Origin of the sequence: Streptomyces sp. NPDC059564 (assembly GCF_042735575.1) — a bacterium.
Taxonomy (GTDB): domain Bacteria; phylum Actinomycetota; class Actinomycetes; order Streptomycetales; family Streptomycetaceae; genus Streptomyces.
In genome coordinates this window covers 1-41,779 of sequence record NZ_JBHWBP010000029.1, presented here as the reverse complement: position 1 = coordinate 41,779, position 41,779 = coordinate 1, and the positions used below count along the sequence as shown (strand labels likewise).

Annotated in this window: 41 protein-coding genes; 18 read left to right on the top strand and 23 right to left on the bottom strand. The window is 71.1% G+C overall.

The genetic code is table 11. The annotated features are described in order from the left end of the window. Positions 1 to 45 precede the first annotated feature (45 nt). The gene (locus tag ACFV0Q_RS08725; RefSeq protein WP_385002555.1) at positions 46 to 342 is read right to left on the bottom strand and encodes an MTH1187 family thiamine-binding protein; all 297 of its coding nucleotides are present in this window, start codon (positions 340 to 342) and stop codon (positions 46 to 48) included. Then, positions 339 to 683 carry a DUF3817 domain-containing protein gene (locus tag ACFV0Q_RS08720; RefSeq protein ID WP_385002552.1) on the bottom strand — a complete coding sequence of 115 codons (345 nt, stop codon included), beginning with the start codon at positions 681 to 683 and terminating at the stop codon, positions 339 to 341. The genes ACFV0Q_RS08725 and ACFV0Q_RS08720 overlap by 4 nt, the downstream gene beginning before the upstream one ends. Before the next feature lie 152 nt (positions 684 to 835). On the opposite strand from ACFV0Q_RS08720, the gene ACFV0Q_RS08715 reads away from it, so the two are divergent. From ACFV0Q_RS08715 to ACFV0Q_RS08695, 5 genes are all read left to right on the top strand, one after another. Then, entirely contained in the window at positions 836 to 1,474 is a 639-nt protein-coding gene (locus tag ACFV0Q_RS08715) for an AIM24 family protein (protein ID WP_385002549.1), read from the top strand. Continuing rightward, on the top strand, positions 1,474 to 2,124 hold the full coding sequence (locus ACFV0Q_RS08710) for an AIM24 family protein (RefSeq protein ID WP_385002546.1): 651 nt from the start codon (positions 1,474 to 1,476) through the stop codon (positions 2,122 to 2,124). The genes ACFV0Q_RS08715 and ACFV0Q_RS08710 overlap by 1 nt, the downstream gene beginning before the upstream one ends. Beyond that, positions 2,121 to 2,957 carry an AIM24 family protein gene (locus ACFV0Q_RS08705; RefSeq protein ID WP_385002543.1) on the top strand — a complete coding sequence of 279 codons (837 nt, stop codon included), beginning with the start codon at positions 2,121 to 2,123 and terminating at the stop codon, positions 2,955 to 2,957. Before ACFV0Q_RS08710 ends, ACFV0Q_RS08705 begins: the two co-directional genes overlap by 4 nt. A gap of 67 nt (positions 2,958 to 3,024) precedes the next feature. After that, the gene (locus tag ACFV0Q_RS08700; protein ID WP_385002562.1) at positions 3,025 to 3,501 is read left to right on the top strand and encodes a MarR family winged helix-turn-helix transcriptional regulator; all 477 of its coding nucleotides are present in this window, start codon (positions 3,025 to 3,027) and stop codon (positions 3,499 to 3,501) included. Between the two features lie 94 nt (positions 3,502 to 3,595). Beyond that, the gene (locus ACFV0Q_RS08695) at positions 3,596 to 4,186 is read left to right on the top strand and encodes a PepSY domain-containing protein (RefSeq protein WP_385002540.1); all 591 of its coding nucleotides are present in this window, start codon (positions 3,596 to 3,598) and stop codon (positions 4,184 to 4,186) included. A gap of 52 nt (positions 4,187 to 4,238) precedes the next feature. Here the strand turns inward: ACFV0Q_RS08695 and meaB are convergent, their stop codons facing one another. Further along, the gene (gene meaB, locus ACFV0Q_RS08690; protein WP_385002537.1) at positions 4,239 to 5,201 is read right to left on the bottom strand and encodes a methylmalonyl Co-A mutase-associated GTPase MeaB; all 963 of its coding nucleotides are present in this window, start codon (positions 5,199 to 5,201) and stop codon (positions 4,239 to 4,241) included. 8 nt (positions 5,202 to 5,209) lie between these two features. Continuing rightward, on the bottom strand, positions 5,210 to 6,412 hold the full coding sequence (locus ACFV0Q_RS08685; protein ID WP_385002534.1) for an acetyl-CoA C-acetyltransferase: 1,203 nt from the start codon (positions 6,410 to 6,412) through the stop codon (positions 5,210 to 5,212). A gap of 135 nt (positions 6,413 to 6,547) precedes the next feature. On the opposite strand from ACFV0Q_RS08685, the gene mce reads away from it, so the two are divergent. From mce to ACFV0Q_RS08650, 7 genes are all read left to right on the top strand, one after another. Beyond that, positions 6,548 to 6,976 (top strand): methylmalonyl-CoA epimerase, encoded by a 429-nt coding sequence (gene mce, locus ACFV0Q_RS08680; RefSeq protein WP_385002531.1) that lies wholly within the window; start codon positions 6,548 to 6,550, stop codon positions 6,974 to 6,976. Between the two features lie 180 nt (positions 6,977 to 7,156). Beyond that, positions 7,157 to 11,812: a polarized growth protein Scy gene (scy, locus tag ACFV0Q_RS08675; protein WP_385002528.1), complete on the top strand. Its 4,656-nt coding sequence runs from the start codon at positions 7,157 to 7,159 to the stop codon at positions 11,810 to 11,812. Positions 11,813 to 12,007: 195 nt separating this feature from the next. Beyond that, entirely contained in the window at positions 12,008 to 12,946 is a 939-nt protein-coding gene (locus ACFV0Q_RS08670; RefSeq protein ID WP_385002525.1) for a cellulose-binding protein, read from the top strand. A gap of 77 nt (positions 12,947 to 13,023) precedes the next feature. Continuing rightward, positions 13,024 to 14,028: an ABC transporter ATP-binding protein gene (locus tag ACFV0Q_RS08665; protein ID WP_385002522.1), complete on the top strand. Its 1,005-nt coding sequence runs from the start codon at positions 13,024 to 13,026 to the stop codon at positions 14,026 to 14,028. A 2-nt stretch (positions 14,029 to 14,030) separates the two neighbouring features. Beyond that, a complete protein-coding gene (locus tag ACFV0Q_RS08660) occupies positions 14,031 to 14,810 on the top strand; it encodes an ABC transporter permease subunit (RefSeq protein WP_385002519.1) in 780 nt (259 codons plus the stop codon). A gap of 179 nt (positions 14,811 to 14,989) precedes the next feature. Beyond that, on the top strand, positions 14,990 to 16,114 hold the full coding sequence (locus ACFV0Q_RS08655) for an ABC transporter ATP-binding protein (protein WP_385002517.1): 1,125 nt from the start codon (positions 14,990 to 14,992) through the stop codon (positions 16,112 to 16,114). Beyond that, complete coding sequence (locus ACFV0Q_RS08650) at positions 16,111 to 16,980, top strand: ABC transporter permease (protein WP_385002514.1); 870 nt, start codon at positions 16,111 to 16,113, stop codon at positions 16,978 to 16,980. The genes ACFV0Q_RS08655 and ACFV0Q_RS08650 overlap by 4 nt, the downstream gene beginning before the upstream one ends. Before the next feature lie 39 nt (positions 16,981 to 17,019). Here the strand turns inward: ACFV0Q_RS08650 and ACFV0Q_RS08645 are convergent, their stop codons facing one another. Then, positions 17,020 to 17,346: an ATP/GTP-binding protein gene (locus tag ACFV0Q_RS08645; protein WP_266573911.1), complete on the bottom strand. Its 327-nt coding sequence runs from the start codon at positions 17,344 to 17,346 to the stop codon at positions 17,020 to 17,022. A gap of 244 nt (positions 17,347 to 17,590) precedes the next feature. Here ACFV0Q_RS08645 and ACFV0Q_RS08640 point away from each other — a divergent pair, with 244 nt between their 5' ends. Further along, positions 17,591 to 18,622 (top strand): LLM class flavin-dependent oxidoreductase, encoded by a 1,032-nt coding sequence (locus tag ACFV0Q_RS08640; RefSeq protein ID WP_385002511.1) that lies wholly within the window; start codon positions 17,591 to 17,593, stop codon positions 18,620 to 18,622. A 91-nt stretch (positions 18,623 to 18,713) separates the two neighbouring features. Here ACFV0Q_RS08640 and ACFV0Q_RS08635 read toward each other — a convergent pair whose 3' ends face one another. Then, complete coding sequence (locus ACFV0Q_RS08635; protein ID WP_385002508.1) at positions 18,714 to 19,106, bottom strand: SCO5389 family protein; 393 nt, start codon at positions 19,104 to 19,106, stop codon at positions 18,714 to 18,716. A 219-nt stretch (positions 19,107 to 19,325) separates the two neighbouring features. Between ACFV0Q_RS08635 and nucS the strand changes: the two genes are divergently transcribed. Next, the gene (nucS, locus tag ACFV0Q_RS08630) at positions 19,326 to 19,997 is read left to right on the top strand and encodes an endonuclease NucS (RefSeq protein WP_385002505.1); all 672 of its coding nucleotides are present in this window, start codon (positions 19,326 to 19,328) and stop codon (positions 19,995 to 19,997) included. A gap of 111 nt (positions 19,998 to 20,108) precedes the next feature. Here nucS and ACFV0Q_RS08625 read toward each other — a convergent pair whose 3' ends face one another. From ACFV0Q_RS08625 to ACFV0Q_RS08610, 4 genes are all read right to left on the bottom strand, one after another. Next, entirely contained in the window at positions 20,109 to 22,574 is a 2,466-nt protein-coding gene (locus ACFV0Q_RS08625) for an ATP-binding protein (protein ID WP_385002502.1), read from the bottom strand. 193 nt (positions 22,575 to 22,767) lie between these two features. Beyond that, positions 22,768 to 23,409, bottom strand: coding sequence for a LysE family translocator (locus tag ACFV0Q_RS08620; RefSeq protein WP_385002499.1), 642 nt, complete (start codon positions 23,407 to 23,409; stop codon positions 22,768 to 22,770). A gap of 42 nt (positions 23,410 to 23,451) precedes the next feature. Further along, a complete protein-coding gene (locus tag ACFV0Q_RS08615; RefSeq protein ID WP_125603340.1) occupies positions 23,452 to 23,775 on the bottom strand; it encodes an STAS domain-containing protein in 324 nt (107 codons plus the stop codon). Positions 23,776 to 23,940: 165 nt separating this feature from the next. Then, on the bottom strand, positions 23,941 to 24,789 hold the full coding sequence (locus tag ACFV0Q_RS08610; RefSeq protein ID WP_030235820.1) for a 3-hydroxyacyl-CoA dehydrogenase family protein: 849 nt from the start codon (positions 24,787 to 24,789) through the stop codon (positions 23,941 to 23,943). A gap of 179 nt (positions 24,790 to 24,968) precedes the next feature. On the opposite strand from ACFV0Q_RS08610, the gene ACFV0Q_RS08605 reads away from it, so the two are divergent. Next, positions 24,969 to 25,541, top strand: a complete 573-nt coding sequence (locus ACFV0Q_RS08605) for a cob(I)yrinic acid a,c-diamide adenosyltransferase (RefSeq protein WP_385002494.1) — start codon at positions 24,969 to 24,971, stop codon at positions 25,539 to 25,541. A gap of 7 nt (positions 25,542 to 25,548) precedes the next feature. Here ACFV0Q_RS08605 and ACFV0Q_RS08600 read toward each other — a convergent pair whose 3' ends face one another. Beyond that, the gene (locus tag ACFV0Q_RS08600) at positions 25,549 to 26,121 is read right to left on the bottom strand and encodes a hypothetical protein (RefSeq protein ID WP_385002491.1); all 573 of its coding nucleotides are present in this window, start codon (positions 26,119 to 26,121) and stop codon (positions 25,549 to 25,551) included. Positions 26,122 to 26,278: 157 nt separating this feature from the next. Between ACFV0Q_RS08600 and ACFV0Q_RS08595 the strand changes: the two genes are divergently transcribed. The 3 genes from ACFV0Q_RS08595 to ACFV0Q_RS08585 all read left to right on the top strand — a co-directional run bounded on the left by ACFV0Q_RS08595 (position 26,279) and on the right by ACFV0Q_RS08585 (position 30,178). Next, entirely contained in the window at positions 26,279 to 27,478 is a 1,200-nt protein-coding gene (locus ACFV0Q_RS08595; protein WP_385002489.1) for a sensor histidine kinase, read from the top strand. After that, the gene (locus ACFV0Q_RS08590; RefSeq protein WP_385002486.1) at positions 27,475 to 28,128 is read left to right on the top strand and encodes a response regulator; all 654 of its coding nucleotides are present in this window, start codon (positions 27,475 to 27,477) and stop codon (positions 28,126 to 28,128) included. The genes ACFV0Q_RS08595 and ACFV0Q_RS08590 overlap by 4 nt, the downstream gene beginning before the upstream one ends. 145 nt (positions 28,129 to 28,273) lie before the next feature. Next, positions 28,274 to 30,178 (top strand): glycosyl hydrolase family 18 protein, encoded by a 1,905-nt coding sequence (locus ACFV0Q_RS08585; RefSeq protein ID WP_385002483.1) that lies wholly within the window; start codon positions 28,274 to 28,276, stop codon positions 30,176 to 30,178. 102 nt (positions 30,179 to 30,280) lie between these two features. Here the strand turns inward: ACFV0Q_RS08585 and ACFV0Q_RS08580 are convergent, their stop codons facing one another. The 12 genes from ACFV0Q_RS08580 to glyA all read right to left on the bottom strand — a co-directional run bounded on the left by ACFV0Q_RS08580 (position 30,281) and on the right by glyA (position 41,621). Continuing rightward, positions 30,281 to 30,727: a DUF2550 domain-containing protein gene (locus ACFV0Q_RS08580; RefSeq protein WP_266573924.1), complete on the bottom strand. Its 447-nt coding sequence runs from the start codon at positions 30,725 to 30,727 to the stop codon at positions 30,281 to 30,283. 129 nt (positions 30,728 to 30,856) lie between these two features. Beyond that, the gene (locus ACFV0Q_RS08575; RefSeq protein WP_385002480.1) at positions 30,857 to 31,231 is read right to left on the bottom strand and encodes a F0F1 ATP synthase subunit epsilon; all 375 of its coding nucleotides are present in this window, start codon (positions 31,229 to 31,231) and stop codon (positions 30,857 to 30,859) included. Between the two features lie 140 nt (positions 31,232 to 31,371). Beyond that, complete coding sequence (atpD, locus tag ACFV0Q_RS08570) at positions 31,372 to 32,814, bottom strand: F0F1 ATP synthase subunit beta (RefSeq protein ID WP_266625402.1); 1,443 nt, start codon at positions 32,812 to 32,814, stop codon at positions 31,372 to 31,374. Beyond that, on the bottom strand, positions 32,814 to 33,731 hold the full coding sequence (locus ACFV0Q_RS08565; RefSeq protein ID WP_385002477.1) for a F0F1 ATP synthase subunit gamma: 918 nt from the start codon (positions 33,729 to 33,731) through the stop codon (positions 32,814 to 32,816). The genes atpD and ACFV0Q_RS08565 overlap by 1 nt, the downstream gene beginning before the upstream one ends. A gap of 20 nt (positions 33,732 to 33,751) precedes the next feature. Further along, positions 33,752 to 35,347, bottom strand: coding sequence for a F0F1 ATP synthase subunit alpha (gene atpA / locus ACFV0Q_RS08560; protein ID WP_385002475.1), 1,596 nt, complete (start codon positions 35,345 to 35,347; stop codon positions 33,752 to 33,754). A gap of 131 nt (positions 35,348 to 35,478) precedes the next feature. After that, the gene (locus tag ACFV0Q_RS08555) at positions 35,479 to 36,294 is read right to left on the bottom strand and encodes a F0F1 ATP synthase subunit delta (RefSeq protein ID WP_385002472.1); all 816 of its coding nucleotides are present in this window, start codon (positions 36,292 to 36,294) and stop codon (positions 35,479 to 35,481) included. Further along, positions 36,291 to 36,821, bottom strand: coding sequence for a F0F1 ATP synthase subunit B (locus ACFV0Q_RS08550; RefSeq protein ID WP_266573929.1), 531 nt, complete (start codon positions 36,819 to 36,821; stop codon positions 36,291 to 36,293). Before ACFV0Q_RS08550 ends, ACFV0Q_RS08555 begins: the two co-directional genes overlap by 4 nt. A gap of 52 nt (positions 36,822 to 36,873) precedes the next feature. After that, positions 36,874 to 37,107 (bottom strand): F0F1 ATP synthase subunit C, encoded by a 234-nt coding sequence (locus ACFV0Q_RS08545; RefSeq protein WP_072483720.1) that lies wholly within the window; start codon positions 37,105 to 37,107, stop codon positions 36,874 to 36,876. 81 nt (positions 37,108 to 37,188) lie between these two features. After that, entirely contained in the window at positions 37,189 to 38,028 is an 840-nt protein-coding gene (atpB, locus tag ACFV0Q_RS08540; RefSeq protein WP_328930422.1) for a F0F1 ATP synthase subunit A, read from the bottom strand. A gap of 210 nt (positions 38,029 to 38,238) precedes the next feature. Further along, positions 38,239 to 38,676: a hypothetical protein gene (locus ACFV0Q_RS08535; RefSeq protein WP_385002469.1), complete on the bottom strand. Its 438-nt coding sequence runs from the start codon at positions 38,674 to 38,676 to the stop codon at positions 38,239 to 38,241. Positions 38,677 to 38,950: 274 nt separating this feature from the next. Beyond that, a complete protein-coding gene (locus tag ACFV0Q_RS08530; protein ID WP_385002558.1) occupies positions 38,951 to 40,285 on the bottom strand; it encodes an MraY family glycosyltransferase in 1,335 nt (444 codons plus the stop codon). 103 nt (positions 40,286 to 40,388) lie between these two features. Beyond that, the gene (glyA, locus tag ACFV0Q_RS08525; protein WP_385002466.1) at positions 40,389 to 41,621 is read right to left on the bottom strand and encodes a serine hydroxymethyltransferase; all 1,233 of its coding nucleotides are present in this window, start codon (positions 41,619 to 41,621) and stop codon (positions 40,389 to 40,391) included. Positions 41,622 to 41,779 lie beyond the last annotated feature (158 nt).

Below are 41,779 nucleotides of genomic sequence, written 5' to 3'. Positions count from 1 at the left end.
GGCCGGGGGCGCTTTCGGAGCGCGGATCTCGGGGGGGGGCGGCCGTCAGCCCTCCGCGAGGTGGCGCTCCACCGTTTCGATCTTCGAGGTCATCCCGTCCGAGACGCCCGGCCGGATGTCGGCCTTGAGGATGAAGGACACCCGGGGCGCACGCGCCTCCACCGCGGCCACCGCGCGCCGGACCACGTCCATCACCTCGGCCCACTCGCCCTCCACCGTGGTGAACATCGCGTCGGTGCGGTTCGGCAGCCCCGACTCCCGCACCACGCGCACCGCGTCGGCGACGTACTCCCCGACCTCTTCACCGACCCCCAGCGGGGTCACCGAGAACGCGACGATCATGCGTCGGCCGCCTGCCGCGCACGGGCCGCGATGACGCTGTCGGCCTCGTCGCGCTTGAGCAGCTTGTCCCCGTACAGCCCGCCGAACGGCAGCAGCGCGAGCAGGAAGAACAGGGCCACCTTCTTGACCGGCCACTTCGCCTTGTTCCACACGTCCAGCAGGAAGATCGCGTAGATCACGAACAGGATCCCGTGCAGGATCCCCAGAGGCATCATCAGGTAGTCGATGTCCGACACCCGGCTGAGCAGCGAGCCGAAGATCAGCAGGGCCGGGAACGACAGCGCCTCCGGAACGGAGATGAGGCGCAGCCGGTGCAGGGCGGAAGCGGTCTTGATGTCCACGTGGAACCTTCGGGAGTGGCGGCCGGGGGTCCTCCCCAGTGTCTCAGCCGCTCCCGCCGATCTTGCCCCGGGTACCCGGACCCCGGGGAGTGTGGCGCATATCGGCCACGGGACTCTGTTCGGGCCCGCCCGCTGCCGATACCGTCTTCCCCGTGGCTCAGTTCCGACTCCAAGGCAGCAAGGTGCTCGCCGTCGACCTGACCGGTGACGCCGTGAAAGCGAAGAACGGCGCCATGGTCGCGTACGACGGCCAGATGGCCTTCAAGAAGATGACAGGCGGCGGCGAAGGCCTCCGCGGGATGGTGACGCGCCGGCTGACCGGTGAACAGATGACGGTGATGGAAGTACAGGGACACGGCACCTGTTACTTCGCAGACCGCGCGAGTGAGATCAATCTGGTCAATCTGCGCGGCGAGAAGCTCTACGTCGAGTCCAGCAACCTGCTGTGCACCGACGCCGGACTGCGCACCGGCACGACCTTCACGGGCCTGCGCGGCGCGAGCACCGGCAACGGGCTCTTCACGACGACCGTCGAGGGCTCCGGCCAGGCGGCGATCATGTCCGACGGCCCCGCGGTGGTGCTGCGCGTCAGCGCCCAGTACCCGCTCTCCGTCGACCCGGGCGCGTACATCGCGCACACCGGGAACCTCCAGCAGTCCTTCCAGTCCGGTGTGACGTTCCGCACCCTGATCGGCGAGGGCTCAGGCGAGGCGTTCCAGATCCGCTTCGAGGGCGAGGGCCTGGTCTACGTGCAGCCCAGCGAGCGCAACACCATCGGGGGCGACGTCTGATGCCGTTCCGCGAGATCAACTCGAAGATGGTCGAGGCCCAGGTCGTCCCCGGGCAGAAGATGTACAGCCAGCGCGGTGCGATGCTCGCCTACCGCGGTGACGTCTCCTTCACGCCGAGCCTGACGGGTGGTCAGGGCGGGGTGATGGGCATGATCGGGCGCCGGGTGGCGAACGAGCAGACCCCGCTGATGACCGTCGAGGGCAGCGGCACCGTGATGTTCGGCCACGGCGGCCACCACATCCAGGTGATCAACCTGACGGGCGAGACGCTCTACGTGGAGGCCGACCGGCTGCTGGCCTTCGACGGCACCCTCCAGCAGGGCACGATGTTCATGGGCTCGCAGGGCGGCGTCATGGGCATGGTGCGCGGCCAGGTGACCGGCCAGGGGCTGTTCACCACCACCCTCAAGGGCCACGGCGCGGTCGCCGTGATGGCCCACGGCGGAGTCATCGAGCTCCCCATCACCCCGAACCGGCCGGTCCACGTCGACCCGCAGGCGTACGTGGCCCACCACGGGGACGTCAGGAACAAGCTCTCCGCCGCCCTGGGCTGGCGGGACATGGTCGGCCGCGGTTCGGGCGAGGCGTTCCAGCTGGAGCTGTCCGGCCAGGGCGCCGTCTTCGTACAGGCCTCGGAGGAGAAGCTGTGAACTTTGGTCCCGTGACCGGCGGACCCGGCGGCGCTGGCGGTCCGACGGTCTTCGACCCGCACAGCCTGCCCTCCGACGACAACGTGAACGCGTACACCTTCTGCGTCGAGCTCAAGGGGAGCCAGTGGTTCCTGCAGAAGGGCAAGATGATCGCCTACTACGGGCGCATCGACTTCAACGGCATCGGCAACGGCCGCTTCGACCGGCTGCTGCGCACCAGCTTCCACTCCCCGCTGCACGCGAGCGACTGGGTGGTGGCCGAGGGGCAGGGCAAGATGCTGCTCGCCGACCGGGCCTTCGACGTGAACTCGTACGACCTGGACAAGGGCAACCTGACCATCCGGTCGGGGAACCTGCTGGCCTACCAGCCCACGCTCGCCCTCAAGCAGTCGATCGTCCCGGGCTTCCTGACCTTGATCGGAACCGGGAAGTTCGTGGCGGCGTCCAACGGACCGGTGGTGTTCATGGAACCGCCGATGCGCGTGGACCCGCAGGCGCTGGTCGGCTGGGCGGACTGCCCCTCGCCGTGCCACCACTACGACCACGGCTACATGACGGGCGTGATGGGCGGGCTGCGCTCGCTCACGGGCCTCGGCGGCACCTCGGGCGAGGAGCACCAGTTCGAGTTCGTCGGGGCGGGGACGGTACTGCTCCAGTCGTCGGAGATGCTGATGGCGGAGCAGTCGGTCGGCGCGGTGGGCGCGGGAGCGGCCACCGGGAACACCCAGGGCGTTCCGGGGGCCGGCCAGGGCCCGCTGGGGCAGCTGGGGCAGCTGGGCGTGCCGAGGATGCCGGGGCAGCTGGGTGACATCCAGCGGCGACTCGGGCTGTGACCCTCCACAGATGTTCCTATTTTTGTACGTAATTCAACTTCTTAGGTAGAGTTCATTCATGGAGACCATGGAGACCGAGACGGCCACGCGCTGGCTGACCGATGCCGAGCAGTGCGCCTGGCGCACCCACCTGGACGTCAGCAGACTGCTGATGCACCAGCTGGAAAAGGATCTCCAGCCCTTCGGACTCACCAACAACGATTACGAGATCCTCGTGAACCTCTCGGAATCGGACGGGCACCGGATGCGCATGAGCGATCTGGCGACCGCCACCCTGCAGTCCAAGAGCCGGCTGTCCCACCAGATCACCCGCATGGAGACGGCGGGCCTGGTGCGCCGGGTGAACTGCGAGTCCGACCGCCGCGGCCTGTACGCCGTGCTCACGGACGAGGGCATGGACATCATGCGCAAGGTGGCCCCGCACCACGTGGCATCGGTGCGCGAGCACTTCATCGACCTGCTGCCCCCGGAGGCCCTGGCGGCCCTGCGGGCGTCGCTGCGGCCCGTCGCGGAGCACCTGCGCGACAACCGCGGCAAGGTCTGAGCGCCGGACTCCCCGCCGCGCCGCGCAGGGCGGTCGGCCGCAGAATGAGCGGGTACCGCTCACTGCCGGCCGCCCGGCCGGCCGAGGAGGTCCGATGAAGCGCACCCTGTACGCCCTCCCGGCGGCCACGGCCGCGGCCCTTCTGCTCACGTGCCCGGCGGGGGGCGCCTCGGCGGCTTCCGCCGGGGCGACCGGATCCGCCGCGCACGCGGCCGCCGCCCGGGCCGACGTCGACGCCGCCGGGGCCGCCGCGGCGGCCCTGAAGAAGTACCCGGGCTACGTCGAGTCCCTCGACAAGGACGGCACCGTCTGGCACGTCAACGTGATCGGCAAGAACGGCAAGAGCCACTCCGAGGTCGAGGTGAGCTCCTCCGGCGCCGCGACCCGGCGCAACCAGGACTCCGATGACGACGGCAACGAGTACAAGTCCCTGATCGCCGCGAAGGTCGGCGCCGCCAAGGCGATGAAGACGGCCCTGGCCGCCCACCCGGGCAAGGTCTGGTCGCTGGACTGGGACGACGACAACGACAACGGCGTCGCCGACCACTGGTCGGTCGAGGTCAAGTCCGCGAGCGGCGGCACCCAGAACGTCGGCATCGACGCCAAGACCGGCAAGGTGGTCGCGGCGGACTCCGACAACGACGGCAACAGCGACGGCAACGACGACGGCGGCGACAACGGCTGACCGTACGGACCCGGAGGCCGGGGCGGCGCCGACGGCGCCGCCCCCGCCCCTCTCAGCCCTCCGTGAGGCTGTCCAGCAGGGTGTCCGCGGCCGCGTACGGGTCCAGCTCGCCCGCGGCGACCCGTACGGCCAGCGCGTCGAGCCGCGCGTCACCGTGCAGGTCGGCCAGCCGCCCGCGCAGGGTGGTGATCGCGATGGTCTCGACCTCCCGTGCGGCCCGCGCCGCACGGCGCCCGTCCAGCACGCCGTGCTCCTCCATCCACGCCCGGTGCTTCTCCAGCGCTTCGAGGAGCTCGTCGATGCCCTGCCCGCGCGCCGCGACCGTCTTGACGATCGGCGGGCGCCAGTCACCCGGGCCCCGGGATTCGCCGAGGCCCAGCATGTGGTTCAGCTCCCGGGCGGTCGCGTCCGCGCCGTCCCGGTCGGCCTTGTTCACCACGTACACGTCGCCGATCTCCAGGATCCCGGCCTTGGCGGCCTGGATCCCGTCGCCCATCCCGGGGGCCAGCAGCACCACCGAGGTGTCGGCCTGCGAGGCGATCTCCACCTCGGACTGCCCGACGCCCACCGTCTCGACCAGGATCACGTCGCAGCCGGCGGCGTCCAGCACCCGGATCGCCTGCGGGGCGGCCCACGCCAGGCCGCCGAGGTGGCCCCGGGTGGCCATGGAGCGGATGTAGACCCCCGGGTCGGAGGCGTGGTCCGACATCCGGACCCGGTCGCCGAGCAGCGCCCCGCCCGAGAAGGGCGAGGACGGGTCCACGGCCAGCACCCCGACCCGCTTGCCGGCCTTGCGGTACGCCGTCACGAGCGCCGAGGTCGAGGTCGACTTGCCGACTCCAGGGGAACCGGTGAGGCCGACCACGTACGCGCCGCCGGTCAGCGGGGCCAGGGCGGCCATCACCTCGCGCAGGTGCGGGGACGCCCCCTCGACCAGTGAGATCAGCCGGGCCACGGCCCGCGGCCGGCCCTCGCGGGCCTGCGCCACCAGCGTGGGGACGTCCACCGTCGTCATACGGCCACCTACGCCTTCGGGACGCGGATCACGAGGGCGTCGCCCTGGCCGCCGCCACCGCACAGCGCGGCCGCGCCGACCCCGCCGCCCCGGCGCTTGAGCTCCAGCGCCAGGTGCAGCACGACGCGGGCGCCGGACATGCCGATCGGGTGCCCCAGGGCAATGGCGCCACCGTTGACGTTCACCTTTTCCGGGGTCACGCCGAGGTCCTTCATTGACTGCACGGCGACCGCCGCGAAGGCCTCGTTGATCTCGATGAGGTCCAGGTCGGAGACCTCCAGGCCGTCCTTCTTCAGGGCGTGCAGGATCGCGTTCGAGGGCTGCGACTGCAGGGAGTTGTCCGGGCCGGCCACGTTGCCGTGGGCGCCGATCTCGGCGATCCAGTCCAGGCCCAGCTCCTCGGCCTTGGCCTTGCTCATCACGACCACGGCGGCGGCGCCGTCGGAGATCTGCGAGGAGGTGCCGGCGGTGATGGTGCCGTCCTTGACGAAGGCCGGGCGCAGCTTGCCGAGGGACTCCGTCGTGGTCTCCGGGCGGATGCCCTCGTCGGTGGAGAACAGCACCGGGTCGCCCTTGCGCTGCGGGATCTCGACCGGGGTGATCTCGGCCTCGAAGACGCCGTTCTTCTGCGCGGCGGCGGCGCGCTGGTGGGAGGCGGCCGCGAACTCGTCCTGCGGGGCGCGCTCGATGCCCAGGCGGGTGTTGTGCTTCTCGGTGGACTCGCCCATCGCGATGTTCTCGAAGGCGTCGGTGAGGCCGTCGTAGGCCATCGCGTCGAGCATCTCGATGGCGCCGTACTTGAAGCCCTCGCGCGACTTCGGCAGCAGGTGCGGGGCGTTGGTCATCGACTCCTGGCCGCCCGCGACCACGATGTCGAACTCACCGGCGCGGATGAGCTGGTCGGCGAGCGCGATGGCGTCGAGCCCGGAGAGGCACACCTTGTTGATGGTGAGCGCGGGCACGTTCATGGGGATGCCGGCCTTGACGGCGGCCTGGCGGGCGGGGATCTGGCCCGCGCCGGCCTGGAGCACCTGGCCCATGATCACGTACTGGACCTGGTCGCCGGAGATGCCGGCCCGTTCCAGCGCGGACTTGATGGCGAATCCGCCGAGGTCGGCGCCCGAGAAGGACTTCAGCGAGCCGAGCAGACGCCCCATGGGCGTGCGGGCCCCGGCGACGATCACTGAAGTGGTGTTGTTCGTTCCGGACATGAGGCACAGCCCCTTGGATGAGGAGTGAACGAGGGTTTACCTGAATGTACTGAGCAGTACCCGCGCAGTCACCCGGCAGTCGGTGTGATCGCTGGCACGTTGCGTAACCACCCTCCACAGCGGTGCACTGGTCCCATGCTGACAAGGATCGACCACATCGGGATCGCCTGCTTCGACCTCGACAAGACCGTCGAGTTCTACCGTGCCACGTACGGATTCGAGGTGTTCCACACCGAGATCAACGAAGAGCAGGGCGTCCGCGAGGCCATGCTCAAGATCAACGAGACCTCCGACGGCGGAGCCTCGTACCTCCAGCTCCTGGAGCCCACCCGCGAGGACTCCGCGGTGGGCAAGTGGCTGGCCAAGAACGGCGAGGGCGTGCACCACATCGCCTTCGGCACGGCGGACGTCGACGGCGACGCCGAGGCCATCCGCGGCAAGGGCGTCCGGGTCCTCTACGACGAGCCCCGGACCGGCTCCATGGGCTCCCGGATCACCTTCCTGCACCCCAAGGACTGCCACGGAGTCCTCACCGAACTGGTCACCAGCAACCCTGACCACTGATGTGCCCATTCCCCGGCCGGTAGAGTGGCACTGGCTCGGCCGGGGTTCGGTGCGGAGACGGGGTCGGGGCCCGAACCCCTGCCCCGGTATCTGACACCATTCCCCGGGGGCGTCGTTCAGCGGGCGAGCGATGCTCATTTGGGAGTGAGCTTGCGACCAGGGGACGGATGGGACCGCGCTGTGCGGGGCTACGAAAGCCAGGAGAGCCATCAGGCTGAAGCCGACCATCTCTCGCGCTTCGAAGCCGAGATGGAGCGGCTGAAGAAGGAGCGCGGGAAGGCCGTCCAGCACGCCGAGGACCTGGGGTACCAGGTCGAAGTGCTGCGCGCCAAGCTCCACGAGGTGCGCCGCAATCTCGCGTCCCGCCCCGCTTACGACGGTGCGGACATGGGGTACCAGGCGGAGCAGCTGCTTCGCAATGCCCAGATCCAGGCCGACCAGATGCGCTCCGACGCCGAGCGCGAGCTGCGCGACGCCCGGGCACAGACCCAGCGCATCCTCCAGGAGCACGCCGAACACCAGGCCCGCCTCCAGGCGGAGCTGCATTCCGAGGCCGTCAACCGGCGCCAGCGCCTGGACCAGGAGCTCAACGAGCGCCGCCAGACGGTCGAGGCGCACGTCAACGAGAACGTCGCCTGGGCCGAACAGCTGCGCGCCCGGACCGAGTCCCAGGCCCGCCGTCTCATGGACGAGTCCCGCGCCGAGGCCGAGCAGGCGCTGAACGCCGCCCGCGCCGAGGCCGCCCGGACCGTCGAGGAGGCCCGCCGACGGCTCGCCGCCGACGCGGAGGCCACCCGTGCCGACGCCGAGTCGACGCTGCTGCGCGCCCGCAAGGAGGCCGAGCGGCTGCTGTCCGCCGCCTCCGCGCAGGCCCAGGAGGCCACCGAGCACGCGGAACGGCTGCGCAGCAGCACCACCGCCGAGGCCGAGCAGACCCGGCAGCAGACCATGGACCTCGGCCGGGTGGCCGAGGCCCGCGTCCAGGAGGCCGACGGGGCGCTGCGTACCGCCCGCGCCGAGGCCGAGACCCTGCTCGCGGACGCCAAGGAGAGCGCGGCCCGCCAGCTCGCGTCGGCGGAGTCCGTCAACGAGCAGCGCACCCGCACCGCGAAGGAGCAGGTCGCCCGGCTGGTCGGCGAGGCCACCAAGGAGGCCGAGGTCCTCAAGGCCGAGGCCGAGCAGGCGCTGGCCGATGCCCGCGGGGAGGCGGAGCGGCTGCGCACGGAGGCCGGCGAGCAGGCCCGTACGGCCGCCGCCGAGGACACGGCGGCGCATCTGGCGAAGGCCGCCCGCACCGCCGAGGACGTACTGAACAAGGCCTCGGAGGACGCCCGGGCCACCACCCGCGCCGCGTCCGAGGAGGCCGAGCGGATCCGCCGCGAGGCGGAGGCCGAATCGGAGCGGCTGCGCGCGCAGGCGGCGGCCACCGCCGACGAGCTCAAGGGCGCGGCGAAGGACGACACCGAGGAGTACCGGGCCCGTACGGTCGAGCTCCAGTCGGAGGCCCGCCGGCTGCGCGGCGAGGCCGAGCAGCTGCGCGCGGAAGCCGTCGCCGAGGGCGAGCGCATCCGCGGGGAGGCCCGTCGCGAGGCGGTCCAGCAGATCGAGGAGGCGGCCCGTACCGCCGAAGAGCTGCTCGGCAAGGCCAAGTCGGACGCGGACGAGCTGCGCGGCGGCGCCACCGCCGAGAGCGAGCGGGTCCGCGCCGAGGCCGTGGAGCGGGCGACCACCCTGCGCCGGCAGGCCGAGGAGACCCTGGAGCGCACCCGGGCGGAGGCCGAGCGGCTGCGCGCCGAGGCCGAGGAGCAGGCCGGGACGATGGCCGCCGAGGCGGACGCGGCGGCCCGGGCCCGGCGCGAGGAGACCGAGCAGGCGCTGGCCGCGAAGCGGGCGGAGGCCGAGCACGAACTCGTACGCCTGCACACGGACGCCGAGGGCCGGCTGACGACGGCCGAGCAGACGCTGCGCGACGCCCGCGCGGCGGCGGAGGCCATCCGCAAGGAGACCTCCGAGGAGAACGACCGGCTGCGCGCCGAGTCGGCGGAGCGGATCCGTACCCTCCAGGCCCAGTCGGAGTCGGAGGCCGACCAGCTGCGCACGGAGGCCGCGGACGACGCCGGCCGGGTCCGCGCGGAGGCCGAGCAGGCTTCCGTACGGCTGCGCGCCGAGGCGGAGGCGGAGTCGGAGCGGCTGCGCACCGAGGCCCAGGAGACCGCGGACCGGCTGCGCGCGGAGGCCAAGGCCGCCGCCGAGCGGGTCGCGGCGGAGGCCGCGGAGGCCCTGGCCGCCGCCCAGGAGGAGGCCGCGCGGCGTCGCCGGGAGGCCGAGGAGACCCTGTCGGCGGCCCGTACGGACGCGGGCAACGAGCGGGCGCAGGCCCGCGAGCAGAGCGAGGAGCTGCTGGCGCAGGCCCGCAAGCGCTCGGAGGAGGCGCAGGCCGAGGCGGTCTGGCTGACCGAGGAGGCGGAGCGCCGCGCGTCGGAGCTGGTCGCGGCGGCCGAGACCACCGCCCAGCAGGTACGGGACTCCGTGGCCGGGCTGCACGAGCAGGCCGAGGAGGAGGTCGCCGGACTGCGCAGCGCGGCCGAGCACGCGGCGGAGCGCACGCGCACCGAGGCGGTGGAGGAGGCGGACCGGGTCCGCGCCGACGCCCACGCGGAGCGGGAGCGGGCGGCCGAGGACGCGGCCCGGGTGCGCAGCGAGGCCCGCGTCGAGACGGACGCGGCGAAGGCCCTGGCGGAGCGCACGGTCGGCGACGCGATCGGCGAGGCCGAGCAGCTGCGGGCCGACACGGCGGAGTACGCGCAGCGGGTGCGTACGGAGGCGACGGACGCCCTGGCGGCGTCCGAGCGCGACGCGGCGCGGACCCGGGCGGACGCCCGGGACGACGCGAACCGGATCCGCGGCGAGGCGGCCGAGTCCTTGGAGGCCTCGCGCGCCGAGGGCGGCCGGATCGTTTCCGAGGCCACCGCGGAGGCGGAGCGCCTCACCGAGGAGACCCTGACCGCGAACGCGGCCACGGTCGACGAGGCCCGGGCGGAGGCCGAGCGGCTCACCGCCGAGGCCGTGGGGGCGGCGGACGCCACCCGCGCCGAGGCGGCGGCCACCCTGGACGAGGCCCGCGCGGAGGGCAACCGGCTGCGCAGCGAGGCCGCCGAGCAGGCGGACCGGCTCATCACGGAGGCATCCGCCGAGGCGGAGCGGCTCACGGAGGAGACCCGCGCGGCGAACGCGGCGACGGTCGGCGAGGCGGAGGCCGCGGCCGAAGCCCTGCGCACCGAGGCGGCGCAGACCCTCGACGAGGCCCGCGCCGAGGCGAACCGGCTGCGCGGCGAGGCCGCCGAGCAGGCGGACCGGCTCATCATCGAGGCTTCGGCGGAGGCGGAGAAGCTCACGGCCCAGGCGGCGGAGACGCTGGCGGCGGCCGAGCGGGACTCCACGCGGATCCTGATCGACTCGCGCGCCGAGGGCGACCGGCTGGTCGAGGAGACCCGCGCGGCCAACGAGCTCACGGTCGGCGAGGCCGCGGCGGAAGCGGAGCGGCTGCGCACCGATGCCGCGCGGACGCTGGACGAGGCCCGTGCGGACGGCGGCCGGATCATCGGCGAGGCCACCGCGGAGGCGGAGCGCGTCACCATCGCGGCGAACGAGACCCTGGCGGGCGCCGAGCGGGACGCCGAGCAGACGCTCGACGAGGCCCGTACCGAGGCGGGCCGGCTCCGTACGGAGGCCGCCGAGCAGGCGGACCGGCTCATCACCGAAGCGACGTCCGAGGCGGAGAAGCTCACCGAGCAGACCCGCAAGGACAGCGAGCGCACGGTCGGCGAGGCCCGCGACGAGGCCGAACAGCTGCGCGCCGAGGCGGCGCAGGCACTGGCTTCGGCGCAGGAGCACGCGACGCGCACCCGTTCCGGGGCGGAGCGGGTCAAGTCGGAGGCGGCGACCGAGGCGGAGCGCACCCGCACGGAGGCGCGTACGGAGTCCGAGCGACTGCTGGACGAGGCCCGCGAGGCGGCCAACAAGCGCCGCAGCGAGGCCGCGGAGCAGGTCGACCGGCTCATCACGGAGGCCTCGGCGGAAGCCGACAAGCTCACCGCCGACGCGGGCCGGCAGGCCCTCGCGGCGACGACCGCCGCCGAGGAGCAGGCCGACGCGATGGTCGACGCGGCGCGCAAGGAGGCCGCGCGGATCACCTCGGAGGCGACCGTCGAGGGCAACTCCACGGTGGAGAAGGCCCGTACGGACGCCGACGAGCTGCTGGTCGGGGCGCGCACGGACGCGGCCGCCATAAGGGAGCGGGCGGAGGAGCTGCGGTCCCGGGTCGAGTCCGAGGTCGAGGAGCTGCACGAGCGGGCCCGCCGGGAGTCGGCGGAGCAGATGAAGTCGGCCGGCGAGCGCGTGGACAAGCTGGTGCGCGCGGCGACCGAGCAGAGCGTCGAGGCCGAGGCGAAGGCCAAGGAGCTGGTGTCGGACGCGAGCAGCGAGGCGAGCAAGGTCCGCATCGCCGCGGTGCGCAAGGCGGAGGCGCTGCTCAAGGAGGCCGAGCAGAAGAAGGCGGATCTGTCGCGGCAGGCCGAGCAGGCGCTCTCCGAGGCGAAGGCGGAGGCGGAGCGGCTGGTCGACGAGGGCCGTCGTGAGCTGGGGGTCCTGGTGCGCAGGCGCGAGGACATTCAGGCGGAGATCTCCCGTGTCCAGGACGTTCTTGAGGCGTTGGAATCATTCGAGGCACCTTCGGGTGGTGCGAAGCCCGCGGTGGGCGGCCAGGGCGCGGGGGGCGTGAAGGCCGGCGCGACAGCGGGCTCCACCCGTTCGGGTGGTAAGACGTCGGAGGGCTAGTCAGAACGCTGGGATGTGTGCTTCTGAAGGAGGTTCAGGCGGACGAGTGACAAGCATTCTGCCGCCTTGCCACTCAAAAGGGGTGTCATTGTCCAGGGCAAACCCGGATTGACTCGATGACACGCCGCCCGGGCGCCTAGGATTCCCCTTAACACCTCACGTAGCACCTCATCGGTCTCATTCGACAGGAACCCCATGAGCGACACTTCCTCCCCCTTCGGCTTCGAGCTCGTGCGGCGTGGTTACGACCGCGGTCAGGTGGACGACCGCATTACCAAGCTGGTCTCCGACCGCGACAGCGCACTTGGACGCATCAACTCTCTGGAAAAGCGGATCGAGGAGCTGCACCTCGAGACGCAGAACGCCCAGGCCCAGGTGAGCGACGCCGAGCCGTCGTACGCCGGCCTCGGTGCCCGGGTCGAGAAGATCCTCCGGCTGGCCGAGGAGGAGGCGAAGGACCTGCGCGAGGAGGCCCGTCGCGCCGCCGAGCAGCACCGGGAGCTGGCGGAGTCGGCCGCCCAGCAGGTGCGCAACGACGCCGAGTCGTTCGCGTCGGACCGCAAGTCGAAGGCGGAGGACGAGGGCGTCCGCATCGTCGAGAAGGCCAAGGGCGACGCCTCCACCCTGCGCGCCGAGGCCCAGAAGGACGCGGCCTCCAAGCGCGAGGAGGCCGACGCGCTGTTCGAGGAGACCCGCGCCAAGGCCGCCCAGGCCGCCGCGGACTTCGAGACCAACCTGGCCAAGCGGCGCGAGCAGTCCGAGCGCGACCTGGCCTCGCGTCAGCAGAAGGCCGAGAAGCGCCTCGCGGAGATCGAGCACCGCGCCGAGCAGCTGCGCCTGGAGGCGGAGAAGCTCCGTACGGACGCCGAGCGCCGGGCCCGCCAGACGGTGGAGACCGCGCAGCGCCAGGCCGAGGACATCGTCGCCGACGCCAACGCCAAGGCCGACCGGATCCGCAGCGAGTCCGAGCGCGAGCTGGCGGCGCTCACCAACCGCCGCGACTCGATCAACGCGCAGCTGACCAACGTCCGCGAGATGCTGGCGACGCTGACGGGTGCGGCCGTGGCGGCCGCCAACCCGATCGTCGACGACGAGCCGGTGACCCGCGGCGTGCCGGCGCAGCAGAGCCGCTAGTACGGACCGTTCGACGTTGGGCCGTACGTCACCCTTTTGAGGTGGCGTACGGCCCTTCGGCGTTCTAGCGTGGCCGCATGATCGAGCTTGAGGGCCTTACCAAACGATTCGGCGCCAAGACCGCCGTGGACAACCTCAGCTTCCAGGTCAGACCGGGGGTGGTCACCGGCTTCCTCGGCCCCAACGGGGCGGGGAAGTCCACGACCATGCGCATGATGCTCGACCTCGACAACCCGACCAGCGGTACGGTCCGGATCGACGGCAAGCACTACCGGGACCTGCCGGAGCCGCTGAAGTACATCGGGGCGCTGCTGGACGCGAAAGCCATGCACGGCGGTCGCAGCGCCTACAACAACCTTCTCTGCCTGGCCCAGTCGAACCGGATCCCGGAGCAGCGCGTCGCCGAGGTGCTGGACCTGGTCGGACTGACGGCCGTGGCGAAGAAGAAGTCGAAAGGATTTTCGCTCGGGATGGGCCAGAGGCTGGGAATCGCCTCTGCGCTGCTCGGTGATCCGGAGATCCTGATGTTCGACGAACCCGTCAATGGTCTGGACCCGGAGGGAATTCTCTGGATCCGAAATCTTATGAAGGGGCTGGCCGCAGAGGGAAGGACGATCTTCGTCTCCTCCCATCTGATGAGCGAAATGGCCCTGACGGCGGACCATTTGATCGTCATCGGACAGGGAAAGCTGCTGGCCGACCTGTCGATGTCTGATTTCATCCAGCAGAACTCGCGCAGTTACGTACGCGTGCGCTCGCCGCAGCAGGAGCGCCTCAAGGACGTCCTGCACGAGGCCGGGATCAACGCGATCAGCGTCCCGGCCACCGGTGTGCTGGAGATCGACGGCGTCGGGTCCGAGCAGCTCGGCGAGCTGGCCGCCCAGCACCAGATCGTGCTGCACGAACTCAGCCCGCAACGGGCTTCACTGGAGGAAGCGTTCATGCGCATGACGGCGGACTCCGTCGAATACCACGCCCACGCGCCGGGCACGCCCGCGCCGGGCGGTACGGCACCGGGTGGTCCGGGCGGCGCCCCCACCTGGGGCGCCGGATTCGACGCGACGCGCAAGGGCGGCGAGTGACCGTGTCCTCTTTCCCCGCGGTCCTCAACTCCGAGTGGACCAAGATCCGCACGGTCGCCTCCACGAGCTGGACCCTCGCCGTCGCCTTCCTCGCCACCGTCGGGTTCAGTGCCGCCTTCTGCGCCCTGGTCAACGCGAGCTTCGACAGCATGAACAACGTCGAGCGGGCCACGTTCGACCCCACCCTGCTGAGCTTCAGCGGGATGCAGTTCGGACAGCTGGCAATGATCGTCTTCGGGGTGATGGTGGTCAGCTCCGAGTACAGCACGGGCATGATCCGCACCTCGCTGGCCGCCGTACCCGGGCGCGCGGGCTTCCTGCTGGGCAAGCTCACCGTGGCCACGGCCCTGGCCCTGCTGGTCGGCCTGCTGACCAGCTTCGTGTCGTTCTTCCTCGGCCAGGCGATCCTGGGGGGCCACAGCATCGGGATCGGCGAGGACAACGTCCTGCGCGCGGTGGTCGGCGCCGGCGTGTACATGGCGCTCCTCGCCCTGTTCTCCATGGGCGTGGCCGCCATGCTGCGCAGCTCGGTCGCCTCGATCAGCATCCTGATCCCGTTCTTCCTGATCGTCTCGAACCTCCTCAGCGGATTCGAGGCGACCCGTAAGTACGGCCAGTACCTGCCCGACAAGGCGGGTTCCACGATCATGCAGACCGTGCCGGAGGCCATGGGCAGCCCCGAGACGCCCTACGGCCCCTGGGGCGGTCTCGGGATCATGGTCCTGTGGGTGCTGGCGGCCGTACTCGGCGGGTACCTGGTGCTCAAGAAGCGGGACGCGTGACGGACTGACGGCCCGCGGCGTCCCCCTCAGGACGGACGCCGCGGGTACTACGGGAGATCCCCGGGTCGGATCTCAGGGCTAGCTCAGGGATCCGGTCCGGGAGGGAACCGCAGGGGACTCGATATCCTCTTAAGGCTTACGCGGACGAGAGCCGTCCGGGCCTGGCAAGGGGCAGCACGATGATCGAGGCAGTCGGCCTGACCAAGCGCTTCGGCGCCAAGACCGCCGTCGACGCGTTGTCCTTCCAGGTCAAGCCGGGTCACGTCACCGGATTCCTGGGACCCAACGGCTCCGGCAAGTCCACCACCATGCGCATGATCGTCGGCCTGGACCGGCCCACGTCCGGGCAGGTCACGATCAACGGCCTCCCCTTCCGGGAGCTGCCCAACGCCCAGCGGCACGTCGGGGCCCTGCTCGACGCCAAGGCCGTGCACGGCGGCCGCCGGGCCCGTACGCACCTGCTGTCCATCGCCCAGCTCTCCGGGATCCCCGAGAAGCGGGTCGACGAGGTGCTGGGCGTGGTCGGGCTCCAGGACGCCGCCCGGCAGCGCACGAAGGGCTTCTCGCTCGGCATGGGGCAGCGGCTCGGCATCGCCACCGCCCTGCTCGGCGACCCGCAGGTGCTGCTCTTCGACGAGCCGGTCAACGGCCTCGACCCCGAGGGCATCCTCTGGGTCCGCAACCTGATGCGCCAGCTCGCCTCCGAGGGCCGCACCGTGTTCGTCTCCTCACACCTGATGAGCGAGATGGCGCTGACCGCCGACCACCTGATCGTGATCGGCCGGGGCCGGCTGCTGGCCGATATGAGCACCCAGGACTTCATCACGCACAACTCGGCCGGATTCGCCCGGGTCCGCGCGGCGGGCAACGGCCCCGACGGCCGGGTCACGCTGGGCGGCGCGCTGACCAAGGCGGGCGGCCGGGTCCTCCAGGAGCCCGACGGGGCGCTGCGGGTGACCGGGCTGGAGCTGCCCCGCATCAGCGACATCGCGCACGAGACCGGCGTACGGCTGTGGGAGCTCTCCCCGCACCGGGCCTCGCTGGAGGAGGCGTACATGCGGATGACCCAGTCCTCCGTCGAGTACACCTCCACCGACGACCCCCGCGCGGAGCTGTGGGAGCCCGAGCCGCCGAGCGTCGCGGACTGGGAGGAGGAGGCGCAGGCCCCCGTCGTCCCGGCGGAGACCGCGGCGAGCTTCTTCGCTCCCCCGCCGCCCGGATCCGGTGAGCGGCCCTTCCTGATGCCCGGCAGCGCCGCCGATCTCGCCTCCGCCGCCAAGAACAGTCCCGAGGACCTCCGATGACCACCACCCCCGGCGCGACCCCGGCCGCGACCCCCGCCGCGAGCGCGCGGCGGCCGGGCGGCGGCTACAGCTCGCCGCTGCCCACGCCGCGGCCCCACCTGGGGCACGCCCTGGCCTCGGAGTGGACCAAGCTGACCTCCGTGCGCTCCACCCTGTGGACGCTCGGCTCCCTCGTCGCCCTGGTCGTCGGCATCGGCATGCTCGCCGTGCTCCAGACCACCTCCCGCGACTACGAATCGATCCCGTTCCCCGCGCCCGCCCTGTTCGGCCTGATGATCGGCCAGATCGCGGTGATGGTGCTCGGGGTGCTGACGGTCTCCTCCGAGCACGGCACCGGCCTGATACGGACCACCTTCACGGCCTCCCCCGGGCGGCTGCGGGTGCTCACCGCGAAGTACCTGGTCTTCGGGACGGTCGCGTTCGGCGTCACCCTGGGGTCGGTGGCGTTCGTCGGCATCGCCGCCGCCCTCCTGCACAACGGCCCCGCGGCCGGGTACCACGGCTGGAGCGAGTGGGCGGGCGCGCTGGCCGGGTGCTTCTACGTCACCCTGCTGGGCGTCCTGGCGCTCGCCGTCGGGGCCCTCGTACGGCACTCGGCGGGCGGGATCGCGGTCATGCTCGGCGTGGTCACCATGCCGCCGGTGTTCGGGGCGATCATGACGCTGTGGCCCGTCAGCAAGGGCCTCGGCCTGGCCGTGGTCCGCTACAACGCCCCGATGGGGCTGATCCAGCTCTTCGGACTGCCGAACAGCGGCATGGACGGCAGCCCGACCCCGAACGACCTGGCCCAGCTGGGACTGCTGGTCCTGGTGACGGCGGCGGCCGTCGCGGCCTCGTACGGGGTGGTGGGCCGCCGCGACGTCTGAGGCTGCGACGTCTGAATACGTTCGGAACGCCGGCCGGGGTCAGTACTTCGGCGCGTTGCGGGACCGCTGCACCTTCGTGGTGCGGCGGTCCTTCGCGTTCCAGCAGGCCTTGTGCCAGTGCCGCCGGTCGTCCACGCCCCCGTACTCGGGCCAGGCCACCAGGTGCGGGGTGCCGGAGGGGATCTCCTGGTCGCAGCCGGGGCAGCGGTAGCGCTTCCCGGCCGCGCTGGCGCCCGCCACGTGGCGGACCTTCCACTCCTCGCCCTGGTACTCCTCGGTCCGCTCCAGCCCGTACCGGTCGAGGCCGGTGCTGGGTCGTTCGTCCGGAGTCTCGCCGCCCCTGGGGCGGTTGTGGCGCGGTGACACGTATACCTCACGAATGGGCGGCCGGCAGTGACTTTCTCCCAGACTACGCGCAGCGAGCCGGGGTACCCGCAGGGTTGCGGATGAAGGCTGCGGTCATACGAGAACTGGCCCGACAATCTCAATAACTTTCCTGACAGGCCGTGCCTTTGGCACGTGTCAGACGTTGTTGCCATCAGACGTTGATCCCATCAACGAGTCGGTCCACCTGGGGGAGGCCGCGTCAGCCGCGAGGAGGCTAAGGGCGATGCGCGTTGGAGCGTTTGTACTGGCGGCCCAGTTCCCGGGCCAGGGTCAGGGCGAGGCACTGCACCGGGCGGTGCGGACCGCCGAGGTGGCCGAGGAGGCCGGGCTGGACTCGGTCTGGCTCGCCGAGCACCATTTCGTGCCGTACGGGGTCTGCCCGTCGGCGGTGACCCTGGCGGCCCTGCTGCTGGGGCGGACCCGGCGGCTGCGGGTGGGCACGGCGGTGAGCGTGCTGCCGAACACCCACCCGGTGGCCCTCGGGGAGCAGGCTGCCCTGCTGCACGTCACCTCGGGCGGGCGGTTCACCCTCGGGGTGGGGCGGGGCGGGCCGTGGGTGGACCTGGAGGTGTTCGGGGGCGGCCTGGAGGCGTACGAGGCGGGCTTCCCGGAGGACCTGGACCTGCTGCGCCGCTGGCTGGCCGAGCCCCGGGTGGGCGCCGCCGGCGAGCGGTACGCCTTCCGCGAGGTGGCCGTCGTACCGTGTCCGGCCCAGGCGCTGGACGGGGACGGGACGGGGCCGGAAGTGATCGTCGCGTGCACCTCCCCGGCGTCGGTGCGGCTCGCCGCCGAGCGGGCGCTGCCGATGCTGCTGGGCATGCACTGCGGGGACGAGGAGAAGGCGGAGATGGTCGCGCTGTGGCGGCGGACCGCGCTGGAGGCGGGCCACTCCCCCGAGGCCGTACGGGCTGCCGGACACGTCTCGGCCGGGGTCTGCCAGCTGGCCGACCGTACCGTGGACGCCCGCGAGGCCCTGCTGAAGGCGATGCCGGGCTGGTTCCGGCAGGGCCTGGACGCCCATGTCACGGTGGACGGCCGGCAGCGCGCGATGCGCGACCCCGTCGCGTACACGGAGCTGCTGTGCGACCTGCATCCGGTCGGGAGCCCCACACTGGCGGCGGACCGCCTCGCGGCGACCTCGGAGCGCACCGGCATCACGCGGTTCGCCCTGCTGACGGAGGGGTCCGGGGACCTCGCCGCGACCGAGGAGAACGTCCGCCGCCTGGGCGCGGAGGTCATGCCGCTGCTGGGGTGAGGCGGGGTGCGGCCGGCACCGGACCAGGGCTGCCGCTCCGGTGTCAGTCGCACCTCCCGCGACACGGAGCGGCAGCGAAGTACGGGTCCTGCTAGCAGTCGCGGAGCTCCGGCGACTGGTTGAGCAGCTGGCCCCGGATCGAGGTGAACTTGGCCAGCCGGTCGTCCACCGAGGAATCCAGTGGGAACACCGCTACCCGGTGACAGTTCTGGAATGCCAGGCGCACCCCGAAGTGCCGCTGCAGCGCACCGCGTATCGCGTCACTCGCGAGCGCGCGCAGCAGCTGCCCACGGGCCTGCTCGTGCGGCGGAGGCGTCTGGTTGTCGGCGAACTGTCCGCCCTCAACCTCCAGCTGGGCCACCAACGAGCTGATCATCTCCCATGCGTAGGGCAGGGAGGTCCGGACGCAGTCGACGAAGGCGGCTTCGTCGACCTCGCCTCGCTCGGCCTGTTCGAGTAGGGCCGGTGAGACGTCGAGCGACATGGGTTCTCCTCTCGTGACCCCGGCGTTTGGGTTGCCGGAGTCTTACGGGCAGGGAAGGAGGTCGCGACGCAGCGTGCACGCTCGACAACCTCCCGCTCACCACGGTAGGCGCCCACCGGGTACCGCACCAGGAGAATGCGCATACAACGCGCCATCAGCGAACGGGGCTTTCAGGGGCGAATCGCGTGGAGGCCTTCTCGTCGAGTAGCGTTGCCGACCATGCGTCTCGTCATTGCCCGCTGCTCCGTCGACTACGCGGGCCGGCTCACCGCCCATCTGCCCTCGGCACCCCGTCTGATCCTCGTGAAGGCCGACGGCAGTGTCTCGATCCACGCGGACGACCGAGCGTACAAACCGCTCAACTGGATGTCGCCTCCGTGCACCCTCAAGGAGGGGAGCGGGGACGACGCGGGCGTCTGGACCGTCGTCAACAAGGCGGGCGAGAAGCTCATCATCACCATGGAGGAAGTCCTCCACGACTCCTCCCACGAGCTGGGCACCGACCCCGGGCTCATCAAGGACGGCGTCGAGGCGCACCTCCAGGAGCTGCTGGCCGACCGCATCGACACGCTCGGCGAGGGCTACACCCTGATCCGGCGCGAGTACATGACGGCGATCGGGCCCGTGGACATCCTGTGCCGGGACGCGGCGGGTGCGACGGTGGCGGTGGAGATCAAGCGGCGCGGCGAGATCGACGGCGTCGAGCAGCTCACCCGGTACCTGGAACTCCTCAACCGCGACCCGCACCTGGCTCCGGTCCGGGGCGTCTTCGCGGCCCAGGAAATCAAGCCGCAGGCACGGGTACTGGCCAATGACCGGGGCATGGACTGCGTGGTCCTCGACTACAACGCCATGCGCGGCATCGAGGACGACAAGCTCCGCCTGTTCTGATCCGATCCTTTCGACGCGCCGCTCGCGCGGCCCGGCGCCCCCGCACCCATCGGCTTTCCGGCCCCCTGAGCTCCGGCTCGGGGGGCCGTCGCCGTCCTGGCCCGCAGGGGGTCAGGCCGTTGCCGTCGGGGACTCGGCCGCCGTCGGGGACTGGGCGGCCGACGTGGAGGTGGTCGGGGGTGCCGGGGTCGTCGGCGGGGGCTGGGTCGGGGACGGGGGCGGCGAGGTCGGCGGGTCCGGGGAGACCGGCGGGGTCGGCTGCCGCGTGGTCGGCTTCGTCACGGGCGGGGTCGTCGGCGGCCGCTGCGGACCCGTCGTACGGGCCGGCGGGGTCGGCTGCCCGGTCTCCCCCGGACGCGGCGCGGGGGCGGCGGGGTCCGACGGCGACGCGGCCGACGGCGCGGCGGGCTCCGGTGCGGGATCGTTCCCGCTGTTCCCGGGCACCTGCGGCGGAACCACCGCCGGGGCGTCCGGGGTCGAGGACACGGCGGGGGCCGCCGGCTGCTCGGTGTCCCCCGACGCCAGCGACAGGCCGACGACCGTACCGAGCGCCACCACCGTGAGCGCGCCGGCGGCGGCCAGCAGCACCGTCTTGCGCCGCCCGCCCTGCTCGGGCTCCGGGCGGCGGGGCACCGGCGCGGGCGCGGGCTTCGGCTCCTGCGGGAACGCGTCCTCGAACACCTGGGACAGGGTCGTCGGCGTCATGGACGGCGCCGCCGTCGCCCCGATCAGCGGGGTGACCTGCGTGACGGCCTCCGCGGCCGGAGCGGGAGCCACGGCGGCGCCCGGCTTCACCACCGAGACCGGCGCAGGCACCGGCGCAGGCACCGGCGGAGTGATCGGCGGAGTGATCGGCGCAGCCGCCGGCAGGGCCACCGGCGAGACCGGCGCGGCGAGCGGCGGAGCCAGCCGCAGTGGCGGCGACACCTCCACGCCCAGCGCCTCCCGGTCGGTGACCAGTGCCAGGGCCCGCCGCCCCGCCACCGTCCCCCGCTTGTCCGCGAGCGCGCCCCGCAGACCTATGGAGGCCTCCAGCTCGGCCCGCGCCCGGTCCAGCCGCCCCTCGCACAGCGCGAGCACGCCCAGCTCGTGGTGGAAGTAGGCCTGTTCCGCGACCTCCCCCGCCTTCCGCGCGGCCTCCGCCCCCGCGCGCAGCACCCGCTCCCACGCCTCCCAGTGCAGGGAGGCCGCGAAGGCCGGCGCAGCCGTGCGGGCCAGGAGTACGGCGGCCACCACATCGGCCCCGGCCAGCGCGGTCAGCACCGCGTCGGCCTCCGCCGCGACCCGCTCCGGGGTCACCGAGGCGTGCCCGGTCCACCAGGCGTAGTGCCGGGCGGCGGTACGGGCCTCCTCGGCGGCGGTGTCCCCGTAGCCGGCCTCCTCCAGCTGCCGCGCGACCCCCGCCGCGAGCCGGTACCGGGGTCCGACGGCGGTGATCAGCCCGCAGCCCAGCAGTTCCGCGACGGCGGAGTCGGCGTGCGTGTCCCCCACCAGTGCGGGCAGGTGCGCGTGGTGCGGGAGTTCCCCGCCCAGGGCGCAGGCGATCCGCAGGGCGGCCCGGGCCGACTCGCTGACCCGGGAGGCCAGCAGTTCGGCGGGCGCCGCGCCCTCGGCGAGGCTGGGCAGCGGCACGTGGGCGGGGTCGCGGGGGCGTTCGTCGAAGACGCCGGGTTCCTCGTCCTCGTCGGCGGCGGCGATCCCGTTGAGCTCGTCGCGCTGCCGCAGCAGGGCGGCGGCCTGTACGAAGCGCAGCGGCAGCCCCTCCGAGGCGAACCGCAGGTCGCCCGCCCAGGCGGTCTCCTCCTCGGTCAGCGGCCTGCCGGTGCCCGCCTCCAGCAGCAGCACGCAGTCGGCCCGTCCGAGCCCGCCGAGGAAGACCTCCTCCAGGTGGGAGTCGTCGGAGGGGGCCTTGGCCTCGGGGGTGGCGGCGAGCAGGTAGGCGCACTCGGGGGTGGCGCGCAGCAGCTCGTCGAGGGCGGGGCCGCCCAGCTCCAGGTCGTCGAGGAGGACGATGGCACCGATCCCGGCGGCCCGCGCGAGGAGTTCCGTACGGTCGGGGCGCAGGTCGGGGGCGTCGTACACGGCGGCGTACAGGGAGTGCAGGAGTTCCGCCGGCTGCTGCACTCCGTAGCCGCTGAGCCGGACGACGCCGTCGGGGGCGAGTCCGGCGCAGGCCCTGGCGACCACGTCGAGGAGGGCGGAACGGCCGGATCCGGCGGGCCCGGTGAGGCGTACGGAGCGGCCGCGTCCCAGCAGCCGGACGATCCGGTCCCGCTCCTCGGCGCGTTCCAGCAGCGGCCGGGCGGGCGGCGGCGGTCCGGGGAGTACGGGAGGTCGTGCGGCGGCGTCCCGGGCGGCGCGGGAGGCCGCGTCGCGCCGGGCGGGGCGGCGGCCGGAGCCCGCGACGGCGGGCCGCTGGGGCTCGATCTCGCTGCCGTCGACGGGGTTGACGGTGAGGCTGAAGTCCCCGGCGGTCAGGGTCACGATCCGCGCGGGCCCGGGCCCGGCGCCTCCCCCCGGGGGCATCGGCTGCCCGCCCGGGCCGGGCTGTCCCTGCGTGCGGTCCGTACCGTCCATGACCAAGTCCCCCGATCGCGTCGCGCGCGCCGTCGCCGCCGTCATTACGCCCGGCCTTCGCTCACGCCGCTGTCGCTACTGGTCCGGTTTCCGCCCGAACCCTAGACCGTGGCCGGTCGCGCGGGAACCGCAGGGGTGCCTTCACCACCGGACCGTTACGTTTCCTCCGGATACGCCCGGGACGGTACGGAACTCAGTCCTTGCGGCCTGTGACGGCCACGGTGACGCCGAGGCCGATCATCGCGAGCCCGCCGGTCCCGCCCACCATGGACAGCCTGCGCGGCGATCGGGCGAACCAGCCGCGGGTGGTGGCCGCGACCAGTCCCCAGGCGCTGTCGGAGACGATCGCGATGAGGTTGAAGACGAGGCCGAGCTCCAGCATCTGGAGGGTGACGTGTCCGGCGACGCGGTCCACGAACTGGGGCAGCACGGCCGCGAAGAAGACGATGGTCTTCGGGTTGGCGACGCCCACCGCGAAGCCCTCGGCGAGGGTCCGCACGCTGCCGTGCGCCACCGGGGCGTCCCCGTCGAAGGCCTCCCGCGGGGATCCGCGCTGCCGGAACGCCTTGACGCCCAGGTACACCAGGTACGCGGCGCCGATCAGCTTCAGCGTGGTGAAGACGAGCACCGAGCGCTCGACGACGGCTCCGACGCCGAGCGCCACGGCCACGACGAGCACGTACGCCCCGAGCGTGTTCCCGGCGACCGTGGTCAGCGCGGCGCGGCGGCCCTGCGCCAGGGCGCGGCCGATCACGAACAGCACGCTGGGGCCGGGGATCACGATCAGCAGGGCGGACATGGCCGCGAAGGCCAGGAGTCGGTCGGTGGACACCATGGGCCCATGAAAGCCGACGCCGTCCCCCGCCCGCAGCCGCTTTTACACCCGGGGCAGGGACTCCGCTTCCAGTCCGCCCTCGATCGCGAGGATCCGGTGCAGCCGGGTGGCCACGAGGAGCCGCTGCATCCGGTCGGGCACCCCGCGCAGGACGAGGCGCCGGCCGGTGCGGCCGGCCCGCCGGTGGGCTCCCATGATCACGCCGAGTCCGGTCGCGTCCCAGGAGTCCAGTCCGGTCAGGTCGAGCACGAGGTCACCGTGGCCGTCGTCGAGGGCGGTGTGCAGGACCGTACGGGCGTCCGCCGCGCTGCGCACGTCGAGGCGACCCCCGACCGCGAGTTCGGCGTGGTCGCCCCTGATGTGCATGTGTGCTCCCCGGCTGTCCGGCTGTACTGCTTGCGTGTGGTCCGACTGTTCCGTGGTCGGCAACTCTCACTGCATCTGACTGCCTCGCGGGCAGGGAAGTTGCCGACTGTGAGCGAACCGATACCTAATTCACCCCGTAGGGTGCGGAGATTCGAACGGTCGTGCTCAGTGCTTGTAGAAGCCCTGCCCGCTCTTGCGGCCGATGTCGCCCGCGTCGACCATGCGGCGCATCAGCTCCGGCGGCGCGAACTTCTCGTCCTGCGACTCGGTGTAGATGTTGCTGGTGGCGTGCAGCAGGATGTCGACGCCGGTGAGGTCGGCGGTGGCCAGCGGCCCCATCGCGTGCCCGAAGCCGAGCTTGCAGGCGATGTCGATGTCCTCGGCGGAGGCGACGCCCGATTCGTACAGCTTCGCGGCCTCGACGACCAGCGCGGAGATCAGACGGGTCGTCACGAACCCGGCGACGTCGCGGTTGACGACGATGCAGGTCTTGCCGACCGACTCGGCGAACGCGCGGGTGGTGGCGAGGGTCTCGTCACTCGTCTTGTAGCCGCGCACCAGCTCGCAGAGCTGCATCATCGGGACGGGCGAGAAGAAGTGCGCGCCGACGACCCGCTCCGGACGCTTCGTCACGGCCGCGATCTTGGTGATCGGGATGGCGGAGGTGTTGGAGGCGAGCACCGCGTCCTCGCGCACCAGGTCGTCCAGGGTGCGGAAGATCTCGTGCTTGACCTCGAGCTTCTCGAAGACCGCCTCGACGACGATGTCCACGTCCGCGACCGCGTCGAGGTCGGTGGTCGTCGTGATCCGGGCGAGGGCCGCCTCGGCGTCCTCGGCCGTCATCTTGCCCTTGGCCACGAACCGGTCGTACGAGGCCTTGATGCCGTCCGTGCCACGCGTCAGGGCGGCGTCGGTGACGTCCCGCAGGACGACGTCCCAACCTGCCTGAGCGGAGACCTGAGCGATCCCGGAACCCATCAGTCCAGCACCGATGACGGCGAGCTTCCCAGCCACTGCACACCCCTCGTTTCCCATACGGCCCAGTCTCATGGCCCCTCCGGCGGAGACTAGCGCCAGTGAGGGACGGTGTGACCGCGAAGTAACACGCGTCACGTCTCAGATGACGGACATCACACCGGTACGGCCCAGCAGTGCGCGGGCCGCCCGCAGTTGGCCCGCACTACCCTGGCCGCATGGTGAACCTGACGCGTATCTACACCCGTACCGGCGACAAGGGCACGACCGCCCTGGGGGACATGAGCCGTACGCAGAAGACCGACCTGCGCATCTCGGCGTACGCGGATGCCAACGAGGCCAACGCCGCGATCGGGACGGCCATCGCGCTGGGGGCGCTGCCGCAGGAGGTCGTGAAGGTCCTGGTACGCGTGCAGAACGACCTCTTCGACGTGGGCGCCGACCTGTGCACCCCGGTCGTGCGGGACCCGCAGTACCCGCCGCTGCGCGTGGAGCAGTTCTACATCGACAAGCTGGAGGCGGACTGCGACCTCTTCAACGAGGAGCTGGAGAAGCTGCGCAGCTTCATCCTCCCCGGCGGCACGCCCGGCGCGGCCCTGCTGCACCAGGCCTGCACCGTGGTCCGGCGTGCCGAGCGTTCGACGTGGTCGGCGCTGGAGGTGCACGGCGAGGTCATGAACCCGCTGACGGCCACCTACCTCAACCGCCTCTCCGACCTCCTCTTCATCCTGGCGCGCACCGCCAACAAGGAGGCCGGGGACGTCCTGTGGGTGCCCGGCGGCGAGCGCTAGGGAAGGCCTAACCGCGGGCCGCCGGTTCGCCGTCGCGGGCCGGGGTGGTCTCCGGGGCCTTGCGCGGCCAGATCGTGTAGGTCGCGGCGATCAGCCCCTGGATGCCGAGGATCCGCAGGGCGGTGAACTGCCACGCCTGGAGGCTGCCGGTGTCGGCGGCGTCGCCTACGTACCAGATGCCGGCCTGGAGCAGGGCGAGCGCGACGGCCGCCCCGGCCAGGCTCCGCGCCCACAGCTTCCACTCGTGAACGGCGCGTGCCTTGCCGTACTTCGGGCCGGGGGGCTTCGGACCGTCGCCGAAGCGGTACGCCGCGTGCCCGTCGAGCCACTTCACGGTGTAGTGGCCGTAGCCGACGGTGTAGCCGATGTAGAGGGCGGCGAGCCCGTGCGTCCAGCCGGGTTCGCCCCCGTTCTTGAGGTCCACGCAGGTGGCGACCAGCAGGGTCAGCTCCAGCAGCGGCTCGCACAGCAGGACCGCGGCGCCGAGCCTCGGTTTCCGGGCGAGGTAGCGCAGGCCCAGTCCGAGGGCCAGCAGCACCCAGAATCCGACCTCGCAGGCGATGACAAGGGCGACGAGCACGGCGCAGGCTCCGTTCACGGCGGCGGGGTGTGGGTTCTCTTCCAGGTTGGCGGCCGCCGGGCGCCGCCACCTCGTCGCCAGTGACGAAAGAGGACTGCACCCTTCGATGTACCGGTGCCTCCGACCCCGCGCCGAGGCCCCGGCGCCACGGACCCTGTTGGATGGGACCGTGCTCCCGAAGATCCCTCCCCCGCACCGCGACGACGTCCTGCTCGCGGTGGTCAGCGTGCTCGCCGGCCTGTTGCTCTGGTCGCTCGGGGTGTACAGCTCCGGCCAGCGGCACTTCCTGCCCGACTGGGCGGCGCTGGTCCCGCTGGTGGTGCTCGGGTCGCTGGAGCTGGTGCGCCGTACGCTGCCGAACCTCATCCTGGCCGTCGGCACGATCGGCGTGATCGCGGACCAGTTCACGGTGGGCAGCCTCGCCACCGTCGTGATCTTCACCGACCTGATGTACGCGGCGGTGGTCTACGGCAAGCCCTCCATGGCCCGCCGGCTGCCGGTCAGCACCGGCCTGATCACCCTCGTCGTCACCATCGCGGCCCTGGCCTGGCTGCGCACCCCGCAGGCCCTGCTGATCGGCGTGGTCACCGGCATCGTCAGCTTCGCCCCCGCCCTGACCGGCGCCACCCTGCGCAACCACCGCGAGGCCGCGGTGGCCGCCCGGCTGCGCGCCGAGCAGACGGCGCTGCTGGCCGAGATGGACCGTACGCAGGCGGTGGCCGCCGAGCGCGCCCGGATGGCCCGCGAGCTCCACGACATGGTGGCCAACCACCTCTCGGCGATCGCCATCCACTCGACCGCCGCGCTGTCCATCGACTCCCCCGCCACCAGCCGCGAGGCCCTGGGGGTGATCCGCGAGAACAGCGTCCAGGGGCTGGCCGAAATGCGCCGGCTGATCGGTCTGCTGCGCGAGGCGGGAGCCGGGGAGGAGGCGGTGGCCGTGCCTTCGCTGGACGGGCTGGAGGCCCTGGTCGGGCAGGCCCGTACGAACGGGGCGGCGAGCGGGCTGGACTTCGTACTGCTCGACGCGCGGGAGCCCGGGCCGCCGCTGCCGGCCCCGGTCGAGCTCGCGGCGTACCGGATCGTGCAGGAGTCGCTGACCAACGCCCTCAAGCACGCCGCCCCGGGCACGGTCACGGTGCGGGTGGGCCGCGACGACGACGGGCTGCTGACCGTGGAGGTGGACTCCCCGTACGGGGACCGGTCCGGCCCCCGCGCTCCCGGCTCCGGGGCGGGGCTGATCGGCATGCGGGAACGGACGGAACTGCTCGGCGGTACGTTCACGGCGGGTCCCGCCGGGGCCGTCTGGCAGGTGCGGGCGGCCTTGCCCGCGGAGGAGAGAGCGGTGCGGGTATGACCATCAGGGTCGTGGTGGCCGAGGACCAGAGCGCCGTACGGGCGGGCCTCGTGCTGATCCTGCGCAGCGCGGGGGACATCGAGGTGGTGGGCGAGGCGGCCGACGGCGAGGAGGCGGTGCGCCTGGCCCGCGAGCTGCGGCCGGATCTGGTCCTCATGGACGTGCAGATGCCGCGTCTGGACGGGGTTTCGGCCACTCGCCAGGTGGTCGGAGAGGGGCTGGCCGACGTCCTCGTGCTGACCACCTTCGACCTGGACGAGTACGTGTTCGGGGCGCTGCGCGCGGGCGCCGCGGGCTTCCTGCTGAAGGACGCGGACGCGGCGGAGCTGATCGCCGGGGTGCGGACGGTGGCGCGCGGCGAGGGGATGATCGCCCCGGCGGTGACCCGTCGGCTGATCGCCGAGTTCGCCGCTCCGCGGGCGGTACGGAGCCCCGTGCGCCCGGCGGCGGCCGCGGCGGTGGACTCGCTGACGCGGCGCGAGCGGGAGGTGCTCGGCGCGCTGGGCGAGGGTCTGTCGAACGCGGAGATCGCGGTCCGGCTGGAGATGGCGGAGGCGACGGTGAAGACGCACGTCAGCAGGCTGCTGGGCAAGCTGGGGCTGCGCAGTCGGGTCCAAGCGGCGGTACTGGCACAGGAGTTGGGCATCTAGACCGGTAGCGGAGGTGAGGTCTGGACCTCTTGACGCTTGGTCCAGACCTTTCTAATCTCACCGCAACACTGTGGTGAGCGTGCCATGTCAAAAGCCTCCGAGGGCTGTGACACCGCGTGCTCACGGGCGGCGCAGGTCCCACCCCATGGAGCAGTCGGCCCCACGACCGCTCCGGACCTACGGAGGAGCACCCTTGAGCACAGCACCCCCACGACGCACGAGCCTGTTCCGGAGGCTGGCCGCCACGGTGGCCGCCCTCGCCCTGCCCGTCGCCGGCCTCGTGGGCCTCGCCGGGCCCGCGCAGGCCGCCGCCTCCGCGACCGCCACCTTCACCAAGGTCTCCGACTGGGGCACCGGCTTCGAGGGCAAGTGGACGGTGAAGAACACCGGCACCACCACCCTCAGCAGCTGGACCGTGGAGTGGGACTACCCCTCGGGCACCTCGGTCACCTCGGCCTGGGACGCCACCGTCACCAGCTCCGGCACCCACTGGACGGCCAAGAACGTCGGCTGGAACGGCACCCTCGCCCCCGGCGCCACCGCCAGCTTCGGCTTCAACGGCGCGGGCCCCGGCGCCCCCGCCGGCTGCAAGGTCAACGGCGGCTCCTGCGAGGGCGGCACCACCCCCACCGACAGCCCGCCCTCGGCACCCGGCACCCCCACCGCGACCGGCGTCACCGAAACCGCGCTGACCCTGTCCTGGTCCGCGGCCACCGACGACAAGGGCGTCAAGAACTACGACGTCTTCCGCGGCGGCAGCAAGATCGCCACCGTCACCGGTACCACCTTCAACGACTCCGGCCTGACCAAGGGCACCACGTACGCCTACGCGGTCACGGCCCGCGACACCGCGGACCAGACCGGCCCCTCCTCCGGCTCCCTCTCGGTGACCACCCCCGGCGGTGGTACGGATCCCGGCGACCCCGGCGACCCGGGCGCCAGGGTGAAGCTCGGCTACTTCACCGACTGGGGCGTCTACCAGCGCAACTACCACGTCAAGAACCTGGTGACCTCGGGCACGGCGGCCAAGATCACCCACATCAACTACGCCTTCGGCAACGTCCAGAACGGCAAGTGCACCATCGGTGACTCCTACGCCGACTACGACAAGGCCTACACCGCCGACCAGAGCGTCGACGGCGTCGCCGACACCTGGGACCAGCCCCTGCGCGGCAACTTCAACCAGCTGCGCAAGCTGAAGGCCAAGTACCCGAACATCAAGGTCATCTACTCCTTCGGCGGCTGGACCTGGTCCGGCGGCTTCGGTCAGGCCGCCCAGAACCCGGCCGCCTTCGCCCAGTCCTGCCACGACCTGGTCGAGGACCCGCGCTGGGCGGACGTCTTCGACGGGATCGACATCGACTGGGAGTACCCGAACGCCTGCGGGCTGTCCTGCGACACCAGCGGCGCCGCCTCCTTCAAGAACCTGATGTCGGCCCTGCGCACCAAGTTCGGCGGCTCGAACCTGGTGACCGCCGCGATCTCCGCCGACGGCTCCAACGGCGGCAAGCTCGACCTCGCCGACTACGGTGGCGCCGCCCAGTACGTCGACTTCTACAACGTCATGACGTACGACTTCTTCGGCGCCTGGGACGCCAAGGGCCCGACCGCCCCGCACTCCCCGCTGACCTCCTACTCCGGCATCCCGATCGCCGGCTTCAACTCCGAGGCCGCCATCACCAAGCTCAAGGGCAAGGGCATCGCCGGCTCCAAGCTCAACCTCGGCATCGGCTTCTACGGCCGCGGCTGGACCGGCGTCACCCAGGCCGCCCCCGGCGGCACCGCCACCGGCCCCGCGCCGGGCACCTACGAGCAGGGCATCGAGGACTACAAGGTCCTCAAGACCAGCTGCCCGACGACCGGCACCGTCGCCGGCACGGCGTACGCCAAGTGCGGCGGCAACTGGTGGAGCTACGACACCCCCGCCACGATCGCCGGAAAGATGTCCTGGGCCAAGCAGCAGGGCCTCAAGGGCGCCTTCTTCTGGGAGTTCAGCGGCGACACCGCCAACGGCGAACTGGCCGGCGCGATCCACACCGGACTGCAGTGACCCCCACCCACTGCCCCCGGTACCGCACTGCTCCTGTGATGTGACGAAGCCGGGGAGACGGGTCCGCCCCCGTCTCCCCGGCTTCGGTGCGTCCGCGGGCCCTCAGGCCACGTTCACCCTCTGGCCGGGAGGCGCCGCCTCCAGCCAGGCCAGGAACCCGGTCAGCGCGTCCTCGCTCATCGCCAGCTCCAGGCGCGTCCCCCGGTGGGAACAGCCGAGCACGATGGCGTCGGACAGCAGGGCCAGCTCCTCCTCGCCCTCGGGCGCACGGCGGGCGAGCACCTCGATCGAGGAACGCTCCAGCAGCCGGCGCGGGCGCGGGGAGTACGAGAACACCCGGAACCATTCGATCCGGTCACCGCTGTAGCGGGCGACCCCGTAGACCCAGCCCTTGCCGGAGACGTCGGGCTCGTCGGCCACGCCCCAGCGCAGGCTGCAGTCGAAGGTCCCGCCGGAGCGCTGGATCAGTCTGCGGCGCAGCCCGAACACAAACAGCCCGATCACCACCAGGGCTACGACCAGGCCGCTCACAAGCAGAGCGAGGAGCATCTTCACCGACCTCCTCGCTCATCGAATTCCCGCAAAACAAAAAAGGATCCGCATCGCCTCAGCCGCGACCCGGTCTGGAAAATTCCAGAACGGACCGCGGCTGAGGTATCAAACTCTTCGGTACGGGGCTCAGTGCCCCGTCACCGCGCGCAGCCGGACATCGGCGCGACGTTCGGCGGCCGCGTCGGCCTCCGACTTCGCGCGCTCCAGTGCCCGCTCCGCCCGCTGGACGTCGATCTCGTCCGCGAGCTCGGCGATCTCGGCCAGCAGGGACAGCTTGTTGTCCGCGAACGAGATGAAACCGCCGTGCACCGCGGCGACGACCGTGTCGCCCCCGCTGGTACGGATGGTCACCGGGCCCGATTCCAGCACACCGAGAAGCGGCTGGTGACCGGGCATGACGCCGATGTCGCCGGTCGTGGTGCGGGCGACAACAAGGGTGGCCTCGCCGGACCAGACATTGCGGTCCGCCGCGACCAGCTCGACGTGCAGCTCAGCAGCCAAGGTGGCTCCTCGGGTCACCACCCGGCGGTTCAGCCGGGTGTTGGGTCAAATTCTAATGGGCGTGGGGAGAGGGACGGGACACACCCGCCCCTCTCCATTGGTCCTTCAATCAGCCGCGCCCCGTGAGGGGACGCGTCCGATTAGGAGACGCCCAGCTCCTTGGCGTTGGCCTTGAGGTCCTCAATGCCACCGCACAGGAAGAACGCCTGCTCGGGGAAGTGGTCGTAGTCTCCGTCGCAGATCGCGTTGAAGGCCACGATCGACTCGTCGAGCGGAACGTCCGAACCGTCGACGCCGGTGAACTGCTTGGCGACGTGGGTGTTCTGCGACAGGAAGCGCTCGACGCGACGGGCACGGTGGACAACGAGCTTGTCCTCCTCGCCCAGCTCGTCGATACCGAGGATCGCGATGATGTCCTGGAGGTCCTTGTACTTCTGCAGGATCCCCTTGACGCGCATCGCGGTGGCGTAGTGGTCCGCCGCGATGTACCGCGGGTCGAGGATGCGGGACGTCGAGTCCAGCGGGTCCACGGCCGGGTAGATGCCCTTCTCGGAGATCGGACGGGAAAGAACCGTCGTCGCGTCGAGGTGGGCGAAGGTGGTGGCCGGCGCCGGGTCGGTCAGGTCGTCCGCGGGGACGTAGATCGCCTGCATCGAGGTGATCGAGTGACCGCGGGTCGAGGTGATGCGCTCCTGCAGCAGACCCATCTCGTCAGCCAGGTTCGGCTGGTAACCCACGGCGGACGGCATGCGGCCCAGAAGGGTCGACACCTCCGAACCGGCCTGGGTGTAACGGAAGATGTTGTCGATGAAGAAGAGCACGTCCTGCTTCTGCACATCGCGGAAGTACTCCGCCATGGTCAGACCGGCGAGCGCGACGCGAAGACGCGTGCCCGGGGGCTCGTCCATCTGGCCGAAGACAAGCGCCGTCTTGTCGATGACGCCCGAGTCGGCCATTTCCTCGATGAGGTCGTTGCCCTCACGGGTACGCTCACCGACGCCCGCGAACACCGACACACCGTCGTGGTTGTTGGCGACGCGGTAGATCATTTCCTGGATCAGAACGGTCTTGCCGACACCGGCACCACCGAACAGACCGATCTTTCCACCCTTGACGTACGGGGTGAGAAGGTCGATGACCTTGACGCCGGTCTCGAACATCTCGGTCTTCGACTCGAGCTCGTCGAAGCGGGGCGCCTTGCGGTGGATGGGCCAGCGCTCGGTGACCTCGGCGTTCGCCTCGGGGTAGTTCAGCACCTCACCGAGGGTGTTGAACACCTTGCCCTTGGTGAAGTCACCGACGGGGACGGTGATGCCCTCGCCCGTGTCGGTCACCGGGGCCTGGCGGACCAGACCGTCGGTGGGCTGCATCGAGATGGTGCGGACCAGGCCGTCACCCAGGTGCTGGGCGACTTCCAGGGTCAGCGTCTTGAGCTTGCCGTCCTCGGCCGGGTCGGCGACCTGGACCTTCAGCGCGTTGTAGATCTCGGGCATGGCGTCGACGGGGAACTCCACGTCGACGACCGGGCCGATGACCCGGGCGACGCGGCCCGTGGCGGCGGCCGTCTCAACAGTGGTCGTCATTACTTGTCACTCCCCGCGGTCGCGTCAGCCATGGCGCTCGCGCCACCGACGATCTCGCTGATTTCCTGGGTGATTTCGGCCTGGCGGGCCGCGTTGGCAAGCCGGGAGAGGCTCTTGATGAGATCCCCGGCGTTGTCGGTCGCCGACTTCATCGCGCGGCGGCGGGCGGCGTGCTCGGAAGCGGCCGACTGCAGCAGTGCGTTGTAGATGCGGCTCTCGACGTAGCGCGGCAGAAGGGCGTCGAGGACGTCCTCCGCCGACGGCTCGAAGTCGAACAGCGGAAGGATCTCGCCCTTCGCACCGTCCTCTTCTTCGACCTTGTCGAGGCTGAGCGGCAGCATCCGGCCGTCCACCGCGTTCTGCGTCATCATCGACACGAATTCCGTGTAGATGATGTGCAGCTCGTCGACGCCGCCCTCGGCCGTCTCCGTCTGGATGGCCTCGATCAGCGGCGCCGCGACGCGCTTGGCGTCGGCGTAGGCCGGGCTGTCGGTGAAGCCGGTCCACGAATCCGCGACCTTGCGCTCGCGGAAGCCGTAGTAGGCCAGACCCTTACGGCCGACGATGTACGTGTCGACCTCCTTGCCCTCGCCGCGCAGCCGCTCGGTGAGCCGCTCCGCCTGCTTGATGGCGTTGGAGGAGTAGCCGCCGGCCAGACCGCGGTCGCTCGTGATGAGCAGAATCGCGGCGCGGGTCGGCGTCTCGACCTCGGTCGTCAGGGCGTGCTTGGTGTTCGAACCGGTCGCCACCGCGGTCACCGCACGGGTGAGCTCGGTCGCGTACGGCATCGACGCCGCCACCTTGCGCTGCGCCTTGACGATGCGCGAGGCGGCGATCATCTCCATCGCCTTGGTGATCTTCTTGGTCGCCGTGACGGCACGGATGCGACGCTTGTAGACCCGGAGCTGCGCTCCCATGAGTCAGGTCCCTTCCGTCGTCACTTGGAGACGTTGACGGCCGGCGCGTCCTCGCCCAGGAGCTTGCCGTCCGAGGTCTCGAACTGGCGCTTGAACCCGGCGATGGCGTCCGCGATCGACGTCAGGGTGTCGTCCGACATCTTGCCGCCGTCGGCGATGGAGGTGAGGAGGTCCTTGCGCTCACGGCGCAGGTGCTCCAGCAGCTCCGACTCGAAGCGACGGATGTCGTTGACCGGGACGTCGTCCATCTTGCCGGTGGTACCGGCCCAGACGGAGACGACCTGCTCCTCGACGGGCATCGGCTGGTACTGGCCCTGCTTCAGCAGCTCGACCAGACGCTTGCCGCGCTCCAGCGAGGACTTCGACGCGGCGTCCAGGTCGGAACCGAAGGCGGCGAACGCCTCCAGCTCGCGGTACTGGGCGAGGTCCAGGCGCAGACGGCCGGAAACCTGCTTCATGGCCTTGTGCTGGGCCGAGCCACCGACGCGGGAGACCGAGATACCGACGTTCAGCGCCGGGCGCTGGCCCGCGTTGAACAGGTCGGACTCCAGGAAGCACTGGCCGTCGGTGATGGAGATGACGTTGGTCGGGATGAACGCCGACACGTCGTTCGCCTTGGTCTCGACGATCGGCAGACCGGTCATCGAACCGGCACCCATGTCGTCGGAGAGCTTCGCGCAGCGCTCCAGCAGACGGGAGTGCAGGTAGAAGACGTCACCCGGGTAGGCCTCACGGCCCGGCGGGCGGCGCAGCAGCAGCGACACGGCGCGGTAGGCGTCGGCCTGCTTCGACAGGTCGTCGAAGATGATCAGGACGTGCTTGCCGGCGTACATCCAGTGCTGGCCGATGGCGGAACCGGTGTACGGCGCCAGGTACTTGAAGCCGGCCGGGTCGGACGCCGGGGCGGCGACGATCGTCGTGTACTCGAGCGCGCCGGCGTCTTCCAGGGCGCCGCGAACGGACGCGATGGTCGAGCCCTTCTGGCCGATGGCGACGTAGATGCAGCGAACCTGCTTGTTCACGTCGCCGGAGCGCCAGTTGTCGCGCTGGTTGATGATCGTGTCGACGGCCAGAGCGGTCTTGCCGGTCTGACGGTCACCGATGATCAGCTGACGCTGGCCACGGCCGACCGGCACCATCGCGTCGATGGCCTTGTAGCCGGTCTGCATCGGCTCGTGCACCGACTTGCGGACCATGACGCCCGGGGCCTGCAGCTCGAGGGCGCGACGGCCTTCGGTCGCGATCTCGCCGAGACCGTCGATCGGGTTGCCGAGCGGGTCGACGACGCGGCCGAGGTAGCCCTCGCCGACGCCTACGGAGAGAACCTCACCGGTGCGCTGCACCGGCTGGCCCTCCTCGATACCGCTGAACTCGCCGAGGACGACCGCACCAATCTCGCGCTCCTCGAGGTTGAGGGCGAGACCGAGGGTGCCGTCCTCGAACTTCAGCAGCTCGTTCGCCATGGCGGAGGGCAGGCCCTCCACCTTCGCGATGCCGTCGCCGGCAACGCTGACCGTTCCGACCTCCTCGCGCGAGGCCGCGTCCGGCTGGTACGACTGGACAAAGTTCTCCAGTGCGTCCCGGATCTCCTCCGGCCGGATCGTGAGCTCCGCCATCTGGGTTCCCTGCTCTCCTTGTTGGGCCTGAAGCTTCTTAGGGGTCTGGGGGCGACCCCCAGGAATCTTCTGCAAGTTCTGCACGGCCCAACCGGGCCGCTAGGAATGCGTTGTTCTATTGGTGGCTGAGGTCAGCCGGCCATGCGGCGGGACGCCTCGGAAAGGCGGTCCGCGATGGTGCCGTCGATGACCTCGTCGCCGACTCGCACCGAGATCCCGCCGAGGACCTCGGGGTCCACGTCGAGGTTCAGGTGCATCTCGCGGCCGTACAGCTTGGCCAGCACAGCGCCGAGGCGCTGCTTCTGTCCGTCGCTGAGCGGAACCGCGCTGGTCACGGTGGCGACCATGCGGTCACGGCGCTCGGCGGCGAGCTTGGAGAGGGACTCGAGTCCCGCTTCCAGGCTACGTCCACGCGGGTGCGTGACGAGACGGATCACCAGGCGCTCGGTGACGGCGTTCACCTTGCCGCCGAGCAGGCTGCGCAGCAGCTCGCTCTTGGCGGAGGCGGTCGCCGCGCGGTCGGTCAGCGCGGAGCGCAGCTCGGTGCTGGACGACACGATCCGGCCGAAGCGGAAGACCTCGTCCTCGACGTTGTCGAGCGCGCCGGTCTGCTGGGCCGCCGTGAGGTCGGCGGTGGCCGCCAGCTCCTCCAGCGCGTCCACCAGGTCGCGGGACTGCGACCAGCGGGAGCGCGCCATGCCGGACACCAGGTCGAGGGTTTCCCCGCCCACCTGGCCGGACAGCAGACGGCCGACCAGCTCGGCCTTGGCCTCGCCGGACTGCGCCGGGTCCGTGATGACCCGACGCAGCGAGACCTCACGGTCGAGCAGCGCGGTGACGGCAGCCAGCTCACCGGCGAGCTTCGCCGCGTCGACGGACGTGTTGTCCGTCAGCGCGTCGAGACGCTCGCGCGCGGAGGCCAGCGCCTCGCGGCTCGCTCCGTTCATCGGGCCGCCTCGGCCTTCTCCTCGAGCTCGCTGAGGAAGCGGTCGATCGTGCGGCTCTGCCGGGCGTGGTCCTCAAGGGACTCGCCGACGAGCTTTCCGGCCAGGTCGGTGGCGAGCTTGCCCACGTCCTGACGCAGCGCCTGAGAGGCGGCCTTGCGGTCGGCCGCGATCTGGGCGTGGCCGGCAGCGATGATCTCCTCACGCTGCCGCTGGCCCTCTGCGCGCAGTTCTTCCTTGAGCGCAGTGCCCTGCTCCAGCGCGTCCTGGCGCAGGCGCGCGGCCTCGTGCCGGGCTTCGGCGAGCTGGGCCTTGTACTGCTCCAGCACGCTCTGGGCCTCGGTCTGAGCGGCCTCAGCCTTCTCGATACCGCCTTCGATGGCCTCGCGACGCTCGTCCAGAACCTTGTTGATGTTCGGGAGGAGCTTCTTCGCGAGGAAGCCGAAGACGATGACGAAGGCGATCAGACCGATGACGAGCTCGGGGATCGGCGGAAAGAGCGGGTTTTCCGTCTCTGCCGCGAGAACCATGAGGTTCACATCAGTGCCTTTCGTCTAATGGGCTGTTCGTCGAGACCGAGGATCAGGAGGTCGGGTAGACGAACGGCATGACCAGACCGATCAGGGCGAGCGCCTCACAGAAGGCGAAGCCGAGGATCTGGTTGGCGCGGATCAGGCCGGCAGCCTCGGGCTGGCGGGCGAGGGCCTGGGTGCCGTTACCGAAGATGATGCCGACGCCGACGCCGGGGCCGATGGCCGAAAGACCGTAACCAACGGAGCTGAGGGAGCCGGTGACGGCGGCAAGGGTCTGGGACATGCCAGTTCTTCCTTCTCTTTCACGGACCGGTGGGGGTTGGCCACCGGACGAATACGGGGGGCTGAGCGGGGCGGGCCCGGCTCAGTGGTGCTCGGCGAGCGCGCCCTGGAGGTAGCTGCAGGCCAGGAGGACGAAGACGTACGCCTGGACAGCCTGGATGAAGAGCTCGAAGGCGGTCATCACGATGACCATCACGAACGACACACCGGCGTAGGCGATGCCGATGCCGTTCAGCAGGTACCAGCTGGCGATCGTGAAGAGCAGCAGCAGGGTGTGACCCGCGAACATGTTCGCGAACAGTCGGACCGCGTGGGTGAACGGGCGCACCAGGACGTTCGAGAAGAACTCGATGACCATGACGAGCGGCAGCACGCCGCCGAGGCTCTTGTCGTAGCCCGTCAGGTTCTTGAGGCCGCCGACGAAGCCGTGGCGCTTGAACGTGACGCTCATCCAGATCGCGTACACGATCAGAGCCAGGGCCGCGGGGTACGCGATGATCGCCGTCACCGGGAACTGGGCCACCGGAATGATCGACCAGAGGTTCAGGACCCAGACGAAGAAGAACAGCGAGACCATGAAGGGGACGTACTTCTCGCCCTCCTTCTTGCCCAGCGTCTCGTAGACGATGCCGCGGCGCACGAAGTCGTAGCCGGCCTCGGCGACCATCTGGAGCTTGCCGGGAACGACCTTCGGCTTGGCGAAGGCGGCCCAGAAGAAGCCCACGATGATGACGGAGCCCAGGAGGGCCAGCAGCATCGGCTTGTTGAAGTACGTGCTGGTCAGGCCAGGCTCGCCCCAGAGCGGCTCGAAGAGGAACGAGTGCAGGCCCGGGCCGGGGAAGCCACATCCGTCAAAGATGTGACAGTCGGTCTCGAAGGCGAGCACCTGAGTCGGGTCAGCACTCACCGCGGGCTCCTTCAGCGTGGCGCATAGGTACGGCAACCTCGTTGTGTCGGCGCGGCGTGCAGCCGCGGTTCGGCACTGGACTGGTGTAACGGATGTGGGGGCGGCAGTCAGGCATCGAGCCTCGCGATGGAACAGGCGTCAGCTCAGATGCCCGCGCCCGCAGTGCCGCAGTTGGAACCGGACGATAGCAGCATCTCGAACGCGCCCTTATCCCGGCCCTACCCCTCACGGCTTCGACCCCGGATTTTCGGGCTTTTCGGCCTTCGTCGAGTCGGGCTCGACGTACAGGATCTTGGCTTTCATGTGAGCGCGCGTCTGTGCGCCGATCCACACGAGGGTGGTGGCGACAAGCGTGATGGCGAACGCCCGGGGGTGGAACAGCGTCGTGTTCTTGAACGCGGCGAGAAAGACGAAGAGCAACAGGATCTGGGCCGCGTAGAGCATGAGGCCCATGGCCTGGAACAGATGCGGAAGGGATTTCGCCGTGCGCTGCAGAACCACGAATCCGATGCCCATGAAGAGAATCACGACCACGGTGGCCACGACGGCTCCGACGGCCCCCTTGCCGCCTACGACCAACGCGCTGATCACGGCGGCGATGGCGCCGGCGACAGCTGTGGGTACAGCGGCTTGCAGGAGGGATCGGACGTCATTTGACCGCATGGCGGTTTGCTCCGCGTGGTGGTGGGGGCACGGGACTCGTACGGGACGAGCGTAAGCCCGGTCCGAGTGAGAGCCTCGGGCCAATGGACCGTCGCACTACGGTCCTTCGGCTCTGTCGCCGGGTTTAGTGAACGGTATCACAAACTATTTGATGAGAGCTTTACCTGTCCGGTGTGCTGACTGTCACACATGAGAGTGACCCTGCGCGTGTGTGCGGGACGGGCAACTGTCTTGTCTGGTAAAGGGCGTTCATGTCGGACATGTGCCCCGGCGGTCAGCGCGCCGATCCGGCCTTACGCCGGTCGGGGAGGCGCGAACGGGGGCCTACCGCGGTCGCGCCGTTGACGCCCGCCACCCCGGCCGCGATCGGCCGCGCCGGCTCCGGCTCCGTGCCCGCGTCCTCCCGTACGGCCGCCTCCGCGGCGCGCTCCGCGTGCCGGTAGCGCGGCGGGACCAGTCCCTCGGCCCAGCGCGGAGCCCGCGGGGTGAACCGCGGCAGCAGGAGCAGTACGAGACCCAGCGCGCTCAGCGCGGCGATGGCGAGGACGATCCACATCGAAGCGGAATTGACCGAATAGGCCACCGCGCCGAATGCGATCAGGCCCGACCAGAAATACATGATGAGTACGGCACGGCTGTGGGAATGCCCGAGTTCCAGCAGCCGGTGGTGCAGGTGCCCGCGGTCCGCCGCGAAGGGCGACTGGCCCTTCCAGGTGCGCCGCACGATCGCCAGGACGAGGTCCGCGATGGGAATCGCGACGATGGTCAGCGGGAGCACCAGCGGAATGAAGGCGGGCAGCATCGCGTGCGTCGCGTTGCGCTCACCGCCCGCGAAGAGCGCCATCGTGTCGGGGTCCACCTGACCGGTGATGGAAATGGTCGAGGCGGCCAGCACCAGGCCGATGAGCATCGAACCGGAATCCCCCATGAAGATCCGGGCGGGATGCATGTTGTGCGGCAGGAAGCCCAGGCACATGCCCATCAGGATCGCGGCGAAGAGCGTCGCCGGGGCGGCCGCCTCGATGCCGTAGCCGAACCAGATCCGGTAGCCGTAGAGGAAGAACGCCGCGGAGGCGATGCAGACCATGCCGGCCGCGAGGCCGTCGAGGCCGTCCACGAAGTTCACGGCGTTGATCGTGATCACGACGAGGGCGACGGTCAGCAGGTTGCCCTGCCACTGCGTGAGCGCCACCGTCCCGATGCCCGGAACGGGGAGGAACAGGATGGTCAGGCCCTGCATCACCATGACGCCGGCCGCGATCATCTGCGCGCCCAGCTTGATCAGGGCGTCGAGCTCGAACTTGTCGTCCAGTACGCCGACCAGCCAGATCAGCGCCGCCCCCGACAGCAGGGCTCTCGGCTCGTTCGACAGCTCGAAGACCCCGTTGAGGTTGCGCAGGTGGTCGGCGACCAGCAGGCCCGCGCACAGGCCGCCGAACATCGCGATGCCGCCCAGCCGTGGAGTCGGCTCCCGGTGGACGTCGCGGGCGCGGATCTCCGGCATGGCGCCGGCCGCGATCGCGAACTTCCGAACGGGCCCGGTCAGCAGGTAGGTCACCGCGACCGTGACGCAAAGCGTCAGCAGATATTCACGCACGGGCTGCCCCAGATGTATCGCCGGCCATCTCAGCCCCACACATTAGCCGCGATGTCTCCGGTCAAGAGGACGCGCGGGTACCCCGTACCGGTTGCGGTAAGCCCTTCATGTCCCTTTAGGACCCGGACGGGGGAAATCTGCGGGTGAGTTCGCCGACCTCCTTACGGGTTCCCGCCGCCTCCCCGCCGCGCAGCGCTGCCGTGAACAGGTCCGCGATCCGGGCCATCTCCGGCTCCCCCATGCCCTGGGTGGTCACCGCCGCGGTGCCCAGGCGGATCCCGCGCTGGTCCCCGTACGGCAGGGCGCAGGTGTCGAGGACGATCCCGGCGGCCGCGAGCCGGCCGCGGGCGGTCGGGCCGTCGATGCCGAGCCGGGAGGGGTCGGCGCTGATCAGGTGGGTGTCGGTGCCGCCGGTGGTGAGCGTGAAGCCCCGGTCCTCCAGGGCCGTGGCCAGGGCCCTGGCGTTGGCCACGACCCGGTGGGCGTACCGGGTGAAGGCCGGGCCGGCCGCCTCCCCGAACGCGACGGCCTTGGCGGCGATGGTGTGCATCTGGGCGCCGCCCTGGGTGAAGGGGAACACCGCCCGGTCGACGCGCTCCGCGTACTCGCCGCCGCACAGGATCATCCCGCCGCGCGGACCGCGGAGCACCTTGTGGGTGGTCGCGCAGACCAGGTCCGCGTACGGGACGGGGCTCGGCGCGGCGCCGCCCGCGACCAGGCCGATCGGGTGCGCGGCGTCGGCGATGAGATAGGCCCCGACCTCGTCGGCGATCTCCCGGAACGCCGAGTACTCGGGGTGGCGGGGGTAGGAGATCGAGCCGCACACGATGGCCTTGGGCCGGTGCGTGCGGGCCAGCTCCTGTACCTGCGCGTAGTCGATGAGCCCGCTCTCGGCGTCGACCCCGTAGCCGACGAAGTCGAACCAGCGGCCTGAGAAGTTCGCGGGCGAGCCGTGCGTGAGGTGCCCTCCGTACGGGAGCCCCATCGCCAGGACCGTGTCCCCGGGGCGCAGCAGGGCGGCGTACGCGGCCAGTACGGCGGAGGAACCGGAATGCGGCTGCACGTTGGCGTGCTCGACCCCGAAGAGGGCCCTGGCCCGCTCCACGGCGATGCGTTCGGCCAGGTCGGCGTACTCGCAGCCGCCGTGGTGGCGGGCGCCGGGGTAGCCCTCGGCGTACTTGTTGGCGAGCGCGGAGCCGAGGGCGGCGAGCACGGCGGGCGAGGTGAAGTTCTCGGCGGCGCTCAGCTGCAGCGTCTCCGCCTGCCGCTGCGCCTCCCCGGCGAGTACGTCGGCCATCTGCGGATCCTGCTGCCGGAGCAGGTCCGTGGGCTGGGTGATGACGCTCATGGCGCGACTCCAGGGGCTACCCGTCAGGTACCAGCCACGATAGCCCCGCCGTCATGAACGCGCCGCACGGCAAGTCCGGCCGATATCCAGCCCCGCCCGGGGGCACCTCCCAGCGGTAGCTGGGGGAGTTTGAGGCGCGGGGGTCCGGGGGCAGAGCC

Excerpts from the sequence above, each read along its gene's own strand:
- ACFV0Q_RS08725 (WP_385002555.1), bottom strand. The coding sequence starts at position 342 with ATGATCGTCGCGTTCTCGGTGACCCCGCTGGGGGTCGGTGAAGAGGTC.
- ACFV0Q_RS08710 (WP_385002546.1), top strand. The coding sequence starts at position 1,474 with ATGCCGTTCCGCGAGATCAACTCGAAGATGGTCGAGGCCCAGGTCGTC.
- ACFV0Q_RS08700 (WP_385002562.1), top strand. The coding sequence starts at position 3,025 with ATGGAGACCGAGACGGCCACGCGCTGGCTGACCGATGCCGAGCAGTGC.
- ACFV0Q_RS08695 (WP_385002540.1), top strand. The coding sequence starts at position 3,596 with ATGAAGCGCACCCTGTACGCCCTCCCGGCGGCCACGGCCGCGGCCCTT.
- meaB (WP_385002537.1), bottom strand. The coding sequence starts at position 5,201 with ATGACGACGGTGGACGTCCCCACGCTGGTGGCGCAGGCCCGCGAGGGC.
- ACFV0Q_RS08685 (WP_385002534.1), bottom strand. The coding sequence starts at position 6,412 with ATGTCCGGAACGAACAACACCACTTCAGTGATCGTCGCCGGGGCCCGC.
- mce (WP_385002531.1), top strand. The coding sequence starts at position 6,548 with ATGCTGACAAGGATCGACCACATCGGGATCGCCTGCTTCGACCTCGAC.
- ACFV0Q_RS08670 (WP_385002525.1), top strand. The coding sequence starts at position 12,008 with ATGAGCGACACTTCCTCCCCCTTCGGCTTCGAGCTCGTGCGGCGTGGT.
- ACFV0Q_RS08665 (WP_385002522.1), top strand. The coding sequence starts at position 13,024 with ATGATCGAGCTTGAGGGCCTTACCAAACGATTCGGCGCCAAGACCGCC.
- ACFV0Q_RS08655 (WP_385002517.1), top strand. The coding sequence starts at position 14,990 with ATGATCGAGGCAGTCGGCCTGACCAAGCGCTTCGGCGCCAAGACCGCC.
- ACFV0Q_RS08650 (WP_385002514.1), top strand. The coding sequence starts at position 16,111 with ATGACCACCACCCCCGGCGCGACCCCGGCCGCGACCCCCGCCGCGAGC.
- ACFV0Q_RS08640 (WP_385002511.1), top strand. The coding sequence starts at position 17,591 with ATGCGCGTTGGAGCGTTTGTACTGGCGGCCCAGTTCCCGGGCCAGGGT.
- ACFV0Q_RS08635 (WP_385002508.1), bottom strand. The coding sequence starts at position 19,106 with ATGTCGCTCGACGTCTCACCGGCCCTACTCGAACAGGCCGAGCGAGGC.
- nucS (WP_385002505.1), top strand. The coding sequence starts at position 19,326 with ATGCGTCTCGTCATTGCCCGCTGCTCCGTCGACTACGCGGGCCGGCTC.
- ACFV0Q_RS08625 (WP_385002502.1), bottom strand. The coding sequence starts at position 22,574 with ATGGACGGTACGGACCGCACGCAGGGACAGCCCGGCCCGGGCGGGCAG.
- ACFV0Q_RS08620 (WP_385002499.1), bottom strand. The coding sequence starts at position 23,409 with ATGGTGTCCACCGACCGACTCCTGGCCTTCGCGGCCATGTCCGCCCTG.
- ACFV0Q_RS08615 (WP_125603340.1), bottom strand. The coding sequence starts at position 23,775 with ATGCACATCAGGGGCGACCACGCCGAACTCGCGGTCGGGGGTCGCCTC.
- ACFV0Q_RS08605 (WP_385002494.1), top strand. The coding sequence starts at position 24,969 with ATGGTGAACCTGACGCGTATCTACACCCGTACCGGCGACAAGGGCACG.
- ACFV0Q_RS08590 (WP_385002486.1), top strand. The coding sequence starts at position 27,475 with ATGACCATCAGGGTCGTGGTGGCCGAGGACCAGAGCGCCGTACGGGCG.
- ACFV0Q_RS08585 (WP_385002483.1), top strand. The coding sequence starts at position 28,274 with ATGGAGCAGTCGGCCCCACGACCGCTCCGGACCTACGGAGGAGCACCC.
- ACFV0Q_RS08580 (WP_266573924.1), bottom strand. The coding sequence starts at position 30,727 with ATGCTCCTCGCTCTGCTTGTGAGCGGCCTGGTCGTAGCCCTGGTGGTG.
- atpD (WP_266625402.1), bottom strand. The coding sequence starts at position 32,814 with ATGACGACCACTGTTGAGACGGCCGCCGCCACGGGCCGCGTCGCCCGG.
- ACFV0Q_RS08565 (WP_385002477.1), bottom strand. The coding sequence starts at position 33,731 with ATGGGAGCGCAGCTCCGGGTCTACAAGCGTCGCATCCGTGCCGTCACG.
- atpA (WP_385002475.1), bottom strand. The coding sequence starts at position 35,347 with ATGGCGGAGCTCACGATCCGGCCGGAGGAGATCCGGGACGCACTGGAG.
- ACFV0Q_RS08555 (WP_385002472.1), bottom strand. The coding sequence starts at position 36,294 with ATGAACGGAGCGAGCCGCGAGGCGCTGGCCTCCGCGCGCGAGCGTCTC.
- ACFV0Q_RS08550 (WP_266573929.1), bottom strand. The coding sequence starts at position 36,821 with ATGGTTCTCGCGGCAGAGACGGAAAACCCGCTCTTTCCGCCGATCCCC.
- ACFV0Q_RS08545 (WP_072483720.1), bottom strand. The coding sequence starts at position 37,107 with ATGTCCCAGACCCTTGCCGCCGTCACCGGCTCCCTCAGCTCCGTTGGT.
- ACFV0Q_RS08535 (WP_385002469.1), bottom strand. The coding sequence starts at position 38,676 with ATGCGGTCAAATGACGTCCGATCCCTCCTGCAAGCCGCTGTACCCACA.
- glyA (WP_385002466.1), bottom strand. The coding sequence starts at position 41,621 with ATGAGCGTCATCACCCAGCCCACGGACCTGCTCCGGCAGCAGGATCCG.